This window comes from uncultured Halomonas sp., from assembly GCF_947501415.1.
In the GTDB taxonomy this organism is placed as follows: Bacteria; Pseudomonadota; Gammaproteobacteria; order Pseudomonadales; family Halomonadaceae; genus Halomonas.
This window is the reverse complement of record NZ_CANMVL010000024.1, coordinates 1-56,548: the sequence shown is the minus strand read 5'-3', so window position 1 is coordinate 56,548 and position 56,548 is coordinate 1. Positions and strand designations below refer to the sequence as shown.

Here is a 56,548-nt window from a genome sequence, read left to right as displayed (position 1 = left end):
AGCCATTCATTCTTTTCGTACGCACGAAAATGGGAGCAGGGACGCGCTAGGCTACTCCGTTAGTAATACGCACGGACCTGTCTCAAACCTGCTCGTCGCCAGGGGCTGATCGGGAGGCTTCGCCATTAGTAATAGGGGAGGCACTTGTCTCAACCGGTTCCGTCTCTCCATGCTCCCGGCGACGCTTGGCCAACTCAGCTTTCATCCACTGCCCAGAGGCACGCATCTCAGCTCGCAGGTCTTCGATCTCCTCGGGTGTCAAGCGCCGGTAGCTCATAAGGTCTCCTTCTGAGATGGATCACGCCGAAGCTCGGGATATATCGTTGCGCGCCATCGCCACTGGAGAACACACACGGCAATACCGACCACGCAGACAAACAGGGTACGAGCAGCCTCGCCATCGCCAGTAAGAGCGACGCTGACCAAACCAGGCAGTTCAGGGAGCAACGCCACAGACAACAGGATACCCACCACCAGTAACAGGCCCGAGATGACCAGCCCCATCCCACGCTTTACCCGCGCCACGCGGACGCGCCAGGTATCTAACCACTTGATATTGGTATTCATAACTTATCCTCCTGTCATCGTGTTGCCAGCACCGAAACGCTTCTGGTAGGCACGATAGGCAGACTTGGCGCCACGGTAAGGAGAGGTTGCCGCACTGCCTGCTAAGCGTGCATCACGTTGAACGCCACGATACTGACGGCGGATGGCTGAGGGACGCATCGCGGACATAGCAGAGCCCAGAGCGCCCTGAGTTGCCAATGCCACACCACCGCCCAATGCAGAAGCAATGGCCGGCACCTGCTTCAGCACGAGGATGCCAAGAGCAAAAAAAGCAATCAGATAGGCACTTGTGGTCATACTGGCCATGCTGCCTGCCGAGGCTTCCACGATGTTCATGAACGCTTCGCTGACATCGATGACCATGCGCCCAATGGCTGAACCCAAAACCAGTAGCATGCCGAAATTGATCACCATGCCCAGCCAGCTCTCGAAGAAACGTTGCGTGGTGTTAAACAGCAGACCAATGATGAAGAGCGGACCAATCGCCAGCAGAACCGTCGTTGCCACCTTGCTAACCAGCAGGAGAAACGCCACTACGATGGCAACACCACCACCAAACACCATGATCAGAATTGCCACCAGATACATGCCGAAATCACCACTCATGACCCCCGCTTTATTCCAGGCCTGATCAGCTACGGCGAGAACGCGGGAGAACAGGCTATCCAAAATGGCCGCGGCACCTCCACTGGAACCCGTGATGACTGCTGCTACCTTTTCCGGGCCATGAGCCAGCACGTCCACCACGACGCCCATATAGGTACCGACCGTTAGCCCCAGCGTCATGATGAAGCCGGTGCGAAGGATGCGAAAAACGCCCTCCTGCAAGGGCTCACTGACCTTGCCAAACATCATCAAATAGCCCCAGATGGCAATCCAGACGATCAACATGCTGGTGAAGATTGGAGTGATGTAAGAGATGAGGTCCGTAGCCGTGTTGACGATATACTGGTCCAGTGCCTGATCAACTACGGAGAACATGCCTTCAAACAGGTTCATGAGTCCTCCTCGCTCTGGAGGCTAGACAGGTCGAGCTCGAAGGGCTCACCGCTAGACAGTGCCCGCTCCGCTTGGAGTGCATTAATGCAATTCGGCGCTTCCTGGAGTTCGCCAGGGTTGTTGCTGCACTTCTCCAGTGTCGACTTGCGCTTATCGTCATGCGCTTTGTACCAGTCCACGGTCTGCACCGGTCCAGTATCCGGGGTGTCATCAAAGCACCCGGACTGCGCAACGCTGACCAGAACCACTACGGCAATATTTCGTGCGCACGAAATTTTCCTGGTACTCATAAAGCCTCCTTACCAATCAAGCTCGAACGGTTCCCCTGATGACGCGACACGCATCTGCTGAACCCGCTGAGCGTGAAGCGCCTGGTTGGCCTCGGCCTGCGAACGGAGCATGGACAGTTTGGCCATCTCGTTTTGCAGCATGACTTGTTCGGCGCCGATACGGGCCTGTAGGTCCAGAATGTCTTTCTGGTCCGGGCTGTTGTTGATCTCAGCCACCAAGCCGGTCAGCTCGCTGAAACGCTCCTGAGCCTGTTCCAGGGACTTTTGGGACTGGCCAAGCCAGGTCGCCGTGTTCTGGTTGCCGCTGTCGTACAGGTCCGCCACGTCACCGGACAAGCCGTGATCGTTCGCCCCCCTGATGCCGACGTCACTCAGCACCTGGTTAGGATCGACATTCACGGCAGTGTCATAGGCCGAGTCGATGACGTTGCCCAGGCCTCGAACCCCGCTCATGCTGTCCAGCTCCTTGTTGGCTGTTTCGAGCTGGCTTTTCAGTTGCTCGATTTGGGTAAGCATGTGCTGAACCTGCAAAATCTGCTGGGTCAGGCTCGACACGTCGATAACGGGAATCCCACCTGCCATGGCGGGCTGCGATAGTCCGATGGTGGCCGCGAGGGCGACACCGGCCATTTTTCGTGCGCACGAAATTTTGTTGCTCATGATCAAACCTCCTTTTGACGATCCTGACGGGTCGCCTTGGCCTCCAGGCGCCGTCTCGTCCTCTGGAGCGTGAGCGACCGCTTTTCAAAATCCAGACTTTTCAGGTCGATGGACTCCATCACCTCTTTCATCTCTTCGATGCAGGTGAAGAAGTCTTCGGGAAGGGCTTCCAACCCTTCGGTGAGAAAATCGCAAGCGTAACCGGCGATGATCACCAGAGTTTGAATCTCACTCTGGATGGCTTGCTGTTCGACCGCATGTGATCGGTACAGCCGTGACAGGCCACTGTCAGTGAAGGCGGGTGTGATACGCTGTCTGTTAGCCATGGGTGCCTCCTACGCAGGCAGTCGTGGTTAGGCGCGGTCGGGGCCATCACCCCCGTTCCGCGCCGCTTGAATTCTATGTGCGGAGGGTTCTGCGCATTTCTTCTACTGCAGGAGCTCCAACCTTGTCGCTGCCGTAATTTCTGGCTAAGAAGTCTGCTCTTTTCTGGCCCAGCAACTCAGCCATCTCGGCCCTCGTTAATTTTGATTCGGGCCCAGGATGACTCTCAACCTTGGCCGCCTCGCTTTTATTTCTTGATGTACTCTTTGTTGTATTCTCTGTAATAGATTTGCCCTTTGGTAGAATCAAGGTTTGACCATCCTGATCACCAGATTGGCTAGAAGGGATAGTAGAATCTCCCAAAGGGAAAAACTGGGAATTACAACCAGTTCCAGAAGGCTCTTTGTCGAATTGCTCCGCCAGAAGCTCAAGCAAGCGCTCGCAGTTCACCCGATACCACATTTTTGCAGGCACATCTCGCCTCTCCTCCTCCAATACGCCAATTTCCACTAGCGACTTCCTAGCGTTAGCCTGCTGCTTAGGAGAAAGTCCAGTTTCTGACTCCCAACTATCTCTGCCACGCTGGTTTTTGTAAAACCACCCGCCTCTTTCCTCTGCCTTGGTGTTACGTGTCCAGTAAAATGCTTGGCTAAGGAAGACTGCACCAGGAACTGAAACGCCGGGAAGGAGCGTGAACGCGGCATGATAGGCAACTACTCTACCCAGAATCTTCTGCACTACCGATGGACTAACACGCGCCATATTCAGAAGGCTCCAAATCTAGGGCGTCTTTTACTTGGAGCGTCCGAAAATAGACACGGCGCCCTACCTTCACCATCGTCGGCTTCAGCTTTCGAGAGACCTCAGTATCTGAATAAAGAGAAACCCTTACGCCATCGGGCGAACGACCAAGAAGATCCGCTAGGTCTGATATGCTCATCAGTAGGCCGAACCGCTTAACAAGATAATCTTCGACTTTCATGACTAGCCCTCCATCAATCATACATCGACGTAATCAATGCTAACCAAGCAAAGTCAAAGCTCAAGCGCGCGCCTCTTGCATAGCAATCAATGTACTAGATATTGATCATCAAAGTTTATCATCTTGAAGAGATGGTGCACTAAAAAGCTCAGGAATTACAGCTACTTAAACAAATAACAAAATTTAACAAATTACACAATTGCAACGACAAGGAGCTAAAACGGAGCAATAATAAGAATAATAATAGCATTATTATTCTTATTATTATTTTTGAAAGACATGACAGATGCAGGTTCTGAGTACAACACCGTCAAGGTGTTGATGATGACGCCTCATGGTACTTCGCCGTCTGCTAGCTCATCACCTCAATGGGGCACTTAAAGTCGAAGCGCTTTCGCGGTCGCATGTTCAGCTCAAGCGCGATTTCATCCAGTTCTTTCTGGCTATAGACCGATAGATCCGTTCCTTTGGGTAAGTACGGCCGTATGAGCTCATTGATATTTTCGTTGGCGGCCCTCTACCAGCCGGCTGACGACCTCATGGCGTAGGTCATGAAAGCGAAAGTCATCGAGCCTGGCCTGCTTCTTCGCCTGATTCCAGAGCTTGGTGTAGGTATATGGGCCGCGCTTACCCTCTCGGCCAGGCTCACCGAAGAACATCAGGTCGCAGTCGAGCGGCCGCACTGGATTGTTTAACACCTGCTTGAACATCTCCGTAGCGGCCTGGGTCAGCGGCACCAGGCGGGCTTCATTGTTCTTGGTGTCGGTGAGGCGCCCTACGCGGCGTTTCACGTAGACCTGGGATCGGGTGAGGTTGAGGATCTCCGACGAGAGCATGCCCGTCTCCAGGACAATTCTGGCGATCCAGGCCGGCATGGGGTTGCTGTGCTGCCGCAGCACGGCGAGCAGTGGTAGCAGGCGCCATTGTAAATCAAGACACGGGAAGCGGATCACCTAACTCCCCATGCTCGTAATGGCTGTCCTATCTGGCTGGCAGGCTCAAGAACAGCAAAGCGGCTCAGTCCCGCTCATCCGGCTCTACTCCTCCATGCGTTACTAATTTCTTGAGCAACCCCCAGCGATGCTCTTCAGCATTCCATACGCCCACTGGATAAGCCTTATCAGCCAAAGGTCCGCTATAGTCGATGAGCCGAGAAAACTCCTGATAAGAAACAGGAACCGAGAAAGATCCGCAAACACCGGGAGTCACCTCATATTCTGAAAAAATGAACTCTATATGCTTATCATGCAATGAAAATCGGGGAACAAATTGCTCATCAAAATAAGCCTCTTCAAACACACCGCTACACTTTTCATATATATAAGGGTGTATTATCTGCTTTACCGCCTCTATTGCTTGATAACCGCCTCGAAATATATCTAAAATGTCTATATAATGACCATTTCGCATATCTATATTAAAAGAAAAAACAGACTCACTGGGATTTAATGCCCCTTCATAAAAAACAAAACTTTCTAAAACAAAACTAAGAATAGAATCCGAACTAAGCGCAACTTCATAGCCAACCATATGAGAGCGACTATTTGGACTTATCTGAGAATACGACAAGCTTACAATTTTCTCGTTAACCTCTCGTAAAAAATGGTTCGGAAGAATGGTTTCTATCTTTGGGAACTTTAGTTCATAGTCTTCGATATCCACAGCCGAAGAAATGCCTGCAAGTGCCTTGGCTTCCTCATGTGAGAGGCCCTCCTCGCTAATCCAATATACTGATCTCGCCCAATCATATACAAAATTTCCTGTAAAAGCTGCTACGGAAGCAAAAGCAGTAAATATGGCCAAATAGGCAGATACTATAGAGACAGAGGATGACCATGAACGCAGTGACTTAACAACCTTAATACTATTAAACGAACTCAGCTTATCCTCTTTCCTCATCACAATCTCGCTTATAAAATCTGAAATTTACACTCACAAAAACTTCAAAAAAACACTCATACTACACGCAGCATCTATTCAAACGATCTAGTTTTTCGACCAAATCCTCCGCTCTCAAATGTGTATACCGTCTCAGCATCTGCATAGACTTATGCCCGCTGATCGCCGCCACTTCCTGGTCAGACAGACCGGCTTCAACCAGCCGACTGACAGCCTCATGGCGTAGGTCATGAAAGCGGAAGTCATCGAGGCCGGCCTTCTTCTTCGCTTGGTTCCAGAGCTTGGTGTAGGCGTAAGGGCCGCGTTTGCCATCCTTTCCAGGCTCGCCAAAGAACACCAGGTCACATTCAAGCGGGCGCACTGGGTTGTTCAGCGCTTGCTTGAATACCTCGGTGGCGGCCTGGGTCAGCGGCACCAGGCGGGCTTCGTTGTTCTTGGTGTCCGTGAGGCGCACCACGCGGCGCTTCACGTCGACCTGGGAGCGAGTGAGGGTCAGGATCTCCGACGAGCGCATGCCCGTCTCCAGGGCAATTCTGGCGATCCAGGCCAGCATGGGGTTGCTGTGCTGCCGTAGCACGGCGAACAGGCGCTTCTCCTCGTCGGCGCTCAGGCGCCGGTCGCGCCCTTCTCCAGGGCTGGGCTTGCGGATGTTTTGGACGGGGTTGTAGGTCAGGCCGAGACCCCATTCCTGGATGGCCACGGTGTAGAGATGGCCGAGCAAGGCGAGCTCCAGACGCACGGTATTGGCGCTGATAGGCTGGCCACGATGGCCAATGCTATTCAAACGGGTGTCACGGAAGTTGGCGATCAGCTCCGGCGTCAGGGCCGCGAGGGAGTACTTGCCCAAGTGCTCAATCAGCGTGTTGGCCTTGTGGCGTTCGCTCTTCTGGGTGCTGGGCTTCTTGGTAGGGGTAACGTCGGCCAGGTACCGCTTGAGCGCGGCCTCGAGCGTCATACGCTCCGAGGCGCTGCGCTGGATATAGACGCCACGCACCATTTCGTCTTCGGTGCGGCGTGCCCAGTCCTGGGCATCTCGCTTGGTGCGAAAGGTCTTGGCGGTGGTGGGCCAGCCGGTCTTGCGGATGACGGCTTTCCAGCTTCCGGCAGGGGTCTTGACGATGGTGGCCATGAAAGTCTCCAGGGGGCTGAAGGATCGGCACTGTACCGAAACTGTACCCTTGGACTATGGGACTCACCAAAGAGAATTCTTAAGTAGCTGATTTTCATGGTGGGCCCAGCTGGACTCGAACCAGCGACCAAGGGATTATGAGTCCCCTGCTCTAACCAACTGAGCTATAGGCCCTTTATACGGAGGGTGCGCGAAAGGCGCCGGCGTATGATAGCGAATGCCGATGGTCGATACCAGAGCGAGATGCCTTGCAGTGAAGCGATGCCATCGGCGATTATGCCCGAGCCGCCGAACGCGGCCCTTTCCCGGCCACCCTTCGAGATCTCATGTTCCTGCTGATAGCCTTCGCTGTTCTCTCCATTGGCGTTTCCTTCCTGTGCTCACTGCTCGAGGCCGCGCTGCTCTCGATGACCCCCAGCTATGTGGCCCAGGTGCGCGAGACCAACCCCAGGCTGCACGCCAGGCTCAACGATCTGAAGCGCAATATCGACCAGCCGCTGGCGGCGATTCTTACCCTGAACACCATCGCCCATACGGTGGGGGCCACCGGCGTCGGTGCCCAGGTCACGGTGGTGTTCGGCGAGACCTGGCTGGGTGTCGCCTCGGCGGTGATGACGCTGCTGATCCTGTTCGTCTCCGAGATCATTCCCAAGACCATCGGGGCCACCTACTGGCGCCAGCTCTCCGGCATGCTGGCCCGTACCCTGGCGGTGATGGTGTTGATCCTCAAGCCATTCATCTGGATGTCCGAGCAGATCACCAAGCGCATCGGCAAGGACGCCATGGATACCGACATGCGCGGCGAGATCAAGGCGCTGGCCCAGATCGGCCAGGAGGAGAAGGCGCTTGACCCGGAGGAGACCCGCGTCATCATCAATATCCTCAATCTGCATGATATCCAGGTGAAGGACGTGATGACCCCGCGTACCGTCTCGGTCACGGCGCCCCCCGCCATGACAGTGAGCGAGTTCAGCGCAGAGCTTGGCCCCTCACCCTTTACCCGCTTCCCGATAATGGATGGGGGTGAACAGGCGCTGGGTTATGTACACAAGGCCGATACCTACAGCGCCGACGATGATGCCGACCTCAAGTCGCTGATGCATCCGGTCAAGTCGGTGCCCGCCGAGGAGAGCATCGAGCAGATCTTCACGATGATGGTGATGGATCGCCAGCACCTCTGCGTGGTGTATGACGACCTGGGCACCTGGGTGGGCCTGATCACCCTGGAGGACGTGATCGAGACCATCCTCGGCCAGGAGATCGTCGACGAGACCGACAATGTCGCCAACCTGCGCAAGTATGCCCGCCAGCGCTGGACCAAGAGCCTCAAGAAGACCGAGGAGTAGGCCGCTTTCCTGGCCCGCTCTGGCTGGATGGTCTGACTAGACGGGCTGACTGGATGGCCTGGCTTGATGGCCTGGCTGGATGGCCAGGCTGAATGCCCCGGTTGAGAGTACTGACGATGATCTATCGATCGGGGATCAACCGGCCAGGCACCCAGCGCAGATAGGCCAGCATGCCGAACAGCTCGACCAGCGACTGGCAGACGACGACCACCACCGCGGCCTGCCAGCCCTCGGGCAGTGCCAGGGCGATGGGCAGCATCACGAAGGAGTTGCGGGTACCGAAACTGAAGGTGAGCGTGCGTGCCGCCGGTGGCGTCAGCCCGAAGCCACGCCCCAGCCCCCAGCCCAGTAGCGCGGCCAGTGCCAGGTAGCCGATAAAGAGCGGCAGCACCTGCAGCACCACGCCACTCAGCCCCCGCATGCCGGCGATCTGGGTCGCCGCCACCACCAGCAGCACCATGGCCAGAAGCGGCACGGGCAGCCAGCCCAGTCCCTGCACCAGGTGGCGCGCCGTGGCGCGGCGTCGCGCCAGCCGCTGGGTCAACCCGGCCGCCACCAGTGGCACCAGAATCAACCCGACGAAGGCGCCAAGCAGCGGTGCGCCGATGGCGACCCGCACCCACTGCATATCCAGAAACAGCCAGAGATAGAGCGGCAGCGTCACCAGCTGCAACACCAGCAGCAGCGGCGTGGCGGCGATGGCTCGCCCGGCATCACCCTTGCCCAGATGGGTGAAGGTGATAAACCAGTCGGTGCAGGGCACCAGCAGCACCAGCAGCACGCCGAGCCGAACGGCAGGCTCCAGCGGCAACAGCGCCACCAGCGTGCCCACCATCAGCGGCAGCAGCAGGAAGTTGCCTGCCACCAGCGCCGTGGCGAAGTGCCAGTCCTGCACGGCCAGGGCGAGCCGCCCCAGCGGCACCTGGGTGAAGGTCGCATAGAGCAGCACGCCAAGCAGTGGCCAGAGCCCGCCCTCAAGGGTGGCACTGATCTCGGGGCGCATCAGGCCCAGGCCCAGCCCGGTCACTATCGCCGCCAGATAGAGCCAGACCTGATGGCGCTCGAGATGGTCTCGCATTCACTTCTCCCCCTTCTGCCTTGGCAAGCCGTGCGGCGATTCAGGACAATGGCGGATCCTCCACTCCTCTGAGGCGCCTGCATGCTTGCCGAACTCTTCGCGGTGATGGCCCCGGTACTGGCCGGGGCGGGTCTGGGTTTTTCCTGGGTACGCCTGGGGCAGCCCTATCCAGTCGAGTTCGTTACCCGCCTGGTCTTCAATATCGGGACGCCGGCGCTGGTCATCGCCTCGCTCTCCAACGCCGAGATCGAGGCCGGCAACTTCGGCCGCACCATGCTCGCCACGGCGCTGGTGATCTGCACCATGGCGGCGATGACCTGGCCGCTGGCCCGTCTGCTGCGCAAGGACTGGCGGGTGCTGCTGGCACCGGCCATGTACCCCAACACCGGCAATATGGGCCTGCCGGTGGTGCTTTACGCCTTCGGCAGCGCCGGCTTCGCCTACGGCATCACGGTGATGGTTACCGTCTCGCTGTTCCAGTTCACCCTGGGGTCGGTGATGGCCAGCAACAGCGGCAACCCGCTACGCACCCTGGTGCGCACGCCCACCGTCTACGCCATTCTGCTTTCACTGGTCCTGCTGCTGACCGACACCGCCCTGCCTCTGTGGCTCGCCAATAGCGTCGATCTGATCTCGGGCTTTACCGTGCCGCTGATGCTGATCACCCTGGGGGTATCGCTGGCCAGCATCCAGGTCAGGAGCCTGCACTCCGGCATCGGCTTCAGCCTGCTGCGCATCCCGGTGGCCGCGGCGCTGGCCTGGGGCATCGGCGCCCTGCTCGGCCTGCCACCGCTGGCCCATGGCATCGTGGTGCTGCAGATGAGCATGCCGGTGGCGGTATTCAACTACCTGTTCGCCCAGAAGGCACGCCGCGAGCCGGAGTATGTCGCCAGCCTGGTGTTCTGCTCAACCCTGCTCTCGCTGCTCTATCTGCCGCTGCTGCTGGCCTGGCTGATGTAGACCCGGCCGAGGTAAAGCTGGCTCAGGTAGACCTGGCTCATTTCGAAAGCGTTGGTATCGAACGGGTTGATATAGAGCTGGTTGCTATAGAGCTGGTTGCTATAGACCTGATTGAGAGAGCCCCGGGGCGGTAGAGCCACCTGCGTTATCCTGCGTGGATTTTGCGTCCCATGAACTTTGCTACCATGGCGTTAACTCCAGACCCAGCGCGCCAGGAGCGAGCATGCCACTTCGTGAAGTCGCCATCGGCGGGCTCTATCTTTCCCCCCTGCTGCTGTATGCCCTGATCGGGCTCGGCGCCACCCTGCTGATTCGTAGCCTGCTCTTCCGACTGCTGGGCGCGAACCGCCTGTGGTACGAGGCCTGGTTCGATGTCTCCCTGTTCGTGATCTGCACCGCTGCCGCGGCCTATCTCTCGGCGTAGTCACCGGAACCCTCACACCATGCGCACACTGCTTCGCAGCCTCGTCACCCTGGTTATCGTCGCCCTGGCCCTCCTCGCCGGCCTGTGGCTCTGGCACTACTACCTCTATACCCCCTGGACACGCGACGGCCGGGTCGGAGCCGAGATCATCACCGTGGCCCCGGACCTCTCGGGCCGGGTCGTCTCGCTGTCGGTCGACGACAACCAGAGTGTCGCGGCGGGCGACCCCCTGTTCCGGGTCGACCCCCAGCGCTATCGCTCGGCCCTGGAGAGTGCCCAGGCCCTGGTCGACCAGCGCCAGGTCGAACTGGAACGACGCCAGCACGAGGCCTCGCGCCGCTCTCACCTGAGCCGCCAGGCGATCAGCGCCGAGAACCGGGAGACGGCACGCCTCGAGAGCCAGGTGGCCCAGGCCCGGCTCGATCAGGCCCGCAGCCAGCTAGCCAGCGCCCGCCTCGACCTCGAGCGCACCACGGTGGTGGCACCGGCGAGTGGCCATGTGCTCAACCTGCAGCTGGCCGAGGGAAACTACGTGAATGCCGGCACGCCGGTGATGGCGTTGGTCAAGGCGGACTCCTTCCATGTCACCGGCTATTTCGAGGAGACCAAGATGCCGCGCATCCGGGTCGGTGACCCCGCCCGGGTCATCCTGATGAGCGGCGATACCGAGCTGCGCGGCCATGTCGAGAGCATCAGCCGCGCCATCGCCGACCCCCACACCACCCCCGACGCCCAGCTGCTGCCCCGGGTGGCCCCCACCTTCAACTGGGTCCGTCTGGCCCAGCGCATCCCGGTACGCATCGCCCTCGATGAGCTCCCCGCGGAGCTCTCGCTGAGCGCCGGCATGACCGCCTCGGTGCATATCGAGCCGCGGGAGTAACCCGCATGTCGCCCTGGCTGCAGGCGTACCTGACTCCCAGCGGCGAGGCCGTGCGGTTCGCCATCAAGGCGACCCTGGCCATGCTGCTGGCCCTCTATGTGGCACTCTGGTGTGACCTGGAACGCCCCTACTGGGCGCTGATCTCGGCGGCGTTCCTGCAGATCCGCCCGATGAGCGGCATGGTGGTCGAGAAGGGGCTGAGCCAGATCACCGGCACCCTGGTGGGCTGCGGTGCCGGCATCGCCATCATGGCCGTGTTCGGACAGGCCCCCGTGCCCGCCCTGCTGTTTCTGACCCTGTGGATCATGCTGTGCACCTACGGCAGCTCGCTGCTGCGCAACAACGCCTCCTATGGCTGCATCATGGGAGCCGTCACGGCCATGCTGATCGTGGTGATCGGCGCCAGCCGGCCCGACGCCATCTTCAGCATCGCCGTGGCCCGCCTGTCGGAGCTCGCCCTGGGCGCGGTATGCGCCACCCTGGTCAGTTCGCTGCTATGGCCGATCAGGGTCGGCGATCACCTGGGCCGCCAGGCCGACGAGGTCGTTAACCAGGCCTTCCTGCATGCCGCCCAGCGGATGACCGACTCACAGGATCTCGGCGAGCTTCAAGCCACCCTGACCGGCAGCCTGGAGCCTCTCACCCTGCTCGAGGGGGACAGCCAGGCGGCCCGCTATGAGGGGCCCGAAGGGCCGGGGCGAATTCGCGCCAGCCACGTGCTGACCCGCCATACCCTGCGCATGCTGGCCACCCTTCACGCCCTGCAGCAGCTGCTGCACCACGAGGCGCAGCGCCTCTCGCCGACGATCCACGCCCTGGCCGGTGACCTGGCCGACGCCTTTCGCGACTCGGCCCGGGAGAGCGGCATCACCGCGGCCCATCGACGGCTGCATGCGCTGCGCCGCCGGGTGCTGGCGTGTCCCGATGAGGCCCTCTCCCCCATCGAGCAGCGCTGCCTGCTGGGCATGCGCGAGACCCTGGGCCACGCCCTGGTGATGCTCGACGCCCGCGATGCCATTACCCGGCCCCACGGGAAGCGACTGCGCGGGGTCGCCCTCGCCTGGCATCGCGACCACCTGGTCGCCGGCGTCAACGCGCTGCGCGCCGGGGGCATCTTCTGCGTGCTCGCCGCCTTCTGGATGGCCACCGGCTGGAGCAATGGCCAGGTGGCCATGCTGCTCGGCACCCTGCTGTCGGCGTTCTTCGCCAGTCGTGACAACCCGGTCATGGTCGCCATGATGTTCGCCAAGGGCATGCTGGCGGCGATCCCCAGCGCCTTCCTGTTCGGCCATGTGCTGCTGGCCCAGGCCAGCGGCTTCCCGATGCTGGCGATGCTCGTGCTCACCCCGCTGTTCCTCGGGTTGCTGGGCGCGGCCAATCCGCGACTGATGGGCTACTGCCTGGCCTTCACCATCGGCAATATCCTGCTGACCATGCCCGGCAACGGCATGGACCTCTCCTTCGCCTCCTTCATCAACCGGGCCATCGCCGTGATGATCGGGCTGGCCACGGTGGTGATGGGCTTCCGCCTGCTGCCCGGCCTGGGCGCCACCCTGCGCAAGCGCCGCCTGATCGCCGCCATCGTCGGCGACCTGAAGCGCCTGGCGGGCCCACCGGTGCAGGAGGCAGAGGCACACTTCATCGGTGCCATGGCCGACCGCATGCTGCACCTGGCCAAGCATGACGATGTGCTGCCGGATGACCAGCGCCACCTCTTCAGCCTCGGCCTGGCCGGTCTGGACACCGGCTACGCCTGCCTGCAGATCCGCCGCCGCCTCGACGACCTGCCGGGTAGCGAGCTGAAGCAGGCCAAGCGGCGCTTCATCCTGGCGCTGGCCGATGCCTACGCCGACAGCGCCCGGAGGCGGACGCCTCACGGGGTTCGCGAGGCGGGTGCGGCACTGATCGAGGCCGCACGTCACCAGCCCTCGTTGAGCGAGCGCCGCCACAGCCTGCTCGCCGGACTGGTGGAGCGCCTCGACCTTGCCCTGCAGCGTCAGGCCCAGCGCGCCCACGCCTCCTACATGGCTCGCCACGAGGATCGAGGCGCGGCCAGAGAAGTGGTTCGCGACGACGCGACAGAGCCCCCGGCGGATACCGCCAGGTAACGGCGGCTCAGGGCTATCGCGGTTCCAGATAGAGTGATGGTGAAAGGCGCCGGGGATAGGTCAGCGAGGGGGTCCGAGGACCAAGGATGGCCGAGGTAGCCTACAGGGAGGTACTCGTAGCGCCCCCTCGACGGCCTGTCGCCGGAACAGCCTTGAGCGGTACTGCCATCTGCAATAGCTCTGAACAGCGGCTGGCGTCATATAACAGATCGCGTATCCTCATGGCGCGACGAACAGGCCGCCCCATCGCATCGGGCGCTTAAGTTGAATGATCGTTCAAAAAAAAGTAGGGTGTAGGACCTTTCGCAACCGTCAACGCTCCCGCATGCCAAACTAGGCGGCATCGGCCCGGCATATGCTGCGCCGTTTGCGTTACGCCAGGGACTGACAAGAAGGCAAATCAATGAATGAGAACCGAAACGTCAAGATTCGGGTTCGCAACCTGAGCAAGGTCTTCGGCAGCAACCCGAAGAAGGGGCTCGAACTGCGTGACCAGGGCCTCAAGCGCGCCGAGATTCACGAAAAGACCGGCCAGACCCTGGGCCTCTCCAATATCGACTTCGATGTCTACGAGGGCGAGCTGCTGGTGATCATGGGCCTTTCCGGCTCCGGCAAGTCGACCCTGATCCGCTGCCTCAACCGGCTGATCGAGCCCACCGAGGGCGAGATCATCATCGACAACGAGAATATCCCCGAGCTCGATGACAAGGCGCTACTGGAGTGCCGCCGCCGCCACTTCTCCATGGTTTTCCAGAACTTTGCTCTGTTCCCGCACCGCACGGTGCAGCAGAACGCCGAGTTCGGTCTGGAAATCCGTGGGGTCGACAAGGCTGAGCGCAGCGAGATCGCCAGCAAGGCACTCAAGCAGGTGGGCCTCGAGAGCTGGGAAGACGCCTACCCCAACCAGCTCTCTGGCGGCATGCAACAACGCGTGGGCCTGGCCCGTGCCCTGGCCAACGACTCCACCGTGCTGCTGATGGACGAAGCCTTCTCGGCACTGGACCCGCTGATCCGCGGCGACATGCAGCAGGAGCTGCAGGAACTGCAGAGCCGCATGCAGAAGACCACGGTGTTCATTACCCACGATCTCGACGAGGCGCTCAATATCGCCGACCGCATCATCCTGCTCAAGGATGGCGAGATCGTGCAGATCGGCACGCCGGAAGAGATCCTGACCCAGCCTGCCGACGAGTACGTGAGGCGCTTCGTGGAAGGCGTGGACATGTCCAAGATCCTTACCGCCGAGCACGCCATGCGCAAGGTGCGCGCCATCGCCCGGGATACCGACGGCCCCCGCACCACGCTGCGCAAGATGCACGAGAACAACATCGACTCCATCTATGTCACCCGCCGGGATCGCACCCTGGTCGGGCTGGCCGAGGTCGATGCCCTCGAGCAGGCGGCCAACGACGGCAAGGACACCATCGCCGACTGCATGACCCAGGAGTTCCGTAGCGTAAGGCTCGACGAGCCGATGCATAACCTGTTCGCCATGTTCAGCGAGAAGAGCTACCCCATCGCGGTGGTGGATGCCGAAAACCGGCTGCTCGGTGTGGTGGTCAAGGGGGCGGTGCTCGACCAGCTGGCCCAGGCCGCCGAGCCCTCGACGGTAAATGAAGACAATCTCACGGCAGCGGCAGGAGACCAGTGATGGCGATCGACATTCCCCGTATTCCCCTGGGCAACTGGATCGAAGGTAGCCTCGAGTGGCTGACCAGCGAGTACTCCATGGTCACCCGTGGCATCTCCCGGGTGACCCAGACCGGCATCGACGGCCTCAACGACGCCCTGATGTGGCTCCCCCCCTGGGGTCTGCTGCTGATCATCGTCGGCCTGTGCTGGTGGCTGGCCAACGTACGCCTGGCGATCGGCGCCGCCGCCGGCATGGCCTTGATCTGGAACATGGGCCTGTGGGACCCGATGATCGAGACCCTCACCCTGGTGGTCATCGCCACCCTGGTGGCGGTGGTGATCGCCTTGCCGGTGGGCATCGCCGCGGCGCTCTCCGAGCGGCTCTACCGGGTGATCATGCCGGTGCTCGACTTCATGCAGACCATGCCGGCCTTCGTCTATCTGATCCCGGCGATCCCCTTCTTCGGCATCGGCTCGGTGTCGGCGATCTTCGCCACGGTGATCTTCTCCATGCCGCCGGCGATCCGCTTCACCACCCTGGGCATCCGCCAGGTGCCCGGTGAGCTGATCGAGGCCGCCGACGCCTACGGCGCCACCCGTGGCCAGAAGCTGTTCAAGGTGCAGCTGCCACTGTCGCTGCCCACGGTAATGGCGGGCATCAACCAGACCATCATGCTGGCCCTCTCCATGGTGGTGATCGCCGCCATGATCGGCGCCGATGGCCTGGGCAGCGAGGTGTGGCGTGCCATCCAGCGCCTGCGTCCGGGGGATGGCTTCGAGGCGGGCATCGCCGTGGTGATCCTGGCCATGCTGCTCGACCGCCTGACCCAGTCCCTGCGCAAACAGCGCAAGTCCTGAGCCGGAAACACCGGAAACAACCGAGGCCTGCGTTGAGGGCCTCGGTTGAAAGCCTAACAAGAACTCGCCAGAGTATTGCCTGTAAATACTCGAAGGAAGGAATCACGATGAAGCATCTGCTTAACCGTCGCATCCGCCTCGCCGGCCTGGCCCTGGCCACCGGCGCCGCTCTTACCGCGGGCGCCGCGCAAGCCGAAGAGAAGGGCACCGTGCACCTGGCCTATGTCGAGTGGGCCTCCACCGTCGCCTCCACCAACGTAATGCAGGTGGTGCTGGAGCAGGCCGGCTACGATGTCGAGACCTCCTCGCTGTCCGCCGCCGCCATGTGGCAGTCGGTCGCCACCGGTGACGTCGATGCACACCTGGCCGGCTGGCTGCCGATCACGCACGAGGACTACTACGACAAGCTCAAGGATGACCTGGTCGATGCCGGTCCCAGCCTCGAGGGCGCCAAGCTGGGCATGGTGGTCCCCGCCTACAGTGAAGCCGACTCCATCGCCGACCTGAACGATCACGTCGACAGCTTCGACGGCAAGATCACCGGCATCGATCCGGGCGCCGGCGTGATGCGCCTGACCGAGCAGGTCATCGAGGATTACGACCTCGACTATGACCTGGTCAGCGGCAGCGGCGCGACCATGACCGCCGCCCTCAAGAACGCCATCGACAACGAGGAAGACGTTGCGGTGACCGGCTGGGCGCCCCACTGGAAGCTGGCGCGCTGGGATCTCAAGTTCCTCGAGGACCCCAAGGGCACCTACGGCGGTGAGGAGAAGATTCACACCATCGTCCGCCAGGGTCTCGAGGAGGAGATGCCCGAGGCCTTCGCCATCCTGGACGCCTTCGAGTGGGACACCGAGATGATGGGCGAGGTCATGCTCATGCAGGAAGAGGGTGACGACGCCTACGCGGAGGCCAAGAAGTGGGTCGAGGAGAACCAGGACGTGGTTCAGGAGTGGCTCGACGCCGCCTCCTGAGGGCGGATAACGGCTCACTCCTCCCTGGCTGATGCTTGACCAGGCAAAGGGGAGGCACCACAGTGCCTCCCCTTTTGCATGCCGAGATGCGACTACACTAATGTCAGCAAGGTCGGCTCAGCACGGCCGGCATTCGAAAGGAGAGCCGCCATTTCCGACCCGTTGCAGGCTAGCTCGTAGCAACAAGCTACGCAGCATGAAGCGCATCGCAAGAAGCCCCGTGGCAACAGGACGCGTGGCAAACAAGGAGAAGCAGGCATGTTCAACAAGATCATGGTGCCGGTCGATCTGGCACATATCGAAGTGATCGAGCCGTCGCTGAAGGTATCCGCCGACATGGCACGCCACTACCAGGCCGAGGTCTGCTATGTCGGGGTCACCGCCACCACGCCGGGCAGCGTGGCCCGCACCCCCGAGGAGTATGCCCAGAAGCTGGAGGCCTTCGCCCAGCAGCGCGGTCAGGTACATGGCCAGCCGGTCAGCAGCAAGATGATCACTCGTGTCGACCCCGTTGCCGACCTCGTCGACACGCTGGTCAAGGCCATCGACGAGGTCGAGGCCGACCTCGTGGTGATGCCGACCCATGCCCACCGCCACCTGGATATCGTCATGCCGGCCAATGGCAGCCAGGTCGCCAGCCGCACCAGTGCATCGGTTTTCCTGGTGCGCCCCGACGCTAACGAATAACGACGTCACTACCACCACTCGCGTACACCAATAACTCGAACCTGCGCTTACCATTAACCTCAAGGGAGATGTCTCGTGGCCAAACCGACCAACGACGACAAGCCCCAGGAGCCTCAGCAGGGTTCCGAGGGGATTCCGGCCCCGGAAGGGCCGGCAAACCTGATCGATACGGATTACGTGATCGGTCAAGACAATATCAAGGCGTCCCCGCTAGGGGTCGACGTGGATCTGCACAGCACGGTCTTCATGGTCTCTTCGGTCGTGATCCTGCTGTTCGTGATCCTGACGCTGGCCATGCAGGCTCAGATGGAGCCGATCTTCGATGCCATGTTCAGCTTCCTGACCACCAAGCTGACCTGGGTGTTTTTGCTCGGCGCCAACGTCTTCGTGATACTCGCGCTGGTGCTGATCTTCACCCCCATGGGCAAGGTGCGAATCGGGGGTGCCCACGCCAAGCCTGACTTCGGCTATGCCGGCTGGTTCGCCATGCTGTTCGCCGCCGGCATGGGCATCGGCCTGATGTTCTATGGCGTATCGGAGCCGCTGGGCCACTTTGGCACCGCTCTGGGTGGCATCGGTCTGGGCGAGGATGGCCTGCGCACAGACTGGTCACCGCTGGGTGGCGCCGAGGGTGACCAGGCCGGCGCGGTCTCGCTGAGCATGGCCGCTACCATCTTCCACTGGGGCCTGCACCCCTGGGGCGCCTATGCCATCGTCGGCCTGTCCCTGGCGATCTTCGCCTACAACAAGGGCCTGCCGCTGACCATGCGCTCGATCTTCTACCCGATACTGGGTGAGCGCATCTGGGGCTGGCCGGGTCACCTGATCGATATCCTGGCGGTCTTCGCCACGCTGTTCGGTCTGGCCACCTCGCTGGGGCTGGGGGCAACCCAGGCATCGGCCGGTCTCAACTATCTGTTCGGCATCCCCGACACCAACCTCACCCTGGTCCTGCTGATCCTGGGCATCACCATCGTCGCCCTGGGCTCGATCATGTTGGGTGTCGACAAGGGCGTGCAGCGCTTGTCGCAGCTCAACATGGCGCTCGCCCTGCTGCTGCTGCTGTTCGTGATCGCCGTGGGTCCGACGCTGATGATCGCCACCGGGGTGTTCGAGAACCTGCTGGGCTATGTGAAGAACCTGCCGGCCCTCTCCATGCCGTTCGGACGCGAGGATGCCAACTTCAGCCAGGGCTGGACCGCCTTCTACTGGGCCTGGTGGATCGCGTGGTCGCCCTTCGTCGGCATGTTCATCGCCCGGGTCAGCCGGGGTCGTACCGTGCGTGAGTTCCTGATCGCCGTGCTGGTGGTGCCGACCCTGGCCTCGGTGGTATGGATGACCGCCTTCGGCACCACCGCCATCGACCAGGTGATCAACCAGGGCATCACCGAGGTGCAGGACGCGGCGCTCGAGCTGCAGCTGTTCACCATGCTGGAGTACCTGCCGCTGACCGCCATCACCTCCTTCGTCGGTATCGTGCTGGTGATCGTGTTCTTTATCACCTCCTCCGACTCCGGCTCGCTGGTGATCGACTCGATCACGGCCGGCGGCAAGGTCGATGCACCGAAGCCCCAGCGCGTGTTCTGGGCGCTGATCGAGGGCGGCATCGCCATCGCCCTGCTGCTGGGCGGCGGCCTCGGTGCCCTGCAGACCGCGGCGCTGACCACCGGGCTGCCTTTCACCCTGGTGCTGCTGGTGGGCTGTTACGCCATCGTCAAGGGGCTGATGAGCGAGCCCAAGGCCAAGTAGGTCGACAAGCCAGTGAGTCGGTAGGATAGACGACTCGTCAAGACGCAGAGAGGCGGCCTACGGGCCGCCTCTTTGCGTTTGTGGCCAACGGCCAGTCTCAACCTCCTGGCTTCTCGCCTTCGGTCTCACAGCGCCAGGCTCACCGACCTCTGCTGCTTCTGCGTCTAACTCCTCAACTCCATAGATCGCCTACCGGCGTCTCGGCCGAGAAGCGGCTAGCCACCTGGGCCTGAAACAGCTCGGCCGTGGCCAGCGCATCCACCAGTGCATGATGCCCCTGATAGGCTGGCAGGCCATAGCGCTCACGACTGGCATTAAGGCGAATGGAGACCGGCGGCCGCCCCAGCCAGCGTCGGAAACGTGCCCACAGCGACTGACGGTGCAGCCGCGCCTCCAGCGACATGGTATCGATCACCGGATAGAGCAGCCCCTCCCCCCACCGATGACGCACGGCCGTATCGATGAAACCGCGCTCGATATGGCGGTAGTGCACCACCGCCAGGCGCCCTTTCAGGGCCTCCAGCACCTCGGGCAGCACCTCCTGCAGGTCGGGGGCGTCAATCACTTCACTATGGGTGATGCGGTGCAGGGTCACCGAGGACCGGGTTAGCTCGCGATACGGCTTCAACACCCAGTAACGGGACATGCGCAGGGGAATGCGCGCCAGGCTGAAAGGCACCACGCCGATGCTGACGATGGCGTGACGGCGCGGGTCGAGGCCGGTGGTCTCGATATCCAGCGCCACCAGTGGCGCCTCGCCGATGGGGGTATCGGGCGCCGGACAGCCGGCGGCAAAGTAGTCGGCCAGCAGGGGGTGGCGCACCCGGGCGGCACGGTCGGCGACATACTCCGCCCAGCCCGGGGCGGGTTGGCGTACCCCCCTGAAGATCACGGCTATCGCCTCCGCCGCTGGGAGGCGGGCGGCAGGGGATAACGGAACTTGAGAAACTTCTGGGCATTGCTCAGCACCTGAAAGGCATCCTTCAGGGTGTGCCGGTCGCTGTCGCTGATATTCTCCGGCTCGATATTGTTGTCCGGCTCACGCTCGGCCTGAACATCGATCACCTGATGGTGGACTCGCGTCATGCTCAGAAACTCCAGCGCATGGCGCAGCTTCTCGCCTACCCCATCCGGCAGCAGCTGGGTATGGCTGATATCGTCCAGGCGCTCGAAGCTGTTCTGGGCATGGGAGCCACAGGCCAGGGCGTGAACACGAATCAGGTCGGTTAGCGGTGCGGTCCCGCGTCGCTTCAGGTTGATGCTGTTGTTGTGCTTGCCATCCTTCTCCATCACGAAGGTGCGGAAGAAGCCCAGGGGCGGGGTGCGGTTGAGGGCGTTACGGGCCATGGCCGCCAGGAACAGATTGCTGTGGGGCGCCTGGGTGGCGACCAGGTCCTGGAGCTGTTCCACGAACCGGTGCTCGCCATAGACCGCGTCCAGGTCGAAGAAGATCGAGCTGTGCAGCAGCCGCTCGGGCGTGGGGTCGCGAATCCAGTCCTGGAAGTAGCCCTTCCATACCGACAGCGGCTGCCGCCAGCGAGGGTTGGTCGCCATGATATCGCCGGTGCAGTAGGCATAGCCGCAGGCGGCGAGGCCATCGCTGACCCGCGTGGCCAGCGCCATGAAATAGCCGTCGTGACGCTCGGGGTCGTAGTCGTCGGACAGCACCAGGGCGTTGTCCTGGTCGGTGACCAGGGTCTGCTCATTGCGCGCCATGGAGCCCATGGCCATATAGCAGTAGGGCACCGGCGGCGGCCCCAGCTCCTCCTCGGCCAGCTCCAGCAGGCGGCGCGTGAAGCTGCGGGCGATGGTGGAGAGCGCGCTGCCGATCATCAGCGAGTCGGCGCCATCCTCGACCATGCGCACGAAGGTGCCCTTCACATCCGGCGCCAGCCGGGCCAGCCCCTCCACCGTGGACTGGCTGTAGATATTGCTGACCAGATAGAGGCTGGAGTGGGTCTCGTAGCGGATGATATCGGAGAGGTGCACGATGCCCACCGGGCTGCGACGATGCATCACCGGCAGATGGTGGATATTGTTGCGCAGCATGGTGAGCATCGCCTCATGCACCGACTCGCCGGACTGAACCGCCACCAGCCGCTTGCCCGCCACATCGCCGATCGGTGTGCTTGGCGGAAGCCCCTCGGCCACCGTACGGCGAAAGTCGCTGTCGGTCAGGATGCCCTTCACCTGCCAGTCGCGCTCTTCGCTGTCACGCAGCACATAGCGCGAGTTCTCCTCGGGGGTATCGAGCACCAGCACCGCCGAGGCGCCGTAGTCGGTGATCTGGCTGGCCGCCTCCTGCAATGTGGTGCTGGCCTCCAGCATCAACGGGTAGCGGCTGAGCAGCTTGCGCACCCGGGTAATCAGCATGTCGTTCTGCTGCTTGTGCTGCTCCACCGCCGTCTCGAGGCGTGGACGCTCCACCTCGACGAAGTCGGCGAAGTCGTCATCCTGCTCGCACAGTCGCTGGAAGACGGCATCCGGGATGAAATAGATCAGGCTATCTTCCAGGGCACGGGCGGGGAAGCGCACCCGGTAGTTACGCAGCAGGCTGAAGTGTCCAAAGATATCGCCCTCGCCGAGGCGATTGTGGAGACTGCCGTTGCGGCGAGAGACCTCCACCGCGCCACTGCGCACATAGCCGAGCTCCCTGACCTCCTCATCGAGCACCAGAATATCGCTGCCGGCCTGGAAGTAGGCTACCTCGACCTGGCTGGCGATCTCGTCGAGCAGCTCGTCGGACAGGGCGTCGAAGGGCGGGAACTGCCCCATATGCTGGCGTATCTCCAGCCATTCCACTTCCATGGGTCCTCTCCCCTCTCAGGCGGTTTACGGAAAGTCTGTAAGAGTGCCGACAGGCTGTAAAGCGCCATCATGCGGTCAAGACAAAGAAAACGGCCACCCCGAAGGATGGCCGTCAATGCCGATGGGAGCCGGCAGGGAGTCAGACGAGTCTTACGACTGCGCCATCTCCTGAACACGCTTCATCAGCTCGGGGTCCTGCTGGATGGCCTGACCGATGGCGTTGAAGGTGTCGACCTCGAGGCCGCTCTCTTCCACCACGCTGACCATCTCCTCATTGGCCTCGACACGAACCTGCTGCTGCGCCTCTTCACCCTCGGCGGCCTGCAGGCGCTCGGTGTACTCCTGAGACAGCACAGCGATCTCCTGCGAGGCGTCGGCGAACTGCTGGAGCTGGGCATCGGAGAAGTCCTGAGCCTGAACGGAGGCCTCGGCCGATACTGAGGCATTGGCTGCGGCGTCCTCCTGGGCATGCGCTGTAGCCGACATCAGGCCGGCACTGAGCAGGGCGGCGGAGAACAGGGCAGTCATGCGTTTCATAGATACCTCCAAGGGTACGTCAAAAGAATACGTCAAAATGTGTGTGCCCCCCTGTGACGCCCCCATGTCCGGAGGAGTTCAGATCGTTTTGTGTGGGAATGTAACAAGGGCGCCCGCAGGCGCCCTGCTCGTGAACATCTCCTCTTCAGCCGTATGCCAGATTGGGCAGCCAGGTGACCAGCGCCGGAAACAGGATCACCAACAGCAGGCCCAGCGCCTGCAGGGCCAGGAACGGGAAGGAGGAGCGGAAGATCTGCGCCATGGTGATATGTGGCGGGCATACCCCCTTGATATAGAAGAGCGCATAACCGAAGGGTGGACTGAGAAAGGACATCTGCATATTGACCAGATAGATGACGCCGAACCATAGCGAGACATCGGCGGGGTCCACGCCCGGCAGCCCGAACACGCCGTCGAAGCTGAGCCCCTTGATCAGCGGCACGAAGATCGGCACCGCAAGCAGCAGGATGCCCACCCAGTCGAGGAACATCCCCAGCGCGACCAGCAGCACCATCATCAGCGCCAGCACCGCATAAGGGCCGAGACCGGCACCGGAGATCAGCTCCTGCACGAAGGTCTGCCCCCCCTGCAGGATATAGAAGCCGACGAAGATGCTGGCACCGAAGATGATCCACATCACCATGGCCGACGCCACCAGCGTGGTCATGCAGGCGGCATGCAGGTTGGGCCATGTCAGACGCCCGTGCATCGCGGCCACCACCAGGGCGCCGAAGGTACCGATGCCCGCCGCCTCCACCGGCGTCGCGATGCCGGTAAAGATGATGCCCAGCACCAGCACCACCAGCACGATGGGTGCCAGCATATTGCGCAGCAGACGCAGCTTCTCGCTCATGTCGACCCGGTCCTCGACCGGCATCGGCGGCGCCATGCTGACGTTCAGGGTGCCGCGCATCCAGCAGTAGAACCCATACATGAAGGCCAGCAGCAGGCCGGGGAGAAGCGAGCCGAGGTAGAGCTCTCCCACCGACTGCTGGGCGATGACGCCATAGATGATGGCCAGGATCGAGGGGGGAATCAGGATGCCCAGTGTGCCGCCGGCCATGATCGAGCCGATGGCGATCTCGGGGTCGTAGTTGCGCTTGAGCATCGCCGGCAGGGCGATCAGCCCCATGGTCACCACCGCCGCGCCGATCACGCCGACCATGGCGGCCAGCAGCGTCGAGGCGATGACCGTGGCGATGGCCAGGCCCGCCTTGAGCCCGCCCATCCACTTGTAGACGACATCGAACAGCTCCTCGATGATGCCCGCCTTCTCCAGCACCGATGCCATGAAGATGAACAGCGGAATGGCGGAGAGCTGATAGTTGGTCATCATCGGGAAGATGCGCGAGGGCATCAGGTTGAGCATGGCCTGGTCGCCGACCAGATAGAGGAAGGCCACCCCCAGGCCGCCGGTGACGAAGGCCAGCGGCAGGCCCGCCACCAGGACCACCATCAGGGTGCCGAACATCAGCAGGGTCAAACCACCGATGCCCAGCCGACTCAGGCTGTTCTCGAGACTTCCGGCCAGGCTCTCGTAGTCGGTGACGGCGATATTGACCATCTCGAACAGGACCCAGGCGGCCAGCAGCACGCCAAGCACCACCAGCAGCTGGGCGAAGCCACGCCCCTGGCGCTCCCGTGCGCGATGATACCGAAACGCCTGGACGTCACGGATCAGCTGAGCGATGCCCTGCAGCAGCAGCAGCAGCGCCCCGAAGAAGAGCATGAACTTCACCGGGTAGTACTGCACCGCCCACTCGGTAAAGGAGACCTCGTTGGCATAGCTCGCGCCGAAGAAGAGGCGGTCGCTCACCGACTGTGAGAAGAACTTCCAGCCGGTGACCAGCAGGGCCACGGTAAAGATAAAGAAGAACACCGAGGTCAGCAGGTCCAGGGATGCCTTGGTCAACGGCCGCGCGCGCTGGTAAAGGATATCCACGCGCACATGGCCCCCCTCGCGCAGGGCGAAGGCGCCGGCCATCAGGTACTGCATGCCGAACATCAGGGTCATCGACTCGTGGGCCCAGTTGGTCGGCGAGTTGAAGGCGTAGCGCATCAGCACTTCATAGGCGAACACGAAGGGCGCGATCAGCGACCAGTAGGCCACGTAGCGCCCGAAGAAGCCGGACACGCGATCGATGGCGAGGGTAAGGAGGTTGCCGGGAGGCCGATAGCCGACTACCACCTCCTCGCCGGCCGGCACCTCGGCGACCTCGCCACCATCGATGCGGCCACCGCGGCGGAAGCTGCGATCGACGAAGAACATGACCACCAGCGGCAGGAAGATCAGCACCGACCAGTAGAGCCAGTGGGGCAGGATAAAGTTGATCTCTAGATTCATTGAGACTCCTCCGCGATGCCATCACCTCCCGGCGAGAGCGACGGATCATGGACCCGGCAGATGCGGGGTTGAGCGTTATGCCCGGGGCCAGGGTGCTGCGACTCCTGAGACGCAGCACCCGGCCTGTTCGAGCCGGCGGGTCAGATATTGAGCTCGTAGTCCTTGATGTCCTCGGGCGTGATCAGCGCCACCGCGGGATCCATCATGGTGTCGAGGTGAGCCTTGAAAAGACGGGCGGCATCCGGGTCCTTGTTGGCCCACTTGAACCACAGCGGGATCGCCACCTCACGGAAGCGGGTGGCATCCTCTTCGGTCAGGTGGATGATCTCCACGCCCTTCTCGCGGTACTTGGGCCAGGCCTCGGCGTTGGCCTTCTGAATGGCGGCATAGTGCTCGCGGGAGTAGGCGGCGACCAGGTCGTGCATCAGGTCCTGGGTCTGGGAGGACATGCGCTCGAAGACGCGCCGATTGACGGCGATATCCATGAGGTCGACGGATTGATGCAGGCAGGGTGTGGAGGGCGGCCCCATGATGATGTAGTCGGCCACCTGCCAGAACCCCAGCTCGTAGTTGACCGCGGCACCGGTGAAGTCGGCGGCATCGATGGTGCCCTTCTCCAGGGCCGGATAGACCTCGGAGCCCGGCAGCAGGGTGGTACGCGCGCCCATGGCGGCAAAGGTCTCGGCGACGATCCCGCCGGGCATGCGGATCTTGATGCCATCGAAGTCATCGAAGCTGCGCAGCGGCACCTTGGAGTGGATCAGGTTGAGGTCGTGGTGGACATAACCCAGCAGCTCCTGGCCCTGCTTGCGGTAGAGATCCTTGGCAATATCCAGGCCACCATAGGCGCCGAACATCATGTCCCACTGGTGGGGCAGCGAGAGCCCCATGGGGTAGGCGGTAAGGAAGACACCCGCGGGCATCTTGCCCGGCCAGTAGACGGTGAACCAGTTCTGGCCATCGAGCACGCCATTGCGCACGGCATCGGCGACCTCGAAGGCCCCGGCAACGGCACCGGCGGGAAAGGGCTCGATATTGACCTCACCGCTGGTGGACTCGACCACGCCCTTGGCCCAGTCCTCGAAGGTGCGATAGCCGACGGTGCCAGGCTGCCACGAGGACTGCATGCGAATGCGGATGCCCTCCTGGGCCTGGACATTGCCGATCCAGGGCGCCGCCACGGCGGCGGCGGAACCGACCGCGGCGGCCTTGAGGAAGCGGCGTCGATCGGGCTCGCGACGACATAAGGTCGCATCGTCGGGTGACGTCAGGATGCGTGATGGCTGCTTGTCATCTTGCATGGAATAAACTCCAGATGGCGGTGGCCGGCCCCGCCGGGGCATGGCCGGATCTTGTTGTTATCTTCCCTGGACCGATTCGCCGTTCATGGCCGCCCAGGCGACCCCGACGCCCCACGCTCGACTCCATCGTGCATGGTCGGTAAGCGCACAGGCGCTCCACTCAAGAAGCTAGCGAAAGCCCCGTGCCCGGCCAACGCTGCGATTCAACGTTGCCCTGCTCGTCATCCGCGAACCACTGCCCTTCCATCGACGACAATATATTGTAAGCAATGAGAAAAAACTGGTCTGACCAGTTAGCCACTGACCCCACACTCTACGACCAAAGCACAAACCCTCGCGGGCGCCACGCCCCCTTGGCAGCCTGCTGCGAGGCAGCCAAGATGGTTGCTTCCCCTGCAAGGACGCCCCCATGCCCGCCATCTTCTCTCATCGCCTGTGGCTCGCCGCGATGCCGCTGCTGTTCGTGGTGCTGTGGAGCACCGGCTTCATCGGTGCCAAGTTCGGCCTGCCCTACGCCGAGCCCTTCACCTTCCTCTTCATTCGCTCCATTCTGACCCTGGTGCTGCTGGCTCCCCTCGCCCACTGGCTCTCCGGCGAGTGGCCCCGCGGCTCCCGGCTGTGGGGACATATCGCGGTCTCGGGCCTGCTGGTGCATGGCGCCTATCTGGGGGGTGTCTTTTACGGCATCTACCTGGGCATGCCGGCGGGGCTCGCCTCGCTGCTGGTGGGGCTGCAACCGCTGATGACGGCGGGGCTCGCCGGCCCACTGTTGGGCGAGCGGCTGGCGACACGCCAGTGGCTGGGACTGCTGCTGGGGCTGGTGGGGGTCGCCCTGGTGCTGGGCGGCAAGCTGGACCCGGGCGAGAACCTCTTTCAGGGCTTCGGCCTGGGGGCACTGGGGGCCGTGCTGGTCGCGCTGCTGGGCATTACCGGCGGCACGCTCTATCAGAAGCGCCACTGCACCGGCATGCCGCTGCTCTCCGGTACCGTGGTGCAGTATCTGGCCACCGCCACGCTGTTCGGGCTGGGCGCACTGCTCTTCGAGGAGCGCAGCGTGACGTGGACTCCCGTCTTCACCCTGACCCTGGGATGGCTGGTGCTGGTGCTCTCGATCAGCGCCATCCTGCTGCTGATGGCGCTGATCAAGCGCGGCGAGGCCTCGCGGGTGGCAAGCCTGTTCTACCTGGTGCCACCGGTTACCGCCCTGCAGGCCTGGTGGCTGTTCGATGAGGCCCTGCCTCCCGCCTCGCTTGCCGGCATGGCCATTGCCATCGCCGGCGTGGTGCTGGTGGTCAAGGGGCAGCCGGCGAGAGCCGACAGGCCGCGTACTTGAACTCCGGGATCTTGCCGTAGGGGTCCAGCGCCGGGTTGGTCAGCAGGTTGGCCGCCGCCTCCACGAAGGCGAAGGGCACGAACACCATGCCTTCGGGCATGCGCGGATCGGAGCGTGCCGTCAGGGTGATCGTGCCACGCCGGGTCGCGATGGTGATCGGCTCTCCCGGCGCCACCCCCAGGCGTCCCAGCTCCGCGGGAGCCAGGCTGGCCGCGGCCTCCGGCTCCAGATCATCGAGCACCCGACTGCGACGCGTCATGGCGCCGGTGTGCCAGTGCTCCAGTAGCCGCCCGGTGGTCAACACCGTCGGATAATCGGCATCCACCGGCTCATCCGGCGGCAGCGGGCGGGTGGGCGAGAACTTCGCCTTGCCGCCGGCCCGCGGGAAGGCGTCGCTGAACACCACATCCTCGCCCGGAGCGTCGGGGGCGAGGCAGGGGTAGATCACCGAGTCCTCCGCCTCGAGGCGCTCCCAGCTGATATGGTCCAGCGAGGACATGCCCTGCTTCATCTCGGCGAATACCTCCCGCGGGTGGGCATAGTCCCAGCCCAGCCCGAAGCGCCTGGCCATCTCCTGGATGATCCACCAGTCGGGCTTCGCCTCCCCCGGCGGGGCCACCGCGGCGCGCCCCATCTGCACCTGGCGGTTGGTGTTGGTGACGGTGCCATCCTTCTCCGCCCAGGCGGTGGCCGGCAGGATGACATCGGCGAACTGGGCCGTCTCGGTCACGAACAGGTCCTGCACCACCAGGTGCTCGAGGGTAGCCAGCGCCTGGCGTGCATGGTTGAGATCCGGGTCGGACATCGCCGGGTTCTCGCCGAGAATGTACATCCCCTTGATGGTGCCGGCCACGATGGCATCCATGATCTCCACCACGGTAAGCCCGGGCTCGGGGTCGAGCTCGGTATTCCACAGCTCCTCGAAGGCGGCACGCAGCTGGGCGTCGCCCACCGGCTGATAGTCAGGCAGCACCATGGGAATCAGGCCGGCGTCCGAGGCGCCCTGGACGTTGTTCTGGCCGCGCAGCGGATGCAGGCCGGTTCCCGGGCGCCCGGTCTGCCCGCAGGCGAGCGCCAGCGAGATCAGGCAGCGAGCGTTGTCGGTGCCGTGGGTGTGCTGGGAGATGCCCATGCCCCAGAAGACCATCGCCTTGTCGGCGGTGGCATAGGCCCGCGCGATCTCGCGAAGGGTATCGGGCGCCACGCCGCACAGCGGTGACATGGCCTCGGGAGTCATGTCGACCACGCTCGCCGCCAGCGCCGCGAAGCCTTCGGTATGGGCATCGATATAGGCCTGGTCGTAGAGCCCCTCGGCGATGATCACGTTGAGCATGGCGTTCAGCAGCGCCACATCGCCGCCCGGCGTGAAGCGCACGCTGCGCCAGGCGTAGGCGTCCAGAGCCTGTCCGCGAGGGTCGAGGATGATCAGCCGGGTGCCGTTCCTGGCCGCCTGCTTGAAGTAGGTGGCCGCCACCGGGTGGTTCACCGCCGGGTTGCAGCCGGTGAGGACCACCACATCGGCCTCGAGCGCCTGCATGAACGACGCGGTGACCGCGCCGGAACCCAGGCACTCCATCAGGGCCGCCACGGAGCTGGCGTGGCACAGGCGGGTACAGTGATCGACATGGTTGGAGCCGAAGCCAGTACGCACCAGCTTCTGGAACAGCCAGGCCTCCTCGTTGGAGCACTTGGCGCTGCCGAATCCGGCGAGTGCCTCGGGACCGTTTCCGGCCTTGAGGTTGGTGAGCCCCTCCGCCGCCAGATCCAGCGCCTCCTCCCAGCTCGCCTCGCGGAAGTGAGTCAGCGGGTCGGCTGGATCGAAGTCGGGATCGACCCCCTTGGGCACGCCCTCGCGCCGGATCAGCGGCCGGGTCAGTCGCGCCGGATGATTGGGGTAGTCGAAGCCGAAGCGTCCCTTGACGCAGAGCCGGCCCTGATTGGAGGGGCCGTTTCTACCGGTGACAAAGAGTATGCGCCCAGCTTCTGCATTGGACGGAGCTGATCCGGCGGCAGGGCTGCGGGGAGGCGCTACGAGTCCCTCCCTGGAAGCTACCTCGGCCATCCCTGGTCCTCGGACCTCCTCTTCGCCCTGCCCCCGGCGCTCCTCGACGTGTGGCGGGTCATCCTTGACGTGGTAGGTCAGCTGACAACCGACCCCGCAGTAGGGACAGATCGAGTCGACGGTGCGGTCGGCCACGGCGGAGTCGCCACGGCCCGCGTCATCGATCAGGGTCGCCGGCATCAGCGCCCCGGTGGGACAGGCCTGGACGCACTCGCCACAGGCCACGCAGGTGCTCTCGCCCATGGGGTCATCGAAGTCGAACACGATCTTGGATGCCGCCCCGCGATGGGCCAGGCCGATCACGTCGTTGCCCTGCACCTCGCGACAGGCCCGCACACAGAGCCCGCAGGTGATGCAGGCATCCAGGTTGACGTTCATCGCCGAGTGGGTGGCGTCATGCCCTCCGGCATGGGGCAGCGAGTCGGCCCTCTCGGCCACATGATGCACCGTAGGGGATCTCCGCTCCGCCCGCGCGGGCAGGCGCTCGCCCACCGCCGTGGCGTCGACGGCCAGCCGGTCGGCCATGTCCCACAGGTGGCTCGAACGATCGGGGCTCGCCTCGCGTTCGGGCTGGTCGGCCAGCAGCAGTGCCAGCACCTCCTCCCGCGCCTCGCGGGCCCGCTCGGAGCCGGCGCTCTTCACCACCATGCCGGGGGTCGCCTCGCGGATGCAGCTGGCGGCGAGCACGCGCTCCCCCTCGATCTCCACCATGCAGGCGCGGCAGTTGCCGTCGGAACGGTAGCCGGGGGCGTCCTTGAAGCACAGGTGAGGAATGGTCTCGCCGGCGCGCTTGGCCACCTGCCAGAGGGTCTCGCCGGGCCAGGCGCTGACCTCGGCGCCATCCAGATTCAGGGTAAAGCTTTCCATTACGCTCTGGTCACTCATCTCTCCCTCCTCACCCCTTGGCGATCAGGTTGCGGCCGGCAAGCTCGCCGCGGAAGTCGCGTAGCAGGCTGATCACCGGATTGGGCGCGGCCTGGCCCAGGCCGCAGATGGAGGCGTCCATCATCACCCGGGCGAGCCGCTCGAGCTGCGGGACATCCCACTCGTCGCGTTCGAGAAGGGTGAGCATCTTCTCGCTCCCCATGCGGCAGGGCGTGCACTGTCCGCAGGACTCGTCGGCGAAGAAGGCCAACAGGTTGCTGGCCACGGCACGCAGATCATCCTGGTCCGAGAGCACGACGATCGCCGCCGAGCCGATGAAGCAGCCATGCTCCTGAAGGGTATCGAAATCGAGCGGGATATCCGCCTTGCTGGCCGGCAGGATCCCCCCGGAGGCGCCGCCGGGCAGATAGCCCAGCAGGTGATGGCCCTCGGCCATGCCGCCACAGTACTCCTCCAGCAGCTCGCGCAGGGTGATGCCCGCCGGGGCCAGATGCACCCCTGGGCGCTTGACCCGGCCGGAGACCGAGAAGCTGCGCAGACCACGCCGGCCATGACGCCCCTGGGCGGCAAACCATTCGGCCCCCTGCTCCCAGATGCGCGGGATCCAGTAGACGGTCTCGACATTGTTGACCAGGGTCGGACGGTCGAAGAGCCCCCTCTGGGCAACATAGGGGGGACGATGCCTGGGCTTGCCGGGCTTGCCCTCCAGAGACTCGATCAGCGCCGACTCCTCGCCACAGATATAGGCGCCGGCACCGCGACGCAGCACGATATAGCCCGGCGCCACCAGGCCGGCCTCCTCCAGCTCGCCGATGGCCCTGTGCAACACCCGATGCAGGCCGGGATACTCATCGCGCAGGTAGATATAGAGCGCCTCGGCCTCCACCACCCAGGCGCCGACCAGGGCACCCTCCAGGAAGCGATGGGTCTCGCGCTCCAGGTAGAAGCGATCCTTGAAGGTGCCTGGCTCGCCTTCGTCGGCATTGATCACCGCATAGCGAGGGCCCGGCTCGGCGCGAACCGCCTGCCACTTCCGATAGAGCGGAAAGCCGGCGCCACCCAGGCCACGCAGTCCGGCATGTTCGAAGGCCTCGATCAGCCTCTCGACGCTCACCTCACCGTCGCGGCAGGCATTCAGCAGCCGGTAGCCACCGGCCTCGCGGTAGTCGGCCAGGCGCTCCCAGAGGATCGTCTCAGGGTGGAAGTGACCGGTATCGATCACCGCCTCGACCCCTTCCACGCTGGCGTAGCGGACATGGTGGTGCCCCACCTCCACCACCGGCGCGCTATCGCAGCGCCCCATGCAGGGCGCGCGCACCACGCGAACCGCTTCCGGGGCGGCACCGGCCTCGAGCTCCGCCTTGAGGGCTTCCGCGCCGGCCAGCTGGCAGGAGAGAGAGTCACAGACCCGCACCGTCACCGCCGGCGGCGGTGCCTCGTCGTCGTGGACCACGTCGAAGTGGGCGTAGAAGGTCGCGGTCTCGTAGATGGCCGCCATGGGCAGGTTCATGTAGGCGGCCAGCGCCCGCAGCTCGACCATGGCCAGGTGGCCATGGGCATCCTGGATACCATGCAGATGCTCGATCAGCCGGTCACGGCGCTGCAGGCTGGGGTCGCTGCGCTCATCGCCCAGCAGGCGACGCAGCCCGGCGAGCGCCAGCGGGGCCAGTTCGCGGCCACGGGCCCTGCCGCGGCGACGCTTCGGTTGAGTGATCTCCACAGTCATAACGAGCTCGTTGTCATAATTGTTAAGAGGCGCGACAGTCAGCGGGTTCTATATTCGCGTGCGTTGATATGAATCATCCCTATGGTGGCACTTGCCCCGCGCCAGGACAATCTCCAGGCAGGTACCAGCGCCTCCGTCAGCTTGCCTCATCGATGGCGGCGTAGGCCACCATCTCGACCAGCATCTCCTCGCGGGCGAAGCCCGAGACGATGATGGCGGCACGGTTGGGATAGGGGGCCTTCACCACCTCGGCATAGAGCCTGTTGACCGTGGCGAGATCTTCGCGCCGGGTCACATAGATCAGTACCTGGGTCAGGTTCTCGACGCCACCGCCGGCGCACTCCAGGGTGTGCACCAGATTATCCAGCGTCTGGCGGGCCTGGGCCTCAATGCCGCCGCTGACGACCTCGCCCTGTTCGTCGATCGGAATCTGGGCGGTGAAGAGGATGCCATTGCCCACGGTTGCCCATGACAGCGGGGCGCGGGAAGCGAACAGATCGGTGGTAACGGGCTGAACCATGGGGGTGTCCCTCTCTGGGGTGCTCTGGATAAATGGATAAACGGACAAGGGAATGGGCGTACAGATATGTGGGTGGATAACGAGCCCCGGCGCTCCTCGAGGGTGAGCGCCGGGCCTGCTCGGCACCCAATGAGTCGATGACTCAATCGTTGTCGGTGACGCCGGCCCCGGCGCCACCGCGGGAGGCATCGGTGGACTCGACCAGAATGCGTGCTGCCAGGTCCTTGAGCCTGTTCCACACGCCATCATTGATGGGGATACCATCGAGCATGGCCCGCTCGCGGCAGGCCAGTAGCGTCGACTCTTCATGGCGGGCCAGCAGTTCGTAGTCGAACTCGGAGCGCATCGACGGCAGCAGGTCGACGTGGTTGGCAAACACCAGCGTGATGCCGTCGTTCGGCTCGTTCTCCTCGGGAACCTCCTTCACCGCATAGACGCGGATCTCGGGCACCGAACTGTTGGCACGAAAGCCGACCACCTGCTCGGTCAGCGGCGGCTGGTCGCTGCCCTCCGGGGCCTGAGCGTTACGCCAGAAGGCGGTGACGTTCATGCCCCGCCCGGCGATGCGGGCCAGATAGCCCATGATCAGCTGGCGATTGTGGCAGCGCCGGATCTTGATCACCGAGAGGCCCCGGGCGCGCGCCTTGGCGAAGCCGAGCTCCAGCGCCAGGCTCGAGCTTCTGAGAACGCTATGCCCCTGGCCATCGAGTACCGCGAGATCACCATCGGAATAGAGCTGCACCGGCGCGTGCTCCTGGGCATGCTGCTCGGCCAGCAGGTAATCGAGGCCACGGTTCAGGGCCTCCAGTCCATCGAGCTCATGGAGTTGCATCCAGGCGACCATGTCGGCGGCATCGCTGGCATCGCCATCTTCGAAGCCCAGGCCCAGAAAGGCCTTTCGGCAGAGTCCTTGGAGCTCGTTGTAGGAGACCTTCATGTGGTGACTCCGGTGGTAATGGGGGTGGGGATATCCTCGGCGTGGCTTGTCGATGGTTCGAGCGGAAAGCTCCAGTCGTCGAAGGCACGCAGGTCGTCGGGCTCGGCGTTGAGCTCTTCAACCAGTGGTGCCCCTTGGAACAGGGTGATGCGTACCCAGCGGTCCGACTTGGGGTCGAAGCGGCTGGCGCCGAAGAACGATAGCTTGGTGCGCAGCAGATGCATGGGCTTCATGTCGCGGGCCCAGAGGTTGGCCCGAATCTCGCCAAAAGGCGTTTCGACCATGGTCTGAATGCGGCGCACGATGTCCTTGTGACGCGAGTGCTGGATCAGAAAGTCGACCACCGAGGCGCGGGGGTGGTCGCCCAGATAGTCGCTGATGACGCGATGGGTATCCGCTACCCGCGGGGCGATGGCCAGCTTGAGCTCGCGGTCGGCACCGGGTTCGCTGTCGCGCACCCCGAGCCGTGGCTCCTCCTTCTCGACGGAGCGATACCAGAACCAGTAGCGATTGTCGGGATCATCGAAGTCATAGGAGAGCGCCCAGTCATAGTGGGTCTCGATCAGCTGCTTCAGGCGCACCAGCGGCATTTCCGGCGTCAGTTCCATGCGCTCATCGACGCCCATGCGGTCCTCGAAGGGCTCGACGATGTCCGGGTAGATCTCCAGCAGCAGGGTGTTGATCAGCTCCTGGGTCTCCAGCGACAGGGTCCGGTGACCCCACTCGATCAGCTCCTGCCAGAGGTCGTTGGTCAGCGGCACCTGCTCGAGCCAGATGCGCACCTCGGGCAGGGCCGCCGCGGTCTCGACATTGCGCGCGCTCTGCTCGACATCCTCGGTGACGGTCTGCTCCAGATGGCGCTGGGCACGGCTGACCAGTGCGATCAGCGCGGCACGCTGCTCCTCATCGGGCTGCTGGGCACTGATCTGGGCCAGCGCCTGTTCACGGCTCTCGACCCACTGCTCGATCAACTGCGGATGGTTGATCAGAAACGGCGCCATGCCGAGTCCGGTCGAGTTGCCGATCCCCAGATAGCGCCGCAGCGGGGTGGCGAGCCCGACGGCAGTCGCCGGCGCCTGGCGCCGGGCGATATGCTCGATCTGCTCGATGGAGAAGTGGCGCAGCAGATAGACCCCCAGCATCTGGGCCGAGAAGGGCCGCTGGAAGTCCGGGTTGTCGCGCAGGCGGTCGAAGTCGGCGATGCCGAACTTGCCGTTGCCGTAGACGGCCGTGGTGCGATACAGGTAGCCGACCCGGGTGATCCACCTGGGGTCGGGCTGCTGGCCGGCGCTGAGTGCCTCGCTAAAGGCGGCGAAGTTGCGCAGACTGCGATTGGCCCGGGAGAGCACCAGCAGGCGCGGGTGCTGGCGGCCGGCTTCCTGAAGCGGCACGTTGGCCGCCATCTGCTCGAGCAGGGCGTCGTCCACATCCCCCTCGACCACGCCGAAGGTCACGTCCCAGGCCTCGGCGATAACGCGATCCGAACGGGCATCGTCGGGCAGCGGCTGAGAGAAGATCACCCCGTGATAGCGCCCCCGCGGCGTCTGCAGACGATAGATGGCCGTGCCGTGGCCGTCGTCGTCGAGATCGAAGCGCGTCGTGCTGATCTGCCAGCGCTGGCGTGCCATCTGGCGTATCAGGCTGCGCACGAAACTCAGGCGGCTGGGGTGCAGGCTGCCCAGACGTTCCAGGTCCATGACCCGTTCCGGGGCACGCAGGCGCAGACTCTCCTCGAGCGAAGAAACGCGATCGATCATGTTACTGCTCCTGAGAGGGCGTCGAGCCTGTCTGTGCCGGCGGCGTTGACGAGGTTGGGGGGACCGCGATCGGGCGCAGATCCCGGGAGACCAGCCCCTGATTGCGGGCCATGGCGATGGCGGCCTGGGGGCCGGTCCATAGTGACGGCAGCAGCACCAGCGACACCGGAATGGCGGTAAGCACGATGAACTGCTGCAGGGCGCTGATCTGTCCGGCTCCCATGTACAGCAGGATTGCCGCCATCAGTGACATGGTGATGCCCCAGAAGGCGCGGATCAGCGAGCTGGGCCTGTCGTGTCCGGCGCCGACCACGGCGATGGCATAGCTCATCGAGTCGCCGGTGGTGGCAACGAAGATGGTGGTGAGCACCAGGATCGCCAGCGCCATGAAGGTGCCACCGGGCAGTGCCTGAGCCACGGTGAGGGTGGCCACGTCGAACTGGAAGTTGCTCAGCGCCTCGCTCAGGTCGATCACCCCGGTGAACTGATAGAAGATGCCCGAGCCGCCCAGCAGGGTGAACCAGATCGTGGTGGCGATGGGCGCCAGCACGGCAACGGTCAGGATCATCTGGCGGATCGTGCGCCCCCTGGAGATGCGCGCGACGAAGATCGCCATCAGCGGACCATAGCCAATGAACCAGGCGAAGAAGAACACCGTCCACCACTGCATCCACCAGTCAGGTGCGCTCTGGGCGGTCATGGTCGACATGGTGAAAAAGTTGGTCAGGTACTCGCCAAAGCCCTGGGTAAAGGCGTTGACCAGAAACAGCGTGGGACCGAACAGGAAAATCACCGCCGCGATGCCGAGCGCCAGGAAGACATTCAAGCGGCTCAGCAGCTGGATGCCCTTGTCGATGCCGGTGACCGCCGAGGTGACATAGATGGCACCGAGGCAGATCAGGATGATCAGCTGGGTGGTGTAGTTGTTGACCACACCGAGCAGCTCATGCAGGCCGAAGCTCACCTGGGTGGCGAGAAAGCCGATGGGACCCACGGTACCGGCGACCACGGCGATGACGCAGAGCGCATCGACCACACCGCCGAACATGCCGCTCATGATGCGCTCTCCGAACAGCGGATAGAGCAGGTTCCGCGGCTGCAGCGGCTGGCCCTTGTCGTAGTGGGCGTGGGCCAGCACGATGGAGGTCAAACTGCCCAGTACCGCCCAGGCCAGAAAGCCCCAGTGCATGAACGACTGGGCCAGTGCCGGCGCGATGGCGTCGACAGTGCCCGCCTCGGTGTCGAATGAGGGCGGCGTCGTCACGAAGTGGTAGATCGGCTCGCCAGCGGCGAAGAAGACCCCGCCACCGGCCAGCAGGGTGCACATGATGATCGACACCCACTTGAAGGTGGAGAGCTCCGGCGTAAAGGTATTGCCGATGCGTGCGCTGGCCATGGGCGTACAGGTCAGACCGATGGCGACCAGAAAGGTCAGCAGCAGCAGCAGCTGAAAGTAGGCGCCGAGGACCTTGGCCGTCCAGGCGAAGCCTGCGCCAATGGCATCGGCGACGCCGTTGATATCATAGAGTGACAGGCCCACGAACAGCACGATGAAGCCGATGCTCAGGGTCAGCACGACGGGATCGCCCAGTCGGTGCTGACCGGAAGGCAGCGAGGCTTCGGGCGTATCGCTGTTGTTATCGATGCTGTTATCGACGTAGGTATCGGTATTGGTGTTGGACTTGGTTGACGACATCAGAGTGGCCTCTGGCGTAGGGCCCCTCGAGGAGCGGGGCCGCTGTTGTGATTTTTATGTTAGTGACCGCTGATCCCTTCCCTTCAGGCGACCCGGTTCAGGCCCTGCTCGGGCGTGGCGGCACGCTCCAGCAGCGCCACCCAGTTCTGTCCCATGATCCCGGCGACCTCCTGCTCCGCGAAGCCAACCCCACGCAGACCCTCGATCAGGTTGGGGAAGTCGCGGCTGTCACGCAGCCAGGCCAGCGGCTTGGGCCAGCCGGCATTGGTGGCGCTGCCTTCGCCGTAGTCCATCTCCTTCGACCAGCGACCATTGCGCATCCAGTCGAGGATCGAGGTGGGCTGGTTCTGGCACAGATCGGTACCAATCCCCAGATGCTCCACCCCCATCAGGTCGGCAGTGCGGGCGATCATTTCGCAGTACTCGGTCAGGGTGCAGTCCGAGCCGTTCCTGAGGTGGAACGGGTAGGCGGAGAACCCCAGCAATCCATCACACTCGGCGATGGCCTTGAGCACCCTATCGGACTTGTTGCGTTTGGCCGGATGAAAGCTCGCCGGATTGGCGTGAGAGATGATGACCGGACGGCTGGAGAGCTCGATGGCGTCCAGGGTAGAACGCTCGCCGCTGTGTGACATGTCGATGACCATGCCGACCCGGTTCATCTCGCGAATCACCTGGCGTCCGAAGCGGGTGATCCCGCTGTCCTCGGCCTCGTAGCAACCACAGGCCAGCAGGCTCTGGTTGTTGTAGGTGAGCTGCATGATCAGCAGCCCCAGATCGCGCATCACCTCCACCATGTCGACGTCGTCTTCGATGGGCGAGCAGTTCTGGGCACCCAGGAAGATTCCCACCTTGCCGGCCTGACGCGCGCGTTCGATATCGCTCGCCTGGCGCACCGGCATGATCAGGTCGGCATGCTCCTCGAAGCGCCGGTTCCACTCACCCATCCGCGAGAGCGTCTCGCGGGTGGTTTCATGGTAGACCAGGGTAGCGTGGACGGCATCGACGCCGCCCTCGCGCATCTGCTCGAAGATCTCCCTCGACCAGTTGGAGTACTGCAGACCATCGACCGTCAGCATCTGCTTGGACATCAGCTCGACTCCTCTCTCGGGCCCTGGCTCAGTTGGCCTTGACGTAGCAGGTCTTGACCACGGTGTAGAACTCGCGGGCGTAGCGGCCTTGCTCACGCGGGCCGAAGCTCGAGTTCTTGCGACCGCCGAAGGGCACATGGTAGTCAGTGCCGGCGGTGGCCAGATTGACCATGACGCAGCCGGTTTCGGCGCGGGCCTTGAACTCGCTGGCAAGCGCCAGGGAGTCGGTGATGATGCCGGCGGTCAGGCCGAAGTGGGTGTCGTTGAGCACCTCGATGGCCTCATCGGCATCCGCCACCTTGATCACGCAGGCGATGGGCCCGAAGACCTCTTCGCGGTTGATCGGCATCTCATTGGTGGTGTCGACGAACAGTGTCGGCGCCATGAAGTAGCCATCGGTGTCGCGCTCGAGGCGCTCGCCGCCGAAGGCCAGCCTGGCGCCTTCACGCTGGGCACGCTCGACCCAGGCCAGGTTCGACTCCAGCTGCCGGGCATCGGCGGCCGGGCCGAAGCTCACGCCCTCCTCCAGGGCATGACCGACCTTGACCTGCTCGAGCCGCTTGATCAGCTTCTCGACGAAGGCGTCATGGACCTTCTCGGTGACGATCAGTCGCGAGGACGCGGTGCACTTCTGGCCGGTGCCGGAGTAGGCCCCGTTGAAGGCGGCCTCCACGGCCAGGTCCAGGTCGGCGTCGTCGGCCACGATCAGGGCGTTCTTGGACCCCATCTCCAGCTGGCACTTGACCAGGTTGGCCGCGGTGGCGGCGGCCACGCGGCGACCGACCTCCAGCGAGCCGGTGAAGCTCACGGCATGAATCTCGGGGCTCGAGATCAGCGCATCGCCCACCGAGCCGCCGGAGCCCATGATCAGGTTGAAGGTGCCGGCGGGCAGTTCCTGGCGGCTGATGATCTCGGTCAGGGCCCAGGCGCTGGCCGGTACCAGGTTGGCGGGCTTGAACACCACCGCGTTGCCGAAGGCCAGTGCCGGGGCGATCTTCCACACCGCCGTGGCCATCGGGAAATTCCAGGGGCTGATGATGCCGACCACTCCTACCGGCTCGCGACGAATATCGACTTCCACGCCCGGCCGCACCGACTCGGCGCGCTCATCGATCTGGCGCAGCACCTCGGCGCCGTAGTAGTGGAAGAACTGCCCCGAACGATGGACTTCGCCCATGCCCTCGGCCAGCGTCTTGCCCTCTTCACGGGCGAGCAGTTCACCCAGCTCGGCCTTGCGCGCGATCAGTTCATCGCCGATGGCCATCAGCACGCCATAGCGATGCTCGAGGCCGGTCCTGGCCCACTGCTTCTGGCCCTGCCTGGCGGCGCTGATGGCCTCCTCCACCTGAGCGACGCTGGCCTGGGCATACTCGCCGACGATGTCACTGGTGTCAGAGGGGTTGACGTTGGTGATGCTGCCCTGACCCTCGACCCAGGTGCCATTGATGTAGAGAGAGTGAACGTGGGACATGGAAACCTCCTAGATATGATCAAAGCCATCCTAGGCGATGCCAGAAGATAAGAGGTAATCAAAAATAAAGATAAAATGATAAGGTCTTCTTATCATCCTACCCCGCCGAGGTCGCCATGCATCCCGAGCTCAAGATACAGCCCCTCCGCTATGTGCTGGCCATCGTCGACGAGGGCGGCTTTCATGCCGCCGCCCGCCATCTGCACCGCACCCAGCCGGCGCTCTCCATGGCGGTACGTGAGCTCGAGCAGCGGCTGGGTGAACCCCTGTTCGAGAAGGGAGGCAAGGCGACGCTCACCCCCTTCGGGGCCTACTGTCTGCCGCGCTTCCGCGAGCTCGTGACACAGCACGATCGCGTCAGTCGGGATCTGGTCGCCCGGGTGGAGAAGCGCGCCGGGCATATCGACATGGCGGCCGTGCCCTCGGTGGCCAGCCGGCTGATGCCACGTCTGCTCAGTGACTTCATCCAGCGCTACCCGGACCTCAGGGTCAGCCTGCACGACGGCAACGCCGACTTCGTGGGCCGAATGGTGGCCAGTGGTGAGGTGGATCTCGGCATCTCCAGCCTGTGGCAGGCGGACGCCGAGCTGGATTTCCACCCCTTGATGCGCGATGCCATCGGGGTGGTATGCCGCGAGGACCACCGCTTCGCCGACCGCCAGGCGCTGAGCTGGCAGGAGCTGCAGGGGGAGGTATTGATCCGCAACGGCACCTCACGGCTGCTCTCGGGAACCGATGCCGAGCCGCTGCTGGCGCAGAGCGCTTTCGATATCTCCAACATGATCTCGCTGAACGCCATGCTGGAGGCGGGCATCGGCATCACCACCCTGCCGCGACTGGCATTTCCCGAGGAGTACGCACGGCTGCGCTTCGTGCCGCTGTCGGAACCGTACGTGGAGCGCCAGATCGGGCTGATCTGCCGGGTCGATGTCAGCCTGTCACCGGCGGCGGCGGCGATGCGGCAGCATCTGATGGAGCACCTCGGGGAAGAGGCAAGCCGTCACAGTCGTTCGAGGTAGGCCGTTCCGCCGAGATTGCGCATCTGTCGGCGGATCCAGGCGCTCCGCTGGGCCACCTCGGAGGAGGGACGTGCGGCATCGCGGCCTCGCGGGTCAGGCAGGATCGCCGCCAGGCGACTGGCCTGATGCGGCCCGAGCCGATCGGCAGAAACGCCGAAGTAGTGCTGGGCCGCGGCTTCCAGGCCGAAGACGCCGCTGTCCCACTCGGCGATATTCAGGTAGACCTCGAGGATGCGCTGCTTGGGCCAGACCAGCTCGATCAGCAGGGTAAACCAGGCCTCCAGGCCCTTGCGGACCCAGCTGCGCCCGCTCCACAGGAAGAGGTTCTTGGCGGTCTGCTGACTGAGGGTGCTGGCACCGCGCAGCCGGCCGCCGTTGCGACTCGCCTCCCAGGCACGCCGAATCTCCACCAGGTCGAAGCCATGGTGGTCGAGAAACCGTTGATCTTCGGCGGCGATGACCGCCAACTTGGCATGATCGGAGAGGGACTCCCAGGGCCGCCAGCGATGCTGGAGATCGATGGGTTCATGGACCAGCCAGGAGTGTACCTTGCGTTCCACCATCACCATGGAGCCGAACACCGGCGCCTCGCGGAACAGCAGCACCAGCAGCACCGACAGCACCACAAAGCCCAGCGCGGCACGCCATAGCCACCCCATCAATCTGCGCAGCAGCGCCCTGATCATGGCTGCCCTCGTCGCATCGCGTCTCTCTCCACTCATGCCTCTCGTGCCAGGCCCGCTTGCCAGTAGTAGCAGGCAGTATACGGGCCCGGCACGTCACACACACGGGAGATCTAGACGCCCGGACGAGTCATCAACGCTTCTTGTGCAGATGCTCGGCGTGGTAGCGCAGATGATCCTCGATAAAGGAGGCGATGAAGTAGTAGCTGTGATCGTATCCCGGCTGTCGGCGCAGGGTCAGCGGATGGTCATGCTCGGCACACACCGCCTCGAGACGCTCGGGCTTGAGCTGCTCCTCGAGGAAGTCATCCGCCTCGCCCTGGTCGATGAACAGCGGCTGGCTGGAGGCGCCACGGGCTACCAACTCACAGGCGTCGTACTGGGTCCACTTGCCGCGGTCATCGCCGAGATAGCTCGAGAAGGCCTTCTGCCCCCAGGGGCACTCGGAAGGGTTGACGACCGGCGCGAAGGCCGACACCGAGCGATAGTGGCCCGGCCGACGCAGCGCCGCCACCAGTGCGCCGTGACCGCCCATGGAGTGGCCGCTGATCGATTCGCGACCATTGACCGGGAAGTGCTGGCGCACCACCGAGGGCAGCTCTTCGGTCACATAGTCATACATGCGGTAGTGGCGCTTCCAGGGCTCCTGGGTGGCGTTGACATAGAAGCCGGCGCCGGAGCCGAAGTCATAGCTGTCATGCTCGCCGGGCAGATCGGTGCCACGCGGGCTGGTATCCGGACAGATGATCGCGATGCCGAGCTCGGCGGCAGCGCGATGCGCGCCGGCCTTCTGCATGAAGTTCTCGTCGTTGCAGGTCAGTCCGGAGAGCCACCACAGCAGTGGCACCCGCTCGGTCTCGGCCTGGGGCGGCAGGTAGATGGCGAAGATCATCTCGCAATCCAGCGCCCGGGAGCGATGGCGGTACCGCTTGTGCCAGCCGCCGAAACTCTTGTTGGCCGATACCAGTTCGAGGTTCTCGGTCATGGTCATGAATTCACTCTCCTTGTCGGCCGGGAACTTCCGGCCGCCGATCGACAGGGTGGCGCCCGATGCCTCAGCATCGGACGCCTATCAATCACCACGCGCGGTAACGGGCGCGTACCAATCAATCACGCGCAGCATCGGGCGCGTATCGATCAATAGTGCAGCACGGTGCGAATGCTCTCGCCCTTGTGCAGCAGATCGAAGGCCTCGTTGATCTTTTCGAACGGCATGTCGTGGGTGATGAAGTCGTCGATATTGATCTCGCCGTTCATGTACTGCTCCACGTAGCCCGGCAGCTCCGTACGGCCCTTCACGCCGCCGAAGGCGGAGCCCTTCCAGACCCGGCCGGTCACCAGCTGGAACGGACGGGTGCTGATCTCCTCGCCGGCACCGGCAACACCGATGATGATCGACTCGCCCCAGCCCTTGTGACAGCACTCCAGCGCCTGGCGCATGACGTTCACGTTGCCGATGCACTCGAAGGAGTAGTCGACGCCGCCATCGGTCATGTCGACGATCACTTCCTGGATGCTGCCGGCGTGATCCTTGGGGTTGACGAACTCGGTGGCGCCGAACTGCTCGGCGAGCTTGAACTTCTCCGGGTTGACGTCGATGGCGATGATGCGGCTGGCCTTCGCCATCTGGGCACCCTGGATCACCGCCAGACCGATGGCACCGAGACCAAACACGGCGACGGTGGAGCCCGGCTCGACCTTGGCGGTATTCATTACCGCACCGATACCGGTGGTCACGCCACAGCCCAGCAGGCAGATCTTGTCCAGCGGCGCCTGCTTGGAGACCACCGCCAGGGACACCTCGGGAACCACGGTGTACTCACTGAAGGTGGAGCAGCCCATGTAGTGGTGCAGCGACTTGCCGTCCAGCGAGAAGCGAGACGTGCCATCGGGCATCAGGCCCTGGCCCTGGGTGGCACGCACCGAGCTGCACAGGTTGGTCTTGCCGGAGAGGCAGAACTTGCACTTGCCGCACTCGGCGGTATACAGCGGGATGACATGGTCACCGGGACGCACGCTGGTGACGCCTTCACCCACCTCCTCAACGATGCCGGCGCCCTCGTGGCCCAGCACCGAGGGGAACAGACCCTCAGGGTCGGCACCCGAGAGGGTAAAGGCATCGGTATGGCAGACGCTGGTGGCGGCCATGCGCACCAGCACCTCACCGGCCTTGGGGCCCTCGACGTCGATCTCGACCAGCTCCAGGGGCTTGCCCACTTCCAGGGCAACGGCGGCGCGTGACTTCATATTCGTTCTCCTCGCTTGGAAAGTTCAGATACAGTCTAGGCTATAATCCGAACCGGTATAAACCGCACCAAAGGCATTACATTGTTGCCACACAGCAATAATCTTGCATTCTTCAGGAGAGTCCATGCAGCGCTGGGATCGTATCGAAGCCTTCGTCGAGGTGGTGCGGCTGGGCACCTTTGCGGCGGCCGCGCGGGAGCTTTCGGTCTCCAACTCCCACGTCAGCCGGCTGGTCAGTCAGCTCGAGCAACAACTGGGCACCGCCCTGCTCTATCGCACCACGCGCCAGATCAATCTGACCGACGCCGGGGCGCTCTACTACCGCCACTGCCGCCATCTGTTCGACGGCTTTCGCGAGGCCGAAGCGGCGCTCGATGACCTTCAGGACCGTCCCCAGGGGCGCCTCTCCCTGACCTCCGCCACCACCTTCGGCGAGCGCTTTCTCGCCCCACTGGTCAACGACTTCCTGCTCGAACACCCTCAGCTGGAGGTCCGCATGCACTTCACCAACCGCCAGGTGGATATCATCGACGAGGGGTTCGATGTGGCGATCCGCATGGGCCGCCTGGAGGACTCGAGCCTGGTGGCCAGGCGACTGTGCGAGCGCCGCGAGTATGTGGTGGGCGCTCCCGCCTATTTCGAACATATCTCACAGCCCCATGCCCTGGCCGAACTCTCTCGCCATCGCTGTCTGATCGGCAGCCGCGACCAGTGGCGCTTCGCGGTGGATGGGGTGCGCCGCGAGGTACGCGTCAGTGGCCAGTGGCGGGCCAACTCGGGGCCTGCGCTGCTCGATGCCGCCCTGAAGGGACTGGGGCTGGCCCAACTGCCCGACTACTACGTGGATGAGCATCTGGCGAGCGGCGCCCTGATCTCGGTGCTCGATGCCTACCGCCACGACGACACGGCGGTCTGGGCGGTCTTCCCCCGCCATCGCCAGCGCTCGCCCAAGCTGCAGCGTTTTCTCGATCACCTGGTGAGCTACCTGCCGCAACGCCTGTCCAGCGCGCATTAAAAAGGCGCCCCGCGGGGCGCCATAGGTCTTCGTAATAAAACATCGCGGGAACCGGGGGTCACTTGAAGTTCTTGCGCACCACCTTCTGGATCTCGCCGACGATGCCGCTGCGGAAGCTCAGCACACAGATCACGAAGATGGCACCGAGGATCACGCTGACCCAGTTGCCGAGCGGCGACTGCGCCAGCTGGGTCTGCAGGCTGACCACCACGCCGGCACCCACCAGGGGGCCGAACAGCGTGCCCACGCCGCCCAGCAGGGTCATCAGGATCACCTCGCCGGACATGTGCCAGTGGGCATCGGTCAGCGAGGCGAGCTGGAAGACCACGGTCTTGGTCGAGCCCGCCAGACCCGCCAGACCGGCGGAGAGCACGAAGGCCACCAGCTTGTAGGCATCGACGTTGTAGCCGAGTGACACGGCACGAGGCTCGTTCTCGCGGATCGCCCGAAGCACCTGGCCGTAAGGCGAATGCACGGCACGCTGGATGATCGCGAAGCCGATCAGGAACACCGCCAGCACGAAGTAGTACATGTTGAGGTTGCTCTCGAGACTGATCACCCCGAACAGCTCGCCGCGCGGCACCCCGTGTAGGCCATCCTCGCCGCCGGTGAAGGGCGCCTGGACGAAGAAGAAGAACATCATCTGCGCCAGCGCCAGCGTCACCATGGCGAAGTAGATACCCTGCCGGCGGATCGCCAGGGCGCCGAACAGCGTGCCCAGCACCACGGCGGCGAAGGTACCGATCAGGATGCCAAGCTCGGGCGTCAGCCCCGGGTAGCTGGCCAGCATGATGCCGGTAAAGTAGCCACCGGTGGCCAGGAAGGCGGCGTGCCCGAAGGAGAGCAGGCCGGCATAGCCGAGCAGCAGGTTGAAGGCGCAGGCGAACAGTGCGAAACAGAGCACCTTCATCAGGAAGACCGGATAGGCCACGAAGGGGGCTACCAGGGCGATGGCGACCAGCGCCAGGTAGAGGAGGTTGCGACGCATCTTGGCCTTGCGGCGAAGTTTCATGGCAGGCGTCAGGGTCTGGGTTGCCGACATGGTGTCAAGCCTCCTTGCCGAAGAGTCCCGCGGGACGCAGCATAAGGACCACCACCATCACCACGAAGATCACGGTGTTGGCAGCCTCGGGATAGTAGACCTTGGTCAGGCCCTCGATCAGCCCCATGGCCAGGCCGGTGATGACGGCACCGATGATCGAGCCCATGCCACCGATCACCACCACGGCAAACACCACGATCAGCAGGCTCGAGCCCATGGTGGGCGAGACCGGATAGAGCGGTGCGGCCAGCACCCCGGCAAAGGCGGCGAGCGCCACGCCGAAGCCGTAGGTCAGGGTGATCAGCTGGGGAACGTTGACGCCGAAGGCCTGCATCAGGGCCGGATTCTCGGTGCCGGCGCGCAGGTAGGCCCCCAGGCGAGTCCGCTCGATGATGAACCAGGTCGCCAGGCAGACCGCAAGCGCGGCAACCAGCACCCAGCCACGGTAGATGGGCAGGAACATGAAACCCAGGTTGACGCCGCCCTGCAGGACGTCGGGAGTGGGATAGCTGGACCCCGAGACCCCGAAGAAGTTGATCAGTGACCCCTCGAAGATCAGCGCCAGACCGAAGGTCAGCAGCAGCCCGTAGAGGTGGTCGAGGTGAGCGATGCGGCGCAGGATAAAGCGTTCGATCAGCATGCCCAGCCCACCCACCACCAGCGGTACCACCAGCAGGGCCGCCCAGTAGTTGAGCCCCAGGTACTGCAGCCCCAACAGCGCCGTGAAGGCACCGAGCATATACATCGCACCATGGGCGAAGTTGACGATCTTCAGCAGACCGAAGATCACCGCCAGCCCGAGGCTGAGCAGGGCATAGAAGGCGCCGTTGATCAGGCCCAGCATCAGCTGACCCATAAATACCATCAACGGCACACCGAAAATCATTGTCATGCGATGGACCTCCCCTCAGGTGGCGGCGGCCGAAGCCGCCGCCGATTCTGCATCCACTCAGTTGTTGACCAGATCACACTGGCTTTCGGAAAGCGGACGGAAGGCCTCTTCGGCGGGAATCGTGGAGAGGATTTCGTAGACATCCCACTCGTTCTCGGACTCTTCGGGAGTCTTCACCTGCGCCAGATACATGTCGTGGACCATGCGGCCATCTTCACGGATATAGCCATTGCGAGAGAAGAAGTCCTCCACGGGGCGCTCGGCCATGGCCGCCCGGATCTGCTCGGGGTTATCGGTACCCGCCTCGGCCACGGTCTCCAGATAGTGCGCGGTGCTGGAGTAGATGCCGGCCTGCACCATGGTCGGCCGCTTGCCGGTCCGCTCGAAGTAGCGATCGGCCCACTCGCGCGCCTGCTCATCCATGTCCCAGTACCAGCCGGTGGTGAGCAGCAGGTTCTGGGTCGCCTCGAGACCCATGGAGTGGACGTCGTTGAGGAAGATCAGCAGGCCGGCGAGCTGCTGGCCGGACTGGGTCAGGCCAAACTGGCTAGCGGTGGTGATGGCATTGACGGTGTCGGCACCGGCATTGGCCAGCCCGACGATCTTGGCACCGGAACCCTGGGCCTGGAGGATGTAGGAGGAGAAGTCGCTGGTGGGGAAGGGATGTCGCACCCCACCGACGATCTCACCGCCATTCTCCTCCACCACCCTGGTCACGTCGCCCTCCAGGGCATGGCCGAAGGCGTAGTCGGCGGTGAGCATGAACCAGCTGTCGCCGCCCTGTTCCACCACTGCCTTGGCGGTGCCGTTGGCGAGCGGGTAGGTGTCATAGACCCAGTGAATATGGTTGGGGGTGCAGTGCTCGTTGGTAATGCTGGACGCGGCGGAACCCGAGACGATACCCAGGCCGTCGTTCTCCTCGATCACCTTGGTGGCGGCAATGGAAACCGAGGAGGCCACCAGCCCCGCCACCAGGTCGACATTCTTCGTGTCGAACCACTCGCGCACCGTGTTGGCGCCGACATCGGCGCTGTTGCGATCGTCGGCACTGAATACCTCGATGGGCACGCCATTGACCTCGCCACCGAAGTCCTCGACGGCCATCTTCAGGGCCTCGAGGCCACCCGGGCCGGCGAGATCACGATAGGTGCCGGACATGTCGGCGAGATAGCCGATGCGCACGGCATCGTCGCTCATGCTGGCCTGGGCGCCGGTCGTCATCAGGGTCGCGGCGGCAAGGGCTACGCTGGAGGCGAGAATCTTGCGATTGAAGGTCATGGTTGACTCCGTGGCCCACGCGGGGCGGTTTGTTGTTGTCGATACGGTTGACGCTAGGAAACTGCCGGACGGCCAACGCGCCGTCACACACCCAGCAGGCTGTTGAGGTGATCGCGACGTGAGGGCAGCTCGGCCGCGGTGATCTCCTCGATGATACGGCCGTGCTCCATCACGAAGTGACGGTCGGCCAGGGGCGCGGCGAAGCGGAAGTTCTGCTCCACCAGCACGATGGTCATGCCGCGCTCCTTGAGCTTGATCAGCACCTCGCCGAGCGCCTGGACGATGACCGGTGCCAGGCCCTCGGTGATCTCGTCGAGCAGCAGCAGTCGCGCCCCGGTGCGCAGGATTCGCGCCATGGCCAGCATCTGCTGCTCGCCCCCCGAGAGCCGGGTGCCCTGGCTACGCCGACGCTCATAGAGGTTGGGGAACATCGTGTAGATCTCGTCGATGGACATGCCTCCCGAGCGCACCGTCGGTGGCAGCAGCAGGTTCTCCTCGACGTCGAGGCTTGAGAAGATCCCGCGCTCCTCAGGGCAGTAACCGATCCCCAGCCGCGGGATATGATGGGACTTCATGCCCATCGCCTCGTTGCCATTGATCATGATCGAGCCGGTACGTCGACCCACCATGTTCATAATCGCCTTGAGGGTGGTGCTGCGACCGGCGCCGTTGCGCCCCAGCAGGGTCACCAGCTCACCGCGCTTCACATCGAAATCGACGCCGTGAAGGATATGCGACTCGCCATAGAAGGCGTGCAGGTCACTGACCCGCAGCATCTCGGCGCCTTCATGATCCTGGTATTGGTGGACCGGATCCTGCATCGCTTCGGATGTCTGGCTCATGCGCTGGCCTCCTCTGCCGCCGCTTCGCTGCCCATGTAGGCCTCGCGGACCTGGGGATTGCGCGATACCTCCTGATAGTCGCCCTCGGCCAGCACGGCGCCACGGGCCAGCACGGTGATGCGGTCGCAGAGGCGACTGACCACGCTGAGGTTATGCTCCACCATCAGCACGGTGCGCCCCGCCGAGACCCGCCGAATCAACTCGACGATGCGGTCGACATCCTCGGCTCCCATGCCCTGAGTCGGCTCGTCGAGCAGCATCATCGTCGGCTCGAGAGCCAGCGTGGTGGCGACCTCCAGGGCACGCTTGCGGCCATAGGGCATCTCCACGGTCAGCACATCGGCATACTCGGCCAGGCCGACCTCATCGAGCAGCTCCATGGCACGGTCGTTGAGATGATCGAGGCTGCGCTCGGATTTCCAGAAGTGGAAGGAGGTGCCCAGCTTGCGCTGGAGGGCCACCCGCACGTTCTCCAGGGCGGTCATATGACCGAACACCGCGGAGATCTGGAAGGAGCGCACCAGCCCCAGACGGGCGATCTCGTTGGCCTTCATGCGCGTGATGGGCTTGCCGCGATAGAGAATCTCGCCGCGGGTCGGCGGCAGAAACTTGGTGAGCAGGTTGAAGACGGTGGTCTTGCCGGCCCCGTTGGGGCCGATCAGGGCGTGGATATGCCCTTCCTGGACCTTGAGGTTGACGTCGTCCACGGCGGTGAAGCCGCGAAACTCCTTGGTCAACCCGCGAGTTTCCAGTATGAACTCCTGGGTCATGTGTCTTCCTCTTGGGGTCGCGACGCGACCCGCCGTGGTGCTGTTATCGTTGTTGCCAGGCTTTACGTTAACGTAAGCTAGAGGATGCGTTATCGCTCGGCAATAGGCTCGGTATAAAAACGCGACTAATGGTGTAGGCCCCTGAAATTCAATAGTTTGCAAACAAGTCGCCGGCGAAGTTAGCTCCCCCTCGACGGACCGGGTAAGATGTCCTTCAACTGTTACCCTCAGACACGAATTCCGCCATGCCACATAAGTCTCTGCCTTCCCCCTCCTGGCCCATCAGCTTTCGCGCCACCTGCCTGCGCGCGACACTCTATATCCTGCTGGTGGTGGGTATCGCCCAGGGGGTCTTCTATGAGTCCCTCTATCTTCCCGATACACGCTTCTCCGAGCGTGGCTTCACCGAGCTGGCCCAGTCCGCCCTGCTGGCCGCCGGTGCCGGCCTGCTGCTCTACAGCCATCTGGTAATCCGCACCCTGCCCTACATCAGCCTGCTGATGTTCGGGTTTCTGTTTGCCTCGCTGATCCGCGAGCAGGACGCCCTGCTCGACACCTACCTCTTCGATGGTGCCTGGCAGCTGCTGGTCAGCCTCACCGTGCTGCCGATCCTGTTCGTTGTCATCCGCAAGCGGCAGTGCTTCCTGGCCGAGTTCGCTGCCTATTCCAACAGCTTCTCCTTCGGACTCTTCGCGGCGGGCTTCCTGACCACCTATGTCTTCTCGCGGCTCTACGGACGTGGCGACTTCTGGCAGGCGATCCTGCAGGAGAACTATGTTCGCGACTTCAAGAGCGCCGCCGAGGAGGTCGTGGAGCTGTTTGGCTATGCCGTGCTGCTGATCGCGGTCATCGAGCTGGTCCTGCTCGCCCGGCGCTGGGCCCTGGCACGACAGAACGGCTGAGCTAGACACCGGCCGCTCCTCCAGCGTCCACGAAAAGCACCCACGAAAAAGCCCCAGGGTTCAGCTCTGAACTGAACTGCACCCTGGGGCTTTTTCATGAGCAACGCTTGTTGCTGTTGTGACGAGCGCCTGGTGTTATTACTCGTCCAGGAAGGAGCGCAGCGGCTCCGAACGGCTGGGGTGACGCAGCTTGCGCAACGCCTTGGCCTCAATCTGGCGAATCCGCTCGCGGGTAACATCGAACTGCTTGCCGACCTCCTCGAGGGTGTGGTCGGTGTTCATGTCGATGCCAAAGCGCATGCGCAGCACCTTGGCTTCGCGCGCGGTGAGTCCACCGAGCACGTTGCGTGTCGCCTCTATCAGCCCCTCACCGGTGGCGGAGTCGATGGGCAGCACCATGGAGCTGTCCTCGATGAAGTCGCCCAGGTGCGAGTCGTCGTCATCACCGATCGGCGTCTCCATGGAGATCGGCTCCTTCGCGATCTTGAGCACCTTGCGCACCTTGTCCTCGGGCATCTCGAGACGCTCGCCCAGCTCCTCGGGGGTCGGCTCACGCCCCATCTCCTGGAGCATCTGCCGGGAGACCCGGTTGAGCTTGTTGATCGTCTCGATCATGTGCACCGGGATGCGGATGGTGCGCGCCTGGTCGGCGATGGAGCGGGTAATCGCCTGACGGATCCACCAGGTGGCGTAGGTGGAGAACTTGTAACCGCGACGATACTCGAACTTGTCCACCGCCTTCATCAGGCCGATATTGCCCTCCTGAATCAGGTCCAGGAACTGCAGGCCGCGATTGGTGTACTTCTTGGCGATGGAGATCACCAGGCGCAGGTTGGCCTCGACCATCTCCTTCTTGGCGCGACGTGCCTTGGCCTCGCCGATGGAGAGACGACGATTGACCTCCTTGATCTCCTGCACCTGCAGGCAGACCATCGCTTCCTCGAAGGCGATCTTGCGCTGGGCGCGCTGGATATCAGCACTCAGCGGCTTCAGGCGTTCGGCATACTTGGGGTGCTCGGCGGAGAACGCCTCCAGCCACTCGGGGTCGGATTCGTTGCCGGGAAAGGCCTTGATAAAGGTCTTGCGCGGAATGCGTGCCTTCTTGACACACAGCTGCATGATCGCCTTTTCCTGGGCGCGCACCTGCTCGACACTGATCCGCACCTGGTTGACCAGACGCTCGAAATGCTTGGGTACCAGCTTGATCGGCGAGAACAGCTCGGCCAGACGCGCCAGGGCATCCTGGGCCGCCTTGGAGTTGCGACCCTCGGCCTCGATGGCGGCCTTGGCGGCGGCATTCTTCTCGCGGATCTGCTCGAAGCGCGCGCGTGACTCTTCCGGGTCGGGGCCACCGACGCTCTCCTCCTCGGCCTCCTCGTCCTCATCCTCGTCCCCGACGCGGATCTCCTCTTCGGGCACCTCAGCCTCGGCTACCCCGGGAATGCCCTCGTCGGGATCGATGAAGCCGGAAAAAAGATCGGAGAGGCGGCCCGGCGCTTCCTCGTCCTGGGTGGCATCGTAGGCCTCGAGAATGGAATCCACCGCGCCAGGCAGGTAGGCCAGCGCCGACATGACTTCGCGGGTGCCCTCCTCGATGCGCTTGGCGATCTCGATCTCACCCTCGCGGGTCAGCAGCTCCACCGTACCCATCTCGCGCATGTACATGCGCACGGGATCGGTGGTGCGACCCACGTCGCTCTCCACCGCTGCCAGGGCCGCCACAGCTTCTTCGGCCGCCGACTCGTCGGTGGAGTGGTCCGACATCATCAGGGTATCTTCATCGGGGGCTACCTCGACGACGCTGATGCCCATGTCGTTGATCATGCCGATGATATCTTCCACCTGATCCGGGTCGGCGATATCCTCGGGAAGGTGGTCGTTGACCTCGGCATAGGTCAGGTAGCCCTGTTCCTTGCCGCGCGCGATCAACTCCTTCAGACGCGACTGTTGCTGCGCATTTCCAGCCATAGAAACCCTATCTCGACGAAGAAGAATGAAACACCTGAAGCGCTGGGTGGAGAAAACTCACAAAGCCGAACAGTATAGCGGCAGAAAGCACCTTTCTGCCAGTTCGATCTATTTGCGCGGTTACTCAGGTGTGTTAGGTTGTCAGGTTACGCCGGTGCCGAGCGCTGTCTCCTATGTGGGGATGTTAGGAGAGAAATCAACCGTACGGCCAGCCCGGAGTGTCCTCAGAATGTCTTTTTGACCTTCCGGTCAGCGGTGCAGTTCGGTGATCAACGCCATCAGGCGCTGCCTCTCCTCCCGTGACAGCCGCTCCCCTGCCTTCTCCCTGGCCAGCAGTGCGTCGAACTCCTCCTGCGGCGAGCGCCTGCGCCGATGCCTTCGAAAATGCCCCACCAGGCCCTCCAGCTCGGGACCACGCGCCGCCTTCGGAATCAGCAGCTCGCGCCGCGCCAGCGCCGCCAGACGCTCCCCTTCCGGGCTGCCATGAAAGTGTGCCAGCAGCACCTGAGGGCTGCGGTAGCCACCCGCCCTGAGCAGGCGAATCACCTCACGGCAGAGCAGACCATCCGGCTCCTCATCGGGACACCAGTCATCCTCCGCGGGCAGCTGCGCGACCAGCTCCGGCTCGTGCAGCAGCAGCTGCAGGGCCCTCGCGACAAGACTCAAGGCTCCGCCGGAGCGCTGCGGGAAGGCGCCCCTCCCCTGCTCCCGAGGAGGCGGTGGCGCCGATGTGCCACCTGCCGCCATGGCCGGCGGCGACTCATCGCCACGCGCCTCCCGGCCCGCGACGACCTCGCCCCTTGCCAGCAGGGCCGAGAAGTTCGCCGCCTCGACTCCGGTGCGGCGCGACAGCTCGGTCAGCATCAGCGACTTGAGCACCCCCTCCGGCAGCCGTCCGATCGCCTTCAACACCTGGCTGGCGTAGCGCTCGCGCTCCTCGATATGGGCCAGGTCGCGCCCCGCCGCCGCCTGATCGAAGAGGAACTCCGACAATGGGCTGGCGCAGGTGATGCGGTCCTGGAAGGCCTCGGCGCCCTCCCGGCGCACCAGGGTGTCCGGATCCTCCCCCTCGGGCAGAAACAGAAAGCGCGCCTGGCGCCCGTCGATCATCAGCGGCAGCGCCGTCTCCAGCGCACGTGTCGCCGCCTGGCGCCCGGCACGGTCGCCGTCGAAGCAGAACACCACCTCGTTGACCATCCGGAACAGGCGCCCGAGATGCTCTTCGCTGGTGGAGGTGCCCAGGGTGGCGACCGCATTGCGGATGCCGAACTGTGCCAGGGCCACCACGTCCATGTAGCCCTCGACGATCACCACCCGCTCCAGGCGGTGATCGGCCTGGCGCGCCTCATAGAGGCCATACAGCTCGCGCCCCTTGTGGAACACCGGCGTCTCCGGTGAGTTGAGGTACTTGGGCTTGGCATCGCCCAGCACCCGGCCTCCGAAGCCGATGGTGCGCCCCTTGATATCCCGGATCGGGAACATGACCCGGTCGCGGAAACGATCGTAGGTGCGACCACTCTCCTCGCGATGCACCAGCAGGCCATACTCCACCTGCACCGGCTCGCCGATGCCGCGCTCACCCAGGTGCCGCTTGAGGCCTTCCCAACCATCCGGCGCATAGCCGACCCCGAAGGTCTCGAGCACCTCCGGCGCCAGGCCGCGACGCTCCAGGTAGTCCCGGGCGCCCTGCCCCTCGGGCATCTTCAAGCGCTCGCGAAAATAGGCGGCCGAGAGCTCCAGCAGGTTGACCCCCTCCTTGCGCTTGCGCTCGCGCGCCTGGGCCCGGGGGTCGTCGGCGCCCTCGCGGGGCACGTCCATGCCCAGCCGCCCCGCCAGCTGCTCCACCGCCTCGGGGAAGCGTAGCTTGTCGTACTCCATCAGGAAACGTAGCGCATTGCCGTGAGCGCCACAGCCGAAGCAGTGATAGAACTGCTTGTCGGCACTCACGGTGAATGACGGCGTCTTTTCCTGATGGAAGGGGCACAGGCCCGAGTAGTTGCGTCCGGCCTTCTTGAGCTTGACCCGCTCGCCCACCACCTCGACCACGTCGACGCGAGCCAGCAGGTCATCGATGAAGCGCTGGGGAATCTGTCCGGCCATGAAGTCGAATCACCTCGACGACTGCGGTGTGATTACCCTGGGGCGACGGCAGTCACCATCGACCCGGAAAAAACAAGCGGCCACCGGATGGCGGCCGCTTGGCGTCCTCCTGAGACCGCCCGGCCCTAGGGCCCGACGTCTCCAGTACGGATCAATAGAGCCGTTCGAAGCGCTTGCGCTCACGCTGGAGCTTCTTGGCGTGACGCTTGACGGCGGCCGCCGCCTTGCGCTTGCGCTCCGCAGTCGGCTTCTCGTAGTGCTCGCGACGACGCACCTCGGAGAGAACACCGGCTTTTTCGCAGGAACGCTTGAAGCGACGCAGCGCGACGTCAAACGGCTCGTTATCACGTACTTTAACAGAAGGCATTAAGCACTCACCTACCTTAGGTAACTAGAGTTCGGTTAGTACGCACACCCCTGTGGGTGGCACGTTTCGCGAAGAACAAACGCCCGGAACGCCTGAGCGCGCCGGAAAACGAGGGGTTCGATCGCGGTTTTCGCCACCTGGGTGCACGACCCAGTCTTGCAGCGCACGACATTCTAGACCCCACACCGAGTTCTTGCAAATGCTTTCCGTGTCCATAACGCGTAGAATGGCGGCCTTTTCCGAGTAAACGAGCCGACACCATGCGCGTACTGGGCATCGAGACCTCCTGCGACGAGACCGGCGTCGCCCTCTTCGACACCGAGCGCGGCCTGCTGGCCGACGCCCTCTACAGCCAGATCGCCATGCACGCCGAGTATGGCGGCGTGGTACCCGAGCTCGCCTCTCGAGACCACACGCGCCGCCTGCTGCCGCTGATCCAGCAGGTGCTCGACGAAGCGGGACTGACCCGCCAGGACCTCGATGCCATCGCCTATACCGCGGGCCCCGGCCTGGTAGGGGCGCTGATGGTGGGGGCCGCCACCGCCCACGGCATGGCCAGAGCGCTGAACATTCCGGTGCTCGGCGTCCACCATATGGAGGGGCACCTGCTGGCCCCCATGCTGGAGGAGGACCGCCCGGCGTTCCCCTTCGCGGCCCTGCTGGTCTCCGGCGGCCATACCCAGTTGGTCGAGGTGCGCGGGCTGGGTGACTACAGCTTGCTCGGTGAGTCCGTGGACGACGCCGCCGGCGAGGCCTTCGACAAGGCCGCCAAGATGCTGGGCCTGGCCTATCCCGGTGGCCCTCAGGTGGCACGCCTGGCCGAGCGGGGCGATCCCGGCCGCCTGCGCTTCCCGCGGCCGATGACCGACCGCCCGGGACTCGACTTCAGTTTCTCGGGTCTCAAGACTCACACGCTCACCGCCATTCGCAAGCTCGAGGCGGCCGGCGAGCTCGACGAGCAGGCCCGCGCCGATGTGGCGCGAGCCTTCGAGGAGGCGGTGGTCGACACCCTGGTCATCAAGTGTCGCCGCGCCCTGGACCAGACCGGCCTCAAGCGGCTGGTGGTGGCCGGCGGCGTCAGCGCCAATGCGCGGCTGCGCGAGCGCCTGGAGCACGAGTGCGAGAAGCGCAACGCCCGTGCCTTCTACCCCCGCGGGCGCTTCTGTACCGACAACGGGGCGATGATCGCCTATGTGGGCGCCCAGCGCCTGCTGGCGGGCGAACACGACGAGCCTGGCGCGATGCAGGCCGTGCCGCGCTGGCCGATGGATACTCTGGAACCTCCTGCCGGTGGCTGAACGGCGCCATGATCGCGCTCTTTATGTCACAGCGCCCAGCGCCTGCTGGCGGGCGAACACGACGAGCCTGGCGCGATGCAGGCCGTGCCGCGCTGGCCGATGGATACT

Annotated in this window: 51 protein-coding genes, 1 tRNA gene and 1 pseudogene; 15 read left to right on the top strand and 38 right to left on the bottom strand. The window is 63.6% G+C overall.

All coding sequences use genetic code 11. From position 1 onward, the window contains the following. Nucleotides 1-273: 273 nt before the first annotated feature. The 12 genes and pseudogenes from Q0894_RS13970 to Q0894_RS13915 form a co-directional block, all read right to left on the bottom strand. Nucleotides 274-567 (bottom strand): hypothetical protein, encoded by a 294-nt coding sequence (locus tag Q0894_RS13970; RefSeq protein WP_299236435.1) that lies wholly within the window; start codon nucleotides 565-567, stop codon nucleotides 274-276. 3 nt (nucleotides 568-570) lie between these two features. Then, a complete protein-coding gene (locus tag Q0894_RS13965) occupies nucleotides 571-1,566 on the bottom strand; it encodes a type IV secretion system protein (protein WP_299236433.1) in 996 nt (331 codons plus the stop codon). Then, a complete protein-coding gene (locus Q0894_RS13960) occupies nucleotides 1,563-1,856 on the bottom strand; it encodes an EexN family lipoprotein (RefSeq protein ID WP_299236431.1) in 294 nt (97 codons plus the stop codon). Before Q0894_RS13960 ends, Q0894_RS13965 begins: the two co-directional genes overlap by 4 nt. 9 nt (nucleotides 1,857-1,865) lie before the next feature. Continuing rightward, the gene (locus tag Q0894_RS13955; RefSeq protein ID WP_299236429.1) at nucleotides 1,866-2,516 is read right to left on the bottom strand and encodes a type IV secretion system protein; all 651 of its coding nucleotides are present in this window, start codon (nucleotides 2,514-2,516) and stop codon (nucleotides 1,866-1,868) included. A 2-nt stretch (nucleotides 2,517-2,518) separates the two neighbouring features. Further along, nucleotides 2,519-2,842 carry a hypothetical protein gene (locus Q0894_RS13950; RefSeq protein WP_299236427.1) on the bottom strand — a complete coding sequence of 108 codons (324 nt, stop codon included), beginning with the start codon at nucleotides 2,840-2,842 and terminating at the stop codon, nucleotides 2,519-2,521. 73 nt (nucleotides 2,843-2,915) lie between these two features. Beyond that, nucleotides 2,916-3,602, bottom strand: a complete 687-nt coding sequence (locus tag Q0894_RS13945; RefSeq protein ID WP_299236426.1) for a hypothetical protein — start codon at nucleotides 3,600-3,602, stop codon at nucleotides 2,916-2,918. Next, nucleotides 3,589-3,822, bottom strand: coding sequence for a plasmid-related protein (locus Q0894_RS13940; RefSeq protein ID WP_299236424.1), 234 nt, complete (start codon nucleotides 3,820-3,822; stop codon nucleotides 3,589-3,591). The genes Q0894_RS13945 and Q0894_RS13940 overlap by 14 nt, the downstream gene beginning before the upstream one ends. A 352-nt stretch (nucleotides 3,823-4,174) precedes the next feature. After that, nucleotides 4,175-4,339: pseudogene (locus tag Q0894_RS13935) on the bottom strand (IS30 family transposase); the annotation flags it as partial. Then, on the bottom strand, nucleotides 4,314-4,658 hold the full coding sequence (locus Q0894_RS13930) for a tyrosine-type recombinase/integrase (RefSeq protein ID WP_299236440.1): 345 nt from the start codon (nucleotides 4,656-4,658) through the stop codon (nucleotides 4,314-4,316). The pseudogene Q0894_RS13935 and the gene Q0894_RS13930, both read right to left, overlap by 26 nt. A 181-nt stretch (nucleotides 4,659-4,839) precedes the next feature. Next, nucleotides 4,840-5,721, bottom strand: coding sequence for an RsiV family protein (locus tag Q0894_RS13925; protein ID WP_299236422.1), 882 nt, complete (start codon nucleotides 5,719-5,721; stop codon nucleotides 4,840-4,842). A gap of 61 nt (nucleotides 5,722-5,782) precedes the next feature. Continuing rightward, entirely contained in the window at nucleotides 5,783-6,850 is a 1,068-nt protein-coding gene (locus Q0894_RS13920; protein WP_299236420.1) for a site-specific integrase, read from the bottom strand. Nucleotides 6,851-6,947: 97 nt separating this feature from the next. Beyond that, a tRNA-Ile gene (locus tag Q0894_RS13915) sits at nucleotides 6,948-7,024 on the bottom strand. A 152-nt stretch (nucleotides 7,025-7,176) separates the two neighbouring features. Here Q0894_RS13915 and Q0894_RS13910 point away from each other — a divergent pair. Beyond that, entirely contained in the window at nucleotides 7,177-8,196 is a 1,020-nt protein-coding gene (locus tag Q0894_RS13910; protein WP_299236418.1) for a CNNM domain-containing protein, read from the top strand. A gap of 121 nt (nucleotides 8,197-8,317) precedes the next feature. Here the strand turns inward: Q0894_RS13910 and Q0894_RS13905 are convergent, their stop codons facing one another. Further along, the gene (locus tag Q0894_RS13905) at nucleotides 8,318-9,274 is read right to left on the bottom strand and encodes an arsenic resistance protein (protein ID WP_299236416.1); all 957 of its coding nucleotides are present in this window, start codon (nucleotides 9,272-9,274) and stop codon (nucleotides 8,318-8,320) included. Nucleotides 9,275-9,355: 81 nt separating this feature from the next. On the opposite strand from Q0894_RS13905, the gene Q0894_RS13900 reads away from it, so the two are divergent. Further along, entirely contained in the window at nucleotides 9,356-10,234 is an 879-nt protein-coding gene (locus Q0894_RS13900) for an AEC family transporter (protein ID WP_299236414.1), read from the top strand. Here Q0894_RS13900 and Q0894_RS13895 read toward each other — a convergent pair. Beyond that, nucleotides 10,201-10,374, bottom strand: coding sequence for a hypothetical protein (locus Q0894_RS13895; RefSeq protein ID WP_299236412.1), 174 nt, complete (start codon nucleotides 10,372-10,374; stop codon nucleotides 10,201-10,203). The two genes, Q0894_RS13900 and Q0894_RS13895, sit on opposite strands and share 34 nt — an antisense overlap. A gap of 83 nt (nucleotides 10,375-10,457) precedes the next feature. On the opposite strand from Q0894_RS13895, the gene Q0894_RS13890 reads away from it, so the two are divergent. The 8 genes from Q0894_RS13890 to Q0894_RS13855 all read left to right on the top strand — a co-directional run bounded on the left by Q0894_RS13890 (nucleotide 10,458) and on the right by Q0894_RS13855 (nucleotide 19,549). Then, the gene (locus Q0894_RS13890) at nucleotides 10,458-10,658 is read left to right on the top strand and encodes a DUF1656 domain-containing protein (protein ID WP_161423752.1); all 201 of its coding nucleotides are present in this window, start codon (nucleotides 10,458-10,460) and stop codon (nucleotides 10,656-10,658) included. A 19-nt stretch (nucleotides 10,659-10,677) separates the two neighbouring features. Further along, the gene (locus tag Q0894_RS13885) at nucleotides 10,678-11,538 is read left to right on the top strand and encodes an HlyD family secretion protein (RefSeq protein WP_299236408.1); all 861 of its coding nucleotides are present in this window, start codon (nucleotides 10,678-10,680) and stop codon (nucleotides 11,536-11,538) included. Between the two features lie 5 nt (nucleotides 11,539-11,543). Continuing rightward, nucleotides 11,544-13,646, top strand: coding sequence for an FUSC family protein (locus Q0894_RS13880; RefSeq protein ID WP_299236407.1), 2,103 nt, complete (start codon nucleotides 11,544-11,546; stop codon nucleotides 13,644-13,646). Nucleotides 13,647-14,049: 403 nt separating this feature from the next. Beyond that, nucleotides 14,050-15,297 (top strand): glycine betaine/L-proline ABC transporter ATP-binding protein, encoded by a 1,248-nt coding sequence (locus Q0894_RS13875; RefSeq protein WP_299236406.1) that lies wholly within the window; start codon nucleotides 14,050-14,052, stop codon nucleotides 15,295-15,297. A gap of 5 nt (nucleotides 15,298-15,302) precedes the next feature. Then, complete coding sequence (locus Q0894_RS13870) at nucleotides 15,303-16,136, top strand: proline/glycine betaine ABC transporter permease (protein ID WP_299236438.1); 834 nt, start codon at nucleotides 15,303-15,305, stop codon at nucleotides 16,134-16,136. A gap of 107 nt (nucleotides 16,137-16,243) precedes the next feature. Further along, nucleotides 16,244-17,113, top strand: a complete 870-nt coding sequence (locus Q0894_RS13865; RefSeq protein WP_299236404.1) for a glycine betaine ABC transporter substrate-binding protein — start codon at nucleotides 16,244-16,246, stop codon at nucleotides 17,111-17,113. Between the two features lie 258 nt (nucleotides 17,114-17,371). After that, nucleotides 17,372-17,800 (top strand): universal stress protein, encoded by a 429-nt coding sequence (locus Q0894_RS13860; protein WP_299236402.1) that lies wholly within the window; start codon nucleotides 17,372-17,374, stop codon nucleotides 17,798-17,800. Between the two features lie 75 nt (nucleotides 17,801-17,875). Beyond that, nucleotides 17,876-19,549, top strand: coding sequence for a BCCT family transporter (locus Q0894_RS13855; RefSeq protein WP_299236400.1), 1,674 nt, complete (start codon nucleotides 17,876-17,878; stop codon nucleotides 19,547-19,549). A 172-nt stretch (nucleotides 19,550-19,721) separates the two neighbouring features. Here Q0894_RS13855 and Q0894_RS13850 read toward each other — a convergent pair whose 3' ends face one another. The 5 genes from Q0894_RS13850 to dctP form a co-directional block, all read right to left on the bottom strand. After that, nucleotides 19,722-20,441, bottom strand: coding sequence for a 3'-5' exonuclease (locus Q0894_RS13850; protein ID WP_299236398.1), 720 nt, complete (start codon nucleotides 20,439-20,441; stop codon nucleotides 19,722-19,724). 2 nt (nucleotides 20,442-20,443) lie between these two features. Further along, nucleotides 20,444-22,357, bottom strand: coding sequence for a DUF294 nucleotidyltransferase-like domain-containing protein (locus tag Q0894_RS13845; protein WP_299236396.1), 1,914 nt, complete (start codon nucleotides 22,355-22,357; stop codon nucleotides 20,444-20,446). A gap of 150 nt (nucleotides 22,358-22,507) precedes the next feature. Further along, entirely contained in the window at nucleotides 22,508-22,894 is a 387-nt protein-coding gene (locus Q0894_RS13840; RefSeq protein WP_299236394.1) for a DUF4168 domain-containing protein, read from the bottom strand. 145 nt (nucleotides 22,895-23,039) lie between these two features. Continuing rightward, on the bottom strand, nucleotides 23,040-25,238 hold the full coding sequence (locus Q0894_RS13835; RefSeq protein ID WP_299236392.1) for a TRAP transporter large permease subunit: 2,199 nt from the start codon (nucleotides 25,236-25,238) through the stop codon (nucleotides 23,040-23,042). 140 nt (nucleotides 25,239-25,378) lie between these two features. After that, nucleotides 25,379-26,539 (bottom strand): TRAP transporter substrate-binding protein DctP, encoded by a 1,161-nt coding sequence (gene dctP / locus Q0894_RS13830; RefSeq protein WP_299236389.1) that lies wholly within the window; start codon nucleotides 26,537-26,539, stop codon nucleotides 25,379-25,381. Between the two features lie 409 nt (nucleotides 26,540-26,948). Between dctP and Q0894_RS13825 the strand changes: the two genes are divergently transcribed. Continuing rightward, on the top strand, nucleotides 26,949-27,872 hold the full coding sequence (locus Q0894_RS13825; RefSeq protein ID WP_299236387.1) for a DMT family transporter: 924 nt from the start codon (nucleotides 26,949-26,951) through the stop codon (nucleotides 27,870-27,872). Here the strand turns inward: Q0894_RS13825 and Q0894_RS13820 are convergent. From Q0894_RS13820 to Q0894_RS13785, 8 genes are all read right to left on the bottom strand, one after another. Beyond that, a complete protein-coding gene (locus tag Q0894_RS13820) occupies nucleotides 27,832-30,819 on the bottom strand; it encodes a molybdopterin-dependent oxidoreductase (RefSeq protein WP_299236385.1) in 2,988 nt (995 codons plus the stop codon). The two genes, Q0894_RS13825 and Q0894_RS13820, sit on opposite strands and share 41 nt — an antisense overlap. 10 nt (nucleotides 30,820-30,829) lie before the next feature. Further along, the gene (locus Q0894_RS13815) at nucleotides 30,830-32,545 is read right to left on the bottom strand and encodes an NADH-ubiquinone oxidoreductase-F iron-sulfur binding region domain-containing protein (protein ID WP_299236383.1); all 1,716 of its coding nucleotides are present in this window, start codon (nucleotides 32,543-32,545) and stop codon (nucleotides 30,830-30,832) included. 136 nt (nucleotides 32,546-32,681) lie between these two features. Next, a complete protein-coding gene (locus Q0894_RS13810) occupies nucleotides 32,682-33,065 on the bottom strand; it encodes a RidA family protein (protein ID WP_299236366.1) in 384 nt (127 codons plus the stop codon). A 142-nt stretch (nucleotides 33,066-33,207) separates the two neighbouring features. Then, nucleotides 33,208-34,002, bottom strand: a complete 795-nt coding sequence (locus tag Q0894_RS13805) for an Ldh family oxidoreductase (RefSeq protein WP_299236364.1) — start codon at nucleotides 34,000-34,002, stop codon at nucleotides 33,208-33,210. Further along, nucleotides 33,999-35,759, bottom strand: a complete 1,761-nt coding sequence (locus Q0894_RS13800; RefSeq protein ID WP_299236362.1) for a hypothetical protein — start codon at nucleotides 35,757-35,759, stop codon at nucleotides 33,999-34,001. Before Q0894_RS13800 ends, Q0894_RS13805 begins: the two co-directional genes overlap by 4 nt. Nucleotide 35,760: 1 nt before the next feature. After that, a complete protein-coding gene (locus Q0894_RS13795) occupies nucleotides 35,761-37,455 on the bottom strand; it encodes a BCCT family transporter (protein ID WP_299236360.1) in 1,695 nt (564 codons plus the stop codon). An 83-nt stretch (nucleotides 37,456-37,538) separates the two neighbouring features. Further along, nucleotides 37,539-38,546, bottom strand: a complete 1,008-nt coding sequence (locus Q0894_RS13790) for a dipeptidase (RefSeq protein WP_299236358.1) — start codon at nucleotides 38,544-38,546, stop codon at nucleotides 37,539-37,541. 28 nt (nucleotides 38,547-38,574) lie between these two features. Continuing rightward, a complete protein-coding gene (locus Q0894_RS13785) occupies nucleotides 38,575-40,017 on the bottom strand; it encodes an aldehyde dehydrogenase family protein (protein ID WP_299236356.1) in 1,443 nt (480 codons plus the stop codon). A 116-nt stretch (nucleotides 40,018-40,133) separates the two neighbouring features. Between Q0894_RS13785 and Q0894_RS13780 the strand changes: the two genes are divergently transcribed. Next, nucleotides 40,134-41,036 (top strand): LysR family transcriptional regulator, encoded by a 903-nt coding sequence (locus Q0894_RS13780; RefSeq protein ID WP_299236354.1) that lies wholly within the window; start codon nucleotides 40,134-40,136, stop codon nucleotides 41,034-41,036. Here the strand turns inward: Q0894_RS13780 and mtgA are convergent. The 3 genes from mtgA to Q0894_RS13765 form a co-directional block, all read right to left on the bottom strand. Then, the gene (mtgA, locus tag Q0894_RS13775) at nucleotides 41,018-41,722 is read right to left on the bottom strand and encodes a monofunctional biosynthetic peptidoglycan transglycosylase (protein ID WP_299236352.1); all 705 of its coding nucleotides are present in this window, start codon (nucleotides 41,720-41,722) and stop codon (nucleotides 41,018-41,020) included. The genes Q0894_RS13780 and mtgA overlap by 19 nt on opposite strands. A gap of 130 nt (nucleotides 41,723-41,852) precedes the next feature. Continuing rightward, complete coding sequence (gene fghA, locus Q0894_RS13770) at nucleotides 41,853-42,710, bottom strand: S-formylglutathione hydrolase (protein ID WP_299236350.1); 858 nt, start codon at nucleotides 42,708-42,710, stop codon at nucleotides 41,853-41,855. Nucleotides 42,711-42,856: 146 nt separating this feature from the next. Further along, nucleotides 42,857-43,966, bottom strand: a complete 1,110-nt coding sequence (locus Q0894_RS13765) for an S-(hydroxymethyl)glutathione dehydrogenase/class III alcohol dehydrogenase (RefSeq protein WP_299236348.1) — start codon at nucleotides 43,964-43,966, stop codon at nucleotides 42,857-42,859. A gap of 124 nt (nucleotides 43,967-44,090) precedes the next feature. Here Q0894_RS13765 and Q0894_RS13760 point away from each other — a divergent pair, with 124 nt between their 5' ends. Then, nucleotides 44,091-44,981 carry a LysR family transcriptional regulator gene (locus tag Q0894_RS13760; protein ID WP_299236346.1) on the top strand — a complete coding sequence of 297 codons (891 nt, stop codon included), beginning with the start codon at nucleotides 44,091-44,093 and terminating at the stop codon, nucleotides 44,979-44,981. Nucleotides 44,982-45,039: 58 nt separating this feature from the next. Here Q0894_RS13760 and Q0894_RS13755 read toward each other — a convergent pair whose 3' ends face one another. From Q0894_RS13755 to Q0894_RS13735, 5 genes are all read right to left on the bottom strand, one after another. Continuing rightward, a complete protein-coding gene (locus Q0894_RS13755; RefSeq protein WP_132041930.1) occupies nucleotides 45,040-46,023 on the bottom strand; it encodes a branched-chain amino acid ABC transporter permease in 984 nt (327 codons plus the stop codon). A 4-nt stretch (nucleotides 46,024-46,027) separates the two neighbouring features. Next, on the bottom strand, nucleotides 46,028-46,915 hold the full coding sequence (locus Q0894_RS13750) for a branched-chain amino acid ABC transporter permease (protein WP_132041931.1): 888 nt from the start codon (nucleotides 46,913-46,915) through the stop codon (nucleotides 46,028-46,030). A gap of 57 nt (nucleotides 46,916-46,972) precedes the next feature. Beyond that, nucleotides 46,973-48,193 (bottom strand): ABC transporter substrate-binding protein, encoded by a 1,221-nt coding sequence (locus Q0894_RS13745; RefSeq protein ID WP_299236342.1) that lies wholly within the window; start codon nucleotides 48,191-48,193, stop codon nucleotides 46,973-46,975. 83 nt (nucleotides 48,194-48,276) lie between these two features. Beyond that, on the bottom strand, nucleotides 48,277-49,014 hold the full coding sequence (locus Q0894_RS13740; RefSeq protein WP_132041952.1) for an ABC transporter ATP-binding protein: 738 nt from the start codon (nucleotides 49,012-49,014) through the stop codon (nucleotides 48,277-48,279). Between the two features lie 17 nt (nucleotides 49,015-49,031). Next, nucleotides 49,032-49,805, bottom strand: a complete 774-nt coding sequence (locus Q0894_RS13735; protein ID WP_195689042.1) for an ABC transporter ATP-binding protein — start codon at nucleotides 49,803-49,805, stop codon at nucleotides 49,032-49,034. A gap of 245 nt (nucleotides 49,806-50,050) precedes the next feature. Between Q0894_RS13735 and Q0894_RS13730 the strand changes: the two genes are divergently transcribed. Beyond that, complete coding sequence (locus tag Q0894_RS13730; protein ID WP_299236339.1) at nucleotides 50,051-50,707, top strand: hypothetical protein; 657 nt, start codon at nucleotides 50,051-50,053, stop codon at nucleotides 50,705-50,707. 138 nt (nucleotides 50,708-50,845) lie between these two features. On the opposite strand, the gene rpoD is transcribed toward Q0894_RS13730, so the two are convergent. The 3 genes from rpoD to rpsU all read right to left on the bottom strand — a co-directional run bounded on the left by rpoD (nucleotide 50,846) and on the right by rpsU (nucleotide 55,142). Beyond that, the gene (rpoD, locus tag Q0894_RS13725; protein WP_161423773.1) at nucleotides 50,846-52,675 is read right to left on the bottom strand and encodes an RNA polymerase sigma factor RpoD; all 1,830 of its coding nucleotides are present in this window, start codon (nucleotides 52,673-52,675) and stop codon (nucleotides 50,846-50,848) included. 249 nt (nucleotides 52,676-52,924) lie between these two features. Continuing rightward, a complete protein-coding gene (dnaG, locus tag Q0894_RS13720) occupies nucleotides 52,925-54,775 on the bottom strand; it encodes a DNA primase (RefSeq protein WP_132041936.1) in 1,851 nt (616 codons plus the stop codon). A 151-nt stretch (nucleotides 54,776-54,926) separates the two neighbouring features. Then, nucleotides 54,927-55,142: a 30S ribosomal protein S21 gene (rpsU, locus tag Q0894_RS13715; protein ID WP_016416934.1), complete on the bottom strand. Its 216-nt coding sequence runs from the start codon at nucleotides 55,140-55,142 to the stop codon at nucleotides 54,927-54,929. A gap of 260 nt (nucleotides 55,143-55,402) precedes the next feature. Here rpsU and tsaD point away from each other — a divergent pair, with 260 nt between their 5' ends. After that, complete coding sequence (tsaD, locus tag Q0894_RS13710; protein ID WP_132041937.1) at nucleotides 55,403-56,440, top strand: tRNA (adenosine(37)-N6)-threonylcarbamoyltransferase complex transferase subunit TsaD; 1,038 nt, start codon at nucleotides 55,403-55,405, stop codon at nucleotides 56,438-56,440. Nucleotides 56,441-56,548 lie beyond the last annotated feature (108 nt).

Excerpts from the sequence above, each read along its gene's own strand:
- Q0894_RS13970 (WP_299236435.1), bottom strand. The coding sequence starts at position 567 with ATGAATACCAATATCAAGTGGTTAGATACCTGGCGCGTCCGCGTGGCG.
- Q0894_RS13965 (WP_299236433.1), bottom strand. The coding sequence starts at position 1,566 with ATGAACCTGTTTGAAGGCATGTTCTCCGTAGTTGATCAGGCACTGGAC.
- Q0894_RS13960 (WP_299236431.1), bottom strand. The coding sequence starts at position 1,856 with ATGAGTACCAGGAAAATTTCGTGCGCACGAAATATTGCCGTAGTGGTT.
- Q0894_RS13955 (WP_299236429.1), bottom strand. The coding sequence starts at position 2,516 with ATGAGCAACAAAATTTCGTGCGCACGAAAAATGGCCGGTGTCGCCCTC.
- Q0894_RS13950 (WP_299236427.1), bottom strand. The coding sequence starts at position 2,842 with ATGGCTAACAGACAGCGTATCACACCCGCCTTCACTGACAGTGGCCTG.
- Q0894_RS13945 (WP_299236426.1), bottom strand. The coding sequence starts at position 3,602 with ATGGCGCGTGTTAGTCCATCGGTAGTGCAGAAGATTCTGGGTAGAGTA.
- Q0894_RS13940 (WP_299236424.1), bottom strand. The coding sequence starts at position 3,822 with ATGAAAGTCGAAGATTATCTTGTTAAGCGGTTCGGCCTACTGATGAGC.
- Q0894_RS13930 (WP_299236440.1), bottom strand. The coding sequence starts at position 4,658 with ATGCTCTCGTCGGAGATCCTCAACCTCACCCGATCCCAGGTCTACGTG.
- Q0894_RS13925 (WP_299236422.1), bottom strand. The coding sequence starts at position 5,721 with ATGAGGAAAGAGGATAAGCTGAGTTCGTTTAATAGTATTAAGGTTGTT.
- Q0894_RS13920 (WP_299236420.1), bottom strand. The coding sequence starts at position 6,850 with ATGGCCACCATCGTCAAGACCCCTGCCGGAAGCTGGAAAGCCGTCATC.
- Q0894_RS13910 (WP_299236418.1), top strand. The coding sequence starts at position 7,177 with ATGTTCCTGCTGATAGCCTTCGCTGTTCTCTCCATTGGCGTTTCCTTC.
- Q0894_RS13905 (WP_299236416.1), bottom strand. The coding sequence starts at position 9,274 with ATGCGAGACCATCTCGAGCGCCATCAGGTCTGGCTCTATCTGGCGGCG.
- Q0894_RS13900 (WP_299236414.1), top strand. The coding sequence starts at position 9,356 with ATGCTTGCCGAACTCTTCGCGGTGATGGCCCCGGTACTGGCCGGGGCG.
- Q0894_RS13890 (WP_161423752.1), top strand. The coding sequence starts at position 10,458 with ATGCCACTTCGTGAAGTCGCCATCGGCGGGCTCTATCTTTCCCCCCTG.
- Q0894_RS13885 (WP_299236408.1), top strand. The coding sequence starts at position 10,678 with ATGCGCACACTGCTTCGCAGCCTCGTCACCCTGGTTATCGTCGCCCTG.
- Q0894_RS13880 (WP_299236407.1), top strand. The coding sequence starts at position 11,544 with ATGTCGCCCTGGCTGCAGGCGTACCTGACTCCCAGCGGCGAGGCCGTG.
- Q0894_RS13875 (WP_299236406.1), top strand. The coding sequence starts at position 14,050 with ATGAATGAGAACCGAAACGTCAAGATTCGGGTTCGCAACCTGAGCAAG.
- Q0894_RS13865 (WP_299236404.1), top strand. The coding sequence starts at position 16,244 with ATGAAGCATCTGCTTAACCGTCGCATCCGCCTCGCCGGCCTGGCCCTG.
- Q0894_RS13860 (WP_299236402.1), top strand. The coding sequence starts at position 17,372 with ATGTTCAACAAGATCATGGTGCCGGTCGATCTGGCACATATCGAAGTG.
- Q0894_RS13845 (WP_299236396.1), bottom strand. The coding sequence starts at position 22,357 with ATGGAAGTGGAATGGCTGGAGATACGCCAGCATATGGGGCAGTTCCCG.
- Q0894_RS13840 (WP_299236394.1), bottom strand. The coding sequence starts at position 22,894 with ATGAAACGCATGACTGCCCTGTTCTCCGCCGCCCTGCTCAGTGCCGGC.
- Q0894_RS13835 (WP_299236392.1), bottom strand. The coding sequence starts at position 25,238 with ATGAATCTAGAGATCAACTTTATCCTGCCCCACTGGCTCTACTGGTCG.
- dctP (WP_299236389.1), bottom strand. The coding sequence starts at position 26,539 with ATGCAAGATGACAAGCAGCCATCACGCATCCTGACGTCACCCGACGAT.
- Q0894_RS13825 (WP_299236387.1), top strand. The coding sequence starts at position 26,949 with ATGCCCGCCATCTTCTCTCATCGCCTGTGGCTCGCCGCGATGCCGCTG.
- Q0894_RS13820 (WP_299236385.1), bottom strand. The coding sequence starts at position 30,819 with ATGAGTGACCAGAGCGTAATGGAAAGCTTTACCCTGAATCTGGATGGC.
- Q0894_RS13815 (WP_299236383.1), bottom strand. The coding sequence starts at position 32,545 with ATGACTGTGGAGATCACTCAACCGAAGCGTCGCCGCGGCAGGGCCCGT.
- Q0894_RS13810 (WP_299236366.1), bottom strand. The coding sequence starts at position 33,065 with ATGGTTCAGCCCGTTACCACCGATCTGTTCGCTTCCCGCGCCCCGCTG.
- Q0894_RS13805 (WP_299236364.1), bottom strand. The coding sequence starts at position 34,002 with ATGAAGGTCTCCTACAACGAGCTCCAAGGACTCTGCCGAAAGGCCTTT.
- Q0894_RS13800 (WP_299236362.1), bottom strand. The coding sequence starts at position 35,759 with ATGATCGATCGCGTTTCTTCGCTCGAGGAGAGTCTGCGCCTGCGTGCC.
- Q0894_RS13795 (WP_299236360.1), bottom strand. The coding sequence starts at position 37,455 with ATGTCGTCAACCAAGTCCAACACCAATACCGATACCTACGTCGATAAC.
- Q0894_RS13790 (WP_299236358.1), bottom strand. The coding sequence starts at position 38,546 with ATGTCCAAGCAGATGCTGACGGTCGATGGTCTGCAGTACTCCAACTGG.
- Q0894_RS13785 (WP_299236356.1), bottom strand. The coding sequence starts at position 40,017 with ATGTCCCACGTTCACTCTCTCTACATCAATGGCACCTGGGTCGAGGGT.
- Q0894_RS13780 (WP_299236354.1), top strand. The coding sequence starts at position 40,134 with ATGCATCCCGAGCTCAAGATACAGCCCCTCCGCTATGTGCTGGCCATC.
- mtgA (WP_299236352.1), bottom strand. The coding sequence starts at position 41,722 with ATGATCAGGGCGCTGCTGCGCAGATTGATGGGGTGGCTATGGCGTGCC.
- fghA (WP_299236350.1), bottom strand. The coding sequence starts at position 42,710 with ATGACCATGACCGAGAACCTCGAACTGGTATCGGCCAACAAGAGTTTC.
- Q0894_RS13765 (WP_299236348.1), bottom strand. The coding sequence starts at position 43,966 with ATGAAGTCACGCGCCGCCGTTGCCCTGGAAGTGGGCAAGCCCCTGGAG.
- Q0894_RS13760 (WP_299236346.1), top strand. The coding sequence starts at position 44,091 with ATGCAGCGCTGGGATCGTATCGAAGCCTTCGTCGAGGTGGTGCGGCTG.
- Q0894_RS13755 (WP_132041930.1), bottom strand. The coding sequence starts at position 46,023 with ATGTCGGCAACCCAGACCCTGACGCCTGCCATGAAACTTCGCCGCAAG.
- Q0894_RS13750 (WP_132041931.1), bottom strand. The coding sequence starts at position 46,915 with ATGACAATGATTTTCGGTGTGCCGTTGATGGTATTTATGGGTCAGCTG.
- Q0894_RS13745 (WP_299236342.1), bottom strand. The coding sequence starts at position 48,193 with ATGACCTTCAATCGCAAGATTCTCGCCTCCAGCGTAGCCCTTGCCGCC.
- Q0894_RS13740 (WP_132041952.1), bottom strand. The coding sequence starts at position 49,014 with ATGCAGGATCCGGTCCACCAATACCAGGATCATGAAGGCGCCGAGATG.
- Q0894_RS13735 (WP_195689042.1), bottom strand. The coding sequence starts at position 49,805 with ATGACCCAGGAGTTCATACTGGAAACTCGCGGGTTGACCAAGGAGTTT.
- Q0894_RS13730 (WP_299236339.1), top strand. The coding sequence starts at position 50,051 with ATGCCACATAAGTCTCTGCCTTCCCCCTCCTGGCCCATCAGCTTTCGC.
- rpoD (WP_161423773.1), bottom strand. The coding sequence starts at position 52,675 with ATGGCTGGAAATGCGCAGCAACAGTCGCGTCTGAAGGAGTTGATCGCG.
- dnaG (WP_132041936.1), bottom strand. The coding sequence starts at position 54,775 with ATGGCCGGACAGATTCCCCAGCGCTTCATCGATGACCTGCTGGCTCGC.
- rpsU (WP_016416934.1), bottom strand. The coding sequence starts at position 55,142 with ATGCCTTCTGTTAAAGTACGTGATAACGAGCCGTTTGACGTCGCGCTG.
- tsaD (WP_132041937.1), top strand. The coding sequence starts at position 55,403 with ATGCGCGTACTGGGCATCGAGACCTCCTGCGACGAGACCGGCGTCGCC.